General features: G+C 42.3%; 37 protein-coding genes and 1 tRNA gene. 13 read left to right on the top strand and 25 right to left on the bottom strand.

Annotated elements, in window-relative coordinates; genetic code table 11:
* Nucleotides 1–132: helix-turn-helix domain-containing protein (locus tag BLQ57_RS20960; RefSeq protein ID WP_244887426.1), on the bottom strand; the 132-nt coding region annotated here is incomplete at its 3' end.
* 212 nt (nucleotides 133–344) lie between these two features.
* On the opposite strand from BLQ57_RS20960, the gene BLQ57_RS17460 reads away from it, so the two are divergent.
* On the top strand, nucleotides 345–1,109 hold the full coding sequence (locus tag BLQ57_RS17460) for a hypothetical protein (protein ID WP_087940880.1): 765 nt from the start codon (nucleotides 345–347) through the stop codon (nucleotides 1,107–1,109).
* A gap of 200 nt (nucleotides 1,110–1,309) precedes the next feature.
* Here the strand turns inward: BLQ57_RS17460 and BLQ57_RS17455 are convergent, their stop codons facing one another.
* The 3 genes from BLQ57_RS17455 to BLQ57_RS17445 all read right to left on the bottom strand — a co-directional run bounded on the left by BLQ57_RS17455 (nucleotide 1,310) and on the right by BLQ57_RS17445 (nucleotide 3,102).
* A complete protein-coding gene (locus tag BLQ57_RS17455; RefSeq protein WP_139162785.1) occupies nucleotides 1,310–1,666 on the bottom strand; it encodes a helix-turn-helix transcriptional regulator in 357 nt (118 codons plus the stop codon).
* A 13-nt stretch (nucleotides 1,667–1,679) separates the two neighbouring features.
* Nucleotides 1,680–2,828, bottom strand: a complete 1,149-nt coding sequence (locus tag BLQ57_RS17450; protein ID WP_169712789.1) for a tyrosine-type recombinase/integrase — start codon at nucleotides 2,826–2,828, stop codon at nucleotides 1,680–1,682.
* 201 nt (nucleotides 2,829–3,029) lie between these two features.
* Nucleotides 3,030–3,102 (bottom strand) — tRNA-Met (locus BLQ57_RS17445).
* A gap of 121 nt (nucleotides 3,103–3,223) precedes the next feature.
* Here BLQ57_RS17445 and era point away from each other — a divergent pair.
* The 4 genes from era (at nucleotide 3,224) to BLQ57_RS17420 (ending at nucleotide 6,946) form a co-directional block, all read left to right on the top strand.
* Complete coding sequence (gene era, locus BLQ57_RS17440; RefSeq protein ID WP_087940877.1) at nucleotides 3,224–4,117, top strand: GTPase Era; 894 nt, start codon at nucleotides 3,224–3,226, stop codon at nucleotides 4,115–4,117.
* A 2-nt stretch (nucleotides 4,118–4,119) separates the two neighbouring features.
* Nucleotides 4,120–5,433, top strand: a complete 1,314-nt coding sequence (gene der / locus BLQ57_RS17435; protein ID WP_087940876.1) for a ribosome biogenesis GTPase Der — start codon at nucleotides 4,120–4,122, stop codon at nucleotides 5,431–5,433.
* 75 nt (nucleotides 5,434–5,508) lie between these two features.
* A complete protein-coding gene (locus tag BLQ57_RS17430; RefSeq protein ID WP_087940875.1) occupies nucleotides 5,509–5,727 on the top strand; it encodes a hypothetical protein in 219 nt (72 codons plus the stop codon).
* A 592-nt stretch (nucleotides 5,728–6,319) separates the two neighbouring features.
* Nucleotides 6,320–6,946 carry a SprT-like domain-containing protein gene (locus BLQ57_RS17420; RefSeq protein ID WP_087940873.1) on the top strand — a complete coding sequence of 209 codons (627 nt, stop codon included), beginning with the start codon at nucleotides 6,320–6,322 and terminating at the stop codon, nucleotides 6,944–6,946.
* A 305-nt stretch (nucleotides 6,947–7,251) separates the two neighbouring features.
* Here BLQ57_RS17420 and scpB read toward each other — a convergent pair whose 3' ends face one another.
* Nucleotides 7,252–7,812 (bottom strand): SMC-Scp complex subunit ScpB, encoded by a 561-nt coding sequence (gene scpB / locus BLQ57_RS17415; protein ID WP_087940872.1) that lies wholly within the window; start codon nucleotides 7,810–7,812, stop codon nucleotides 7,252–7,254.
* Between the two features lie 3 nt (nucleotides 7,813–7,815).
* Entirely contained in the window at nucleotides 7,816–8,199 is a 384-nt protein-coding gene (locus BLQ57_RS17410; protein ID WP_087940871.1) for a TraR/DksA family transcriptional regulator, read from the bottom strand.
* A gap of 181 nt (nucleotides 8,200–8,380) precedes the next feature.
* On the opposite strand from BLQ57_RS17410, the gene BLQ57_RS17405 reads away from it, so the two are divergent.
* Complete coding sequence (locus BLQ57_RS17405) at nucleotides 8,381–9,445, top strand: isoaspartyl peptidase/L-asparaginase family protein (protein ID WP_087940870.1); 1,065 nt, start codon at nucleotides 8,381–8,383, stop codon at nucleotides 9,443–9,445.
* A gap of 261 nt (nucleotides 9,446–9,706) precedes the next feature.
* Here the strand turns inward: BLQ57_RS17405 and BLQ57_RS21240 are convergent, their stop codons facing one another.
* Nucleotides 9,707–9,877 (bottom strand): hypothetical protein, encoded by a 171-nt coding sequence (locus BLQ57_RS21240; RefSeq protein ID WP_169712788.1) that lies wholly within the window; start codon nucleotides 9,875–9,877, stop codon nucleotides 9,707–9,709.
* Nucleotides 9,878–9,946: 69 nt separating this feature from the next.
* Nucleotides 9,947–12,463, bottom strand: a complete 2,517-nt coding sequence (locus BLQ57_RS17400) for a lamin tail domain-containing protein (protein ID WP_087940869.1) — start codon at nucleotides 12,461–12,463, stop codon at nucleotides 9,947–9,949.
* 165 nt (nucleotides 12,464–12,628) lie between these two features.
* On the opposite strand from BLQ57_RS17400, the gene BLQ57_RS17395 reads away from it, so the two are divergent.
* Together BLQ57_RS17395 and BLQ57_RS17390 are read left to right on the top strand one after the other, a co-directional pair.
* Nucleotides 12,629–13,621 carry an aspartate-semialdehyde dehydrogenase gene (locus tag BLQ57_RS17395; RefSeq protein ID WP_087940868.1) on the top strand — a complete coding sequence of 331 codons (993 nt, stop codon included), beginning with the start codon at nucleotides 12,629–12,631 and terminating at the stop codon, nucleotides 13,619–13,621.
* Nucleotides 13,621–14,847, top strand: a complete 1,227-nt coding sequence (locus tag BLQ57_RS17390) for a THUMP-like domain-containing protein (protein ID WP_087940867.1) — start codon at nucleotides 13,621–13,623, stop codon at nucleotides 14,845–14,847. Before BLQ57_RS17395 ends, BLQ57_RS17390 begins: the two co-directional genes overlap by 1 nt.
* Here the strand turns inward: BLQ57_RS17390 and BLQ57_RS17385 are convergent, their stop codons facing one another.
* Nucleotides 14,848–15,114, bottom strand: coding sequence for a DUF4834 family protein (locus BLQ57_RS17385; RefSeq protein WP_087940866.1), 267 nt, complete (start codon nucleotides 15,112–15,114; stop codon nucleotides 14,848–14,850). It abuts the gene before it with no gap.
* A gap of 115 nt (nucleotides 15,115–15,229) precedes the next feature.
* Nucleotides 15,230–18,049 (bottom strand): carbamoyl-phosphate synthase large subunit, encoded by a 2,820-nt coding sequence (gene carB, locus BLQ57_RS17380; RefSeq protein ID WP_087940882.1) that lies wholly within the window; start codon nucleotides 18,047–18,049, stop codon nucleotides 15,230–15,232.
* 205 nt (nucleotides 18,050–18,254) lie between these two features.
* Here carB and BLQ57_RS17375 point away from each other — a divergent pair, with 205 nt between their 5' ends.
* The 3 genes from BLQ57_RS17375 to BLQ57_RS17365 all read left to right on the top strand — a co-directional run bounded on the left by BLQ57_RS17375 (nucleotide 18,255) and on the right by BLQ57_RS17365 (nucleotide 22,597).
* Entirely contained in the window at nucleotides 18,255–18,938 is a 684-nt protein-coding gene (locus BLQ57_RS17375) for a response regulator transcription factor (RefSeq protein ID WP_087940865.1), read from the top strand.
* Nucleotides 18,935–20,188 carry a sensor histidine kinase gene (locus BLQ57_RS17370; protein WP_087940864.1) on the top strand — a complete coding sequence of 418 codons (1,254 nt, stop codon included), beginning with the start codon at nucleotides 18,935–18,937 and terminating at the stop codon, nucleotides 20,186–20,188. Before BLQ57_RS17375 ends, BLQ57_RS17370 begins: the two co-directional genes overlap by 4 nt.
* Before the next feature lie 90 nt (nucleotides 20,189–20,278).
* Nucleotides 20,279–22,597, top strand: a complete 2,319-nt coding sequence (locus BLQ57_RS17365; protein ID WP_087940863.1) for a TonB-dependent receptor — start codon at nucleotides 20,279–20,281, stop codon at nucleotides 22,595–22,597.
* A gap of 480 nt (nucleotides 22,598–23,077) precedes the next feature.
* Here the strand turns inward: BLQ57_RS17365 and BLQ57_RS17360 are convergent, their stop codons facing one another.
* From BLQ57_RS17360 to BLQ57_RS17325, 8 genes are all read right to left on the bottom strand, one after another.
* The gene (locus BLQ57_RS17360) at nucleotides 23,078–24,658 is read right to left on the bottom strand and encodes a M1 family metallopeptidase (protein WP_087940862.1); all 1,581 of its coding nucleotides are present in this window, start codon (nucleotides 24,656–24,658) and stop codon (nucleotides 23,078–23,080) included.
* 27 nt (nucleotides 24,659–24,685) lie between these two features.
* Nucleotides 24,686–25,183, bottom strand: a complete 498-nt coding sequence (locus tag BLQ57_RS17355) for a GNAT family N-acetyltransferase (RefSeq protein ID WP_087940861.1) — start codon at nucleotides 25,181–25,183, stop codon at nucleotides 24,686–24,688.
* Between the two features lie 372 nt (nucleotides 25,184–25,555).
* Nucleotides 25,556–26,647 (bottom strand): BF3164 family lipoprotein, encoded by a 1,092-nt coding sequence (locus BLQ57_RS17350; RefSeq protein WP_087940860.1) that lies wholly within the window; start codon nucleotides 26,645–26,647, stop codon nucleotides 25,556–25,558.
* Between the two features lie 173 nt (nucleotides 26,648–26,820).
* A complete protein-coding gene (locus tag BLQ57_RS17345; protein WP_087940859.1) occupies nucleotides 26,821–27,921 on the bottom strand; it encodes a BF3164 family lipoprotein in 1,101 nt (366 codons plus the stop codon).
* Nucleotides 27,922–28,272: 351 nt separating this feature from the next.
* Nucleotides 28,273–29,079, bottom strand: a complete 807-nt coding sequence (locus tag BLQ57_RS17340) for a glycerophosphodiester phosphodiesterase family protein (protein ID WP_087940858.1) — start codon at nucleotides 29,077–29,079, stop codon at nucleotides 28,273–28,275.
* 49 nt (nucleotides 29,080–29,128) lie between these two features.
* Nucleotides 29,129–29,566: a UPF0158 family protein gene (locus BLQ57_RS17335; protein WP_087940857.1), complete on the bottom strand. Its 438-nt coding sequence runs from the start codon at nucleotides 29,564–29,566 to the stop codon at nucleotides 29,129–29,131.
* Between the two features lie 98 nt (nucleotides 29,567–29,664).
* A complete protein-coding gene (locus tag BLQ57_RS17330) occupies nucleotides 29,665–30,306 on the bottom strand; it encodes an alpha/beta hydrolase (RefSeq protein ID WP_087940856.1) in 642 nt (213 codons plus the stop codon).
* A gap of 3 nt (nucleotides 30,307–30,309) precedes the next feature.
* Entirely contained in the window at nucleotides 30,310–30,789 is a 480-nt protein-coding gene (locus BLQ57_RS17325) for a cytidine deaminase (RefSeq protein WP_087940881.1), read from the bottom strand.
* 120 nt (nucleotides 30,790–30,909) lie between these two features.
* Here BLQ57_RS17325 and BLQ57_RS17320 point away from each other — a divergent pair, with 120 nt between their 5' ends.
* Nucleotides 30,910–32,244, top strand: coding sequence for a saccharopine dehydrogenase C-terminal domain-containing protein (locus BLQ57_RS17320; RefSeq protein WP_087940855.1), 1,335 nt, complete (start codon nucleotides 30,910–30,912; stop codon nucleotides 32,242–32,244).
* 10 nt (nucleotides 32,245–32,254) lie between these two features.
* On the opposite strand, the gene BLQ57_RS17315 is transcribed toward BLQ57_RS17320, so the two are convergent.
* The 7 genes from BLQ57_RS17315 to hemH form a co-directional block, all read right to left on the bottom strand.
* Nucleotides 32,255–33,322, bottom strand: coding sequence for a DUF4249 domain-containing protein (locus tag BLQ57_RS17315; RefSeq protein ID WP_087940854.1), 1,068 nt, complete (start codon nucleotides 33,320–33,322; stop codon nucleotides 32,255–32,257).
* Nucleotides 33,322–35,721, bottom strand: coding sequence for a TonB-dependent receptor (locus BLQ57_RS17310; RefSeq protein ID WP_087940853.1), 2,400 nt, complete (start codon nucleotides 35,719–35,721; stop codon nucleotides 33,322–33,324). The genes BLQ57_RS17315 and BLQ57_RS17310 overlap by 1 nt, the downstream gene beginning before the upstream one ends.
* Before the next feature lie 157 nt (nucleotides 35,722–35,878).
* Entirely contained in the window at nucleotides 35,879–37,336 is a 1,458-nt protein-coding gene (locus tag BLQ57_RS17305) for an IPT/TIG domain-containing protein (RefSeq protein ID WP_087940852.1), read from the bottom strand.
* 115 nt (nucleotides 37,337–37,451) lie between these two features.
* A complete protein-coding gene (locus BLQ57_RS17300) occupies nucleotides 37,452–38,159 on the bottom strand; it encodes a tRNA1(Val) (adenine(37)-N6)-methyltransferase (RefSeq protein ID WP_087940851.1) in 708 nt (235 codons plus the stop codon).
* Nucleotides 38,159–38,761 carry a DUF2179 domain-containing protein gene (locus BLQ57_RS17295; RefSeq protein ID WP_087940850.1) on the bottom strand — a complete coding sequence of 201 codons (603 nt, stop codon included), beginning with the start codon at nucleotides 38,759–38,761 and terminating at the stop codon, nucleotides 38,159–38,161. The genes BLQ57_RS17300 and BLQ57_RS17295 overlap by 1 nt, the downstream gene beginning before the upstream one ends.
* A 74-nt stretch (nucleotides 38,762–38,835) precedes the next feature.
* Nucleotides 38,836–40,002 (bottom strand): CynX/NimT family MFS transporter, encoded by a 1,167-nt coding sequence (locus tag BLQ57_RS17290; RefSeq protein WP_087940849.1) that lies wholly within the window; start codon nucleotides 40,000–40,002, stop codon nucleotides 38,836–38,838.
* Nucleotides 40,003–40,115: 113 nt separating this feature from the next.
* A complete protein-coding gene (gene hemH / locus BLQ57_RS17285; RefSeq protein ID WP_087940848.1) occupies nucleotides 40,116–41,147 on the bottom strand; it encodes a ferrochelatase in 1,032 nt (343 codons plus the stop codon).
* Nucleotides 41,148–41,382: 235 nt separating this feature from the next.
* Between hemH and BLQ57_RS17280 the strand changes: the two genes are divergently transcribed.
* Nucleotides 41,383–41,597: transposase (locus tag BLQ57_RS17280; RefSeq protein ID WP_394331278.1), on the top strand; the 215-nt coding region annotated here is incomplete at its 3' end.

Raw genomic sequence — 41,597 nt, 5'->3', positions numbered from 1 at the left:
TGCCTGGTAGTCCGATGACAAAAGCCATGAAATATACTGGTTGATTGTATTGCGGGATATACCCAGGGTCAAGGCAATCTTTCTGTTGCTCAGACCATCTCTGTGTAAACTGAAAATCTGTTTTATATCCATCGGATCAAGTACGTTAGCCATCTCGTTTTATCTTTAGAACGACATGGGGATTATTACTTGACCTTTCAAAGTGGCACAAAACGAACCGAAACAGTCCAATTCATCCGGCACAAAACGAACCGAAAATAGCTCGTCTATCCTGGCACAGTTTGAACCGAAACAGGTGGCGCAATTAGACCGAAACAGGTGGCGCAAATCAAACCCTTATATCCATGGATGTCCCTTGGACTTTAGAGGGCGAAGATCCAAATCTTTATAATGTTGATATTTCCAATAATATCAGCGGGTTCATGCACAGCGATTTCTATACAAAAGATATGAGAAACGGCTCAAGAATTCACTACCTCACGAAACGAAACTTACCTTTAAATAAAAAAGTACTTATTTGCTCAGCCACGATCGATGTTTTATTATACCACAAGCTTTTCGGCAAAGAAAACATCAAATCAGTAGAAACCCTTATTCATATTAAAAAGAAAGGCAAAGTAATTCAAGATACTACAAGGGCATATAGCAGATCCTCAATGCCAGGTGGAATTGAAAAAATCCAAGAGGTTACTAAGGGCTTGAAAATTATCACTTTCAAAAAATATGATCCAATATTAAATGACCCACCACTTGGTATTTATTTCGGAAATTGCTCAGGATATAATAACCTTAAGGGTGAGAATATTGCCGTTGTTGGTACACCTCACTCTAATCCAAGCACCTACCTATTGACAGCAAAGGCAATGGGAATAGAACTTGAAAAGTTAAATCTTGAATTCACAGATCAATTAGTGAAAAGGAATGGATTTGAATTCATGTTTAAAACATTTGAGGATCAGAGACTTCAGGATATACAAATGCATTTTATTGAAAGGGAACTATTACAAGCAGTTGGAAGGGCCCGTGCACTTCGTGAAAATTGTACAGTATATGTCTTTTCTAACTACCCCTTGCCAATAACCGATGCTCCTTCCTTAAACTATAACTGATAAGAAAGAGAGATCAACTTTATCCAGTTGATTTCCTTCATTTCCTTACTACATATTCTTTGCAAACATGAACTTAATTAGCCATCCCCTTGGGCCCTGTAGTAGAAAAAAAATGCTAAGTGTTCGAAAAAAAAATACCAGATCTGCATGAGTAGATCTGGTATAAAACATAAATGGTCAAATGAAAACTAAAGAATAGGCTAATTTTCTTTGAAGTACCTATCGACTTCCCTTCTCGGAACAAAAACCCTCGTACCTCGCCTGATGAAGTCTATTTTAAATTTATTGGGATCGGATTCATTTTTCATGTTTTCAAAGGTGGATCTTGAAACCCCAATCAAATTAATAAACTCTTTTACAGAGAGGAATTCCTTTTGAGGTTCCTCATTTTGCTTTCGATTCATTAACTCGAAAATCTTACCTTCCAAATCTTTTATTTTTTGATTGAGTATATCCAAATCTTCCTCTGTTAATATTTTAGCGTTTACTGGCATGATTACAAATCTGATCAGTTTTAAATGAACACTACAATATACGTAAACAGAAAATATTTTCAAAATATAATTCTGATTATTGATCAAAAACAGAATTATTTATAAATTTTTTTATAAAATGAGTAGGATTTAGATCATAATAGTGGTTGGTTGTATCACCTTTAGTATGCCCAAGCATCTTCGAGACGAAGGTCTTTGGAATTCCATTAGATATAGCAATTTGTGTAAAGGTGTGTCTACCAACTTTATTACTTAGCTTTTTATCTATTTTCCCAATTTTGGCAATTTCTTTCAGGTGCCTATTAAAAACTGGCTCGGCAATGAGTCCTTCGAATAAAAGAGATTTTTTTGATTTATCCTTTGTGTCTTTCCAAGTCTCCAAAATCTCAAGGGCAATGGGGGAAAGAGGAACTATATAATTTTCTCCATTTTTTGTACGCTTGGACTGAATTAATTTCTTACCCTCAACAGTAATTATCTCATCTTTTGTCAACGATTTAAAGTCGTTATAGTACAATCCAGTTTTGCACAAAAACAAAAAAATATCGCGTGTTTTTATTAAATGAGACTTCTCCTCATTAAAGACCAGATTTCCAATAACCTTTAATTCCTGTTCTGTCAAGGATACTCTTTCGGCTTTTTCCGGTTTAACTTTAAATCTGGAGTGTTGTATGGGGTTGACCATCAAAAACCCTTCCTGAGTCAGAAATTTGATAACCGTCTTAATATGAGTCAGGTGTTTATCAATTGTTACGTCTTTGATTTTTTTCTTCTCTCTTTCCCAAGTAATGAACTCGTTGATTAAAGATTCAGAAATGGAATTAAACGAAACAGAAGGATTGAATTCATCCAAATTACTTAAAGTGGTCTGATAAGCTTGGCGAGTTCTTGAACTTTCAAATGAGTGCTTTTTAATAAAGCTTCGATAATAATCGTTCAACGTCTCAATTTCACCTTTCATAAAGAACCTTGATCGGATCAAATCGAACGTTAAAATTTTCCCTGTAGTCTTTGAAAGGACCAAAAACTCATTAAGAGCTGCAACCTTTGATATTAGATAACTATTAATTCTGGCTCCTTGGGAAAAACTCTCCTTAACCCATCTATTCTCTCTTCCTGACCAATACTTTAATGGTATTTTTGGAAGTTCTGAAATTGTAAAATATTTTGTTTTCCGTTCAAGTGTAATTCTTACCTGGATAAAAAACTCCAGCTTTTTGTTCACATGATTCTTGGGGTTGTGAACGAATTTGAAACTGATTCCTTTGAATTCCATCCTTAAAGATAAAAAAGGAAAACAATTTGGAAAACATTTCTTGTTAACAATTGATAACAGACGTAAAGAAAAAATTTAATAAAACCTGCTCTAATTGCTTATAATCAAGTATTTAAAATAAAAAAGGGTACCAACTGGTACCCTCCGTAGTAGCGGGGATTGGACTCGAACCAATGACCTTCGGGTTATGAGCCCGACGAGCTACCAACTGCTCCACCCCGCGATATATTTTAAAGGATTTAAACCTCTTATTTCTTTTTCTAACTGCCCTTCCGGCGAATTGTGATACAAAGGTAAGGAGAAACTATATAAAATCAAGTACCTTTGTAAAAAATTTGAAAGAAATGAGCACAGTAAACCACAAGGCAGGATTCGTCAACATCATCGGAAAACCCAATGTAGGGAAATCAACCCTGATGAATATCCTTGTAGGTGAGCGACTTTCCATCATTTCTCCCAAAGCTCAAACTACCCGACACCGCATCGTAGGACTGACCAATACCGAGGATTACCAAATTGTTTTTTCGGATACTCCAGGTATGCTGAAGCCACAATACGAGTTGCACAAGAGCATGATGAGCTTTGTCAACATTTCCTTGGAAGACGCGGATATCATCGTTTTCGTAACGGATATCTACGAAAAGGATACGGATATCGAATTTATCATCGAACGTATCAACAACTCAGGAATCCCCGTTCTGCTCGTGATCAATAAAATCGATCTGGCCAAAGAAGGGCAACTCGATGAAGTCACCGCCTATTGGACGGAACGCGTCAAAGCCGCTACGGTTATCCCGATTTCAGCTTTGGAGAAGTTCAATACCGAGCGTATCCTCCAAGAAATCCTAGATCGTCTGCCCGAGCATCCGCCTTTTTATGACAAGGAGGAACTAACCGACCGTCCCGAGCGGTTCTTTGCCTCCGAGATCATTCGGGAGAAAATATTCAAAAATTACAAAAAGGAAATCCCCTACTCTTCTGAAGTGGGAATCGAGGATTTTCACGAGGATGAAAAAATCATCCGAATTCGAGCAAGCATCTTTGTAGAGCGGAATAGCCAAAAAGGAATTCTCATAGGAGAAAAAGGCAAAATGCTCAAAAAAGTAGGAACCGAAGCCCGAGAAGATATGGAAGCTTTCTTTGGCAAAAAGGTCTTTCTCGAAACCCATGTCAAAGTCGAACCCGACTGGCGCAAAAACAAAAGTAAACTGAAAAAATTTGGGTACGACCCAACCTGATTATGGCAAATATAGTAGCAATCGTAGGTAGACCAAACGTAGGAAAATCTACTCTTTTTAATCGATTGGTCGAAGAACGAAAAGCAATCGAAGACAACATGAGTGGGGTCACCCGTGACCGCCACTATGGCCATGCACAGTGGTCTGGTAAATTCTTTTCGGTCATCGACACCGGCGGTTATGTGACAGGCTCGGATGATATCTACGAAGCCGAAATCCGAAAGCAGGTCAAACTTGCCGTGGAAGAAGCTGACGTCATCCTTTTCGTGGTGGATTGTCATGATGGATTGACTGATTTGGACAAAGAGTTCGCAGACGAACTTCGATCCGCCAAAAAGCCCATTTTCATCGTAGCCAATAAGGCGGATAACCTAGAAAAGTCTCTCATGGCCAATGAGTTCTATGCCTTGGGCTTGAGTGATTTTGAAATTTTTCCCATTGCCGCAGTGAGTGGAAGCGGTACAGGTGAGCTTCTGGATGAGGTGATTGTCCATTTCAAAGATGAAGGAATCGAAGACCCTGATGCGGATACTCCAAAAATCTCTATTTTAGGGAGACCCAATGTGGGGAAATCCTCTTTTCTAAACGCACTAATCGGTAAAGAGCGATCCATTGTCACCAATGAAGCCGGCACCACTAGAGATGCCATTCATACGCGATACAAGCTTTTTGGACAGGATTTTATCATCACTGATACAGCAGGTATCCGAAAGAAGGCTAAAGTAAAGGAAGACATCGAGTTTTACTCGGTAATGCGCTCCCTTCGTACGCTCGAGGAGTCTGATGTCATCATCGTCATGGTAGATGCTACGAGAGGCTTGGAGTCACAAGACATCAATTTGATCAGCCTGGGAATCAAAAATAACAAGGGCATCATGATTATGGTCAATAAGTGGGATTTGCTCGAAAAAGACCACAAGACCATGAATAAAATCAAGGAAGACATGATGGAGCGATTGGGCGAACACAAATGGATTCCTATCATTTTCACCTCTGTCACAGAGAAGCAGCGAATCTTTCAGGCGATCGAATTGGCAGTGAAAGTCTACGAAAACAAAAACCGGCGAATCCCTACTTCCAAACTCAATGATATTTTGCTTCAGGAAATCGAGCGATATCCTCCCCCGGCTTGGAAAGGAAAGTACATCAAGATCAAATATGTGACCCAATTACCAACCAAAAATCCGGTCTTCGCTTTCTTCTGTAACCTGCCCCAGTACATCAAAAACCCCTATACCCGCTTCTTAGAAAATCGGCTAAGGGAAAACTTTGAGTTTGATGGAGTTCCTGTAAAAATTATTTACAAAAACAAATAAAAAATATTTGAGCGGTTCTTGCATTATTGAAAAAATTGCGGATACCTTTGCATCGAATTAAGAAAACCACAAAAAATGAAAAAGGTATTTGCAATTTTCGCAATCGCTGGCTTGATGGCAACTGCATCTTGCGGCAACAAAGAAACTTCTGAAGAGGCTACTGAGGTAGTTGAAACTGTAGAAGAAACAACTGAAGAGGCTGTAGAAGCTACTGAAGAAGTAGTAGAAGACACTATCGAAACTACTGAAGAGACTGTTGAAGAAACAGTTGAAACTGTAGAAGAGGTAAAGTAATCTTTAAGCCTGCTTAAAATCTGAGAGTCCCGAAGTTCGGGACTCTTTTTTTTGCTCAACCCCAAAACTGAAACCCTCCGAGGATTCAAAAAAGCTGCCGCTGTGAGTAGCCAGTCCGCCTTAGGCGGATCCCCACTCACAACATAATTGCCATGGTCCAAGTTTGCCTACGGAAGATAGATCCGAAGACATTGAACTACAAGGTATAAAGTAACCCTCCGAGGGTTATACCCAATCCAAAATTAAAAATCACTTACAAACAATCCATCCGGCTCCAATCCCTCGGAGGGTTCAAAACAGCCGCCGTGGTCCATGTCTGTCTTTTGCAGATAAATATGAAGACATTAAATCACTCTAAAATAATATAAAGCATGAGGCTCTCTCATAAATAGTTTTTTTGTCAGCTTGAGCACTTGAGAGACGAGAGTCTCGAAATCGAAAGCCATTTTCAGCACCCTGGAACACATTTCGACTTCGCTCAATGTGACAAGTTTTACTATTGAGACACTCACATGGGCATCAATAACAGCCTCAACAAAAAAGCTCGCTAAAATTCGAATCTTTTTTACCCACAAATTCCCTAATTTTAGGCATGAATTCGACGGAAAAACTCCAACTTATTTTTTCCAAGCACCTCCCTCCAAACAGCATACCTTACTGCCTTGACCTTTGGGTTAAAAACGGATTCAACTTTACTGTCACACCTTCCCGCAAAACCAAACTCGGAGATTTTCGCTGGCGAAGGGACAGTTCTCGTCAGACCATTACCATCAACGGAACCCTCAATCCCTATCAGTTTCTAATCACCTATATTCACGAGGTCGCTCATTTACACACTTATTTGCATTGTGGTATAGAAACGGCTCCACATGGAAAAGAATGGAAAAGCACCTTCCAAAAACTGATGATTCCGCTTCTGAAACCGGAAATTTTTCCAAAAGACATTCTGATTCCGCTATCAAGACACATGCGAAACCCCAAGGCAAGTTCTGCCCGGGACTTATTTCTCACCAAAGAACTCAGTAAATACGACCTGAATAATAACTCGTCTCAGGAGGTGTTTTTAGCTGACTTGAGACCTGGGTCAGTATTTGAAGTTCAAGGAAGGAAATTTCGAAAAAAAGAAACGCGTCGAACCCGAGTCCTCTGCGAAGAAATCCCTTCGGGAAAAAAATTCCTCATTTCCCAACTTACCAAGATTAAACCAGTGGAGGATTAGCGATTTGAGATTTACGATCAAAAACTCTACCGATGACAGGTTTGTGAAATGCGTCAGTCCTAGCACCCTGAATACATGAGTCTGAAAGCACGAAAACCCTTCGACTCCGCTCAGGGCGACCATATTAGAAATTAATCTAATAATGTCTCCTCGTTTTGTGCATTATTCTAAATGTTGAGACTCGCAACGGCGCAAGGACGCAACGGATTTTTGATTAACGATTTAGGCTCATGACTAGTTATTGAGCCTTGATTACTGCCTACTAATTTTTTAGCTTTCTCATTTCAGCCTTCAAACTTCTAAAACTATTCCCGCTCTTCCCCTATCTGATTATCCGGCTGTGAAAAATCCTTAGGCTGCGGTAAATCTTTGATCGAATTGATACCAAAATACTCCATAAATTTCGGGGACGTACCATAAATCAAAGGCCGTCCGACACCTTCTGATTTACCTTTGATTTCGATGAGTTCCTTCTCCAAAAGTTTGGTCACAGAATAATCCGAATTCACTCCTCGAATCTGCTCAATCTCTCCCTTAGTAATCGGCTGCTTATAGGCAATAATAGAAAGCGTCTCCATCTGAGCTGTGGATAGACGCTTTTGGCTTTGCTGCTTGAGCAAAATCGAAATACTGGTTTGATAAGCAGGTTTGGTTAAAAACTGAAACCCTCCTCCCAAATGCTCTAGGGCAAATGAAAAATCATCCTGCAGGTATTTTTCCTGCAGGTCTGACAGAGCTCCATCTATATGCTCCATTGGGACATCCGCCTCAAACATTTCAATGAGGCACTTTTGAATTTCTTCCTTGGCCAAGGGGCCCGGATTGCAAAATATCAATGCCTCAATATGGCGATGCAGAAACTCCAAAGCTTATTTTTTTGCCATTTTGGCCTCGATCGAATGCATGGTGTGAGGAACAGCTCTAAGACGCTCCTTGCTGATCAACTTCCCCGTATCTACACAGACGCCATAGGTGCCATTCTTAATGCGAACCAAGGCATTTTCTAGGTTGATGATAAACTTCTGCTGACGAGCGGCCAATTGACTCAGGCTCTCTCTTTCCAAAGTATCCGCACCATCTTCTAGGAGTTTGGATGTGGAAGCAGTATTATCCGTCCCGCTGTCATTTTTTTTACTGAGCGTTTCTTTCAAGGAATTAAATTCCTCTTTCGCCATGGCTAATTTGCTCAAAATTATATCTTCAAACTCCTTCAATTCATCTGGAGAATAGGCGGTTTTTCCTTCCTGGCTCATAATTTCAAATTTTAGGTGATACTACTGGGACGTGAATTCTTGCTTAAAGTTCCCTAAAATACACGCCTCCCGTGGATTTACAAAAATATTAGAGCTGCCAATGATCAAATATTCTTGTCCCTTTGAATGGAAAAGCTGATTTTTACCCAAATTACCTATTCAAACACCATCAGAAAACCTTATGAAAAGCACCTATTTCACCCTCATTTTTGCTTTGTTTTTGGCAGTATCCTGCAGTGAACCCAAAGAAAGTCAACTGATTAACAACACTGAAACTCAGGTGGATTTTGCCCTGGCAATTCACGGTGGGGCAGGCACCATCAAAAAAGAAAATATGACAGCCGAGCAGGACGCGGAATACAGGGCCAAGCTGGAAGAAGCTCTTGATGCAGGATACAAGGTTTTGGAAAACGGCGGAGAAGCTCTTGATGCGGTAGTGGCAGCGGTCAAAGTGATGGAGGACAGTCCGCTTTTTAATGCGGGAAAGGGGGCTGTTTTCACCAATGAAGGTAAAAATGAAATGGATGCTGCCATCATGAATGGTTCGGACCGAAATGCCGGAGCTGTAGCAGGGCTTACCCGCATCAAAAACCCAATTACTGCTGCTCGCGCGGTGATGGAAAATTCGCCTCATGTTTTCATGAGTGGAGCCGGAGCAGAACAGTTTGCGCTTACTCAGGATTTAGAACAGGTTGACCCAAGCTATTTTTATACTGATTTTCGATTTCAGCAATTGGAACAAATCCGAGAGACCGAAAAAACCGAACTAGATCATTCTTCCCTTCTGGAGATGGAGTTAAAAGATCCCTTTTTCAAGGATAGAAAATTTGGTACCGTCGGGGCAGTTGCTAAGGACAAAAATGGAAATATCGCAGCGGCAACTTCTACCGGAGGAATGACCAATAAGCGATTTGGGCGAGTAGGCGATGTTCCTATCATCGGAGCAGGAACCTATGCCGACAATGCCACTTGTGCTGTCTCAGCCACTGGGCACGGGGAATATTTCATTAGAACTGTGGTCGGCCACGAAATCGCCTCTCTGATGCGCTATGGAGGCAAAACACTTGCCGAAGCCGGAGATGAAGTGGTGATGAAGCAATTGGTCGAAATAGGAGGATCGGGAGGCATCATCTCCATCGATAAAAATGGCAACATCGCCATGCCATTCAATTCCGAAGGTATGTATCGAGGCTATCGCAAGGCCAATGAGGCTGCCAAAGTGATGATTTACAAGGATGAGAAATAAAGCCTTCTGAGAGTCGAGGTCACTCTCCGAGGGTTCCAAAATCTCTCGGAGAGTTTGGTGTTCTTACCCCAAATTAAAGCTCATTTTTTATTTCCAGCCTAAGTAAATACTTCAATCAACTGTCAACCAAATTTTCTGATTGCTGCGAGTGGGGATCCGCCTTAGGCGGACTGGCTACTCGCAGGGGCGAAGGGCATTTTCAGCTTTCTCAATTTAGACTTCTAAATTTCCTAAAGAATGCTTGTTGCGGCTGCTCATTCTTTACGCCACTGCCTTCTCTTCATTCAAGATTTTCTCAAGCCGCTTTTGCAAAACAAGATCATCGATATCTATTCGATATTTCATTTTCAAATACTGCTTGACTTCTGCCAAATCTTTGAAATCACTGACATTGAGTTTTTCTAGCGCGCGGTTTATTAGGCCTTTTTCCATGATTTTGGGGTGTTTGTCTTCCTAATATACAGAAATTTAAAACTCCTTGTTTCAGCCAAATACAAAAAATTAGAGCCGTTCAGCAATTATTATCGTTTTTCGGATGGTTTTTATCCTCCCATCCAAATCAAATAACTCCACCAGTAATACATAATACCCGCTACGCATTCGACGTCCTAAATTATCTGTACCTGTCCATGTATATAGGCCTTGGGTGGCCAAAATCTCATTTTCGGCCAAAGCAGCCAGCATCCGCCCAGCCATATCGTAAATCCGAAAACTTCCTACCCAACCCGCTTGGTCCAGTTCATAGCGTATACTAACGAAGGTATTTCCATTGCTTCCCTCAGGGTCAAAAGCAGGAGGGTCAATTTGGATAATTTCACTTTCAAACTCTTCAGGAATAAATTGGGAATTGGCCATGCCGGGACTGGCGAAACCTACCGAAGCCGAGGCCGAATGCCAATTGGCAGCCAAACCTGCAGGAGAATTCCAGGAAATCCGCTCCAAGGAAACCCCTTTTGAATCTTGAAGTAAAGGATGATGCAAATCATCATCATAGCTAAACTGTTCCACCACCTTTTCATCGGGGTCCAAAAGAATCACCGTCCCCCCTGCAATGGGATAGCTAGGAAGGGATGCGATTTGGTGAAAATTTCCATTGCTGGCCATCGGGTAGTCGAGTTGGACCTGATTGGTATCGGTACTGATCGCCAAAAAACTCCGAGGAGGCATCACTAGGGATCGCTCTGATAGAATACGGATCTGATTTGGAAGTCCTTCATTGTTTATGTTTGCCAGTTTCCATGAAGCTATTTCCAAAAATTTTTCTGTTGGATTGGCTAATTCTACAAATTTTGGACTTCCGGTCTTGGCATTATACAGGACTTCATTGAGAAAAACTTCCCCTTCTTGAGCGATCGATGGCCGAAGGATTTGCAGGACTACACGCTGCATTACATTTCCACTGCAGTCCAAAAATCCAGCTATCTCCAACTGAATCGTGCTATTTTCCGGAAAAGCTTCCGCAAAAAGAAGAAAAACCTGATCACCTTCAACCCAAATGGAATCCAGCCCTAACGGCTCTTCAATTTGTAAAAATTCTTCAGAAAAAACAGGCTGAATCAACTCAGAAAACCGCAGGATCAATTCATTTTCTTTGGTAAAAAAATAATCTACCACCCTAGGGCGAGTTGTATCAGGACTTGGGTCAAAAACAGCGTTCTCTATCCCCGGACTGCCGCGCAAGGGAGCTTGAGAAGGGAGTAAATTCAAGCTTTGATCACATAAAAGAAAAGGGTTGACTAACTCCAAACTGTATCCTCCACCGCTGAATTCACTCCCTCCCCATGAAGCGCTACTATAGCTGATTCGATCTATTAGTTCACCCTTGGCCGATTCGATTTTTAATTCATCTCCTCCGTTCAATAAGGTAGGCCAAGAGGAAACCGGAATCACGCGACCAAAAATTTTCATCGGCTCTGCATCTCGATCCGGTATCAGCAAAATATATTCCCCCGGCGAGATCCAATAATTTTCCAAAGAGACCGTATTTCGTGAATTGGACCATAACAGCCCCCCTGTCCGAATCACTTTATCTCCTGCGTGAAAAAGCTCCACATATTCCACATTAGGCAGTTCATTTCCCTCTCGAGGTGCCGGCATGATCTCATTGATTACCAAGTCTTTCCAATCAATTGCCGTAGGATCAGAAAACGAAAAACTTACGACTGTATCTCTCAAAAAATTACCCGAAAGATCAGCTACCTGACGAAGGCTCAAATCGTAGGATTTGCCACTTTCCAGTTCCTTCTCAAAAGTCAACAAAACCAAACTATCCAACTTCAATTCGGCATCTCCCGGCTCCAAGCCTTCAAGATCATAATTCAATTGAATCTGAGAAAAAACCGGATCCAATCGCTCCGAAAACTGAACTTCCAATTGATTAGCTGAATAACCCCTTACATTCACTACAAAAGGTGGATCCAAATCTTCCTCGATATCTCCAAATTCGAAATCATCCATCAGCCAGCGAGCACAAGAGCCCGAACCCGGACCATAGCGAACGGAGATTTTCAAATAGAGGGAATCCAAGACTTTTTGCTCCTGGGTAAGGAGAATTTCAAATTTTCTAAACTCCTGATCTTCATTAGCAAATTCCATATTTTCTGCCAACATCATTTCAGAACCGTAATGCTGCTCAAGAGAATTAGAAAAAGAATAGGAGACCAGTGCAGGTCGGCTGCCAGAACCATTGCGAAGAGATCGAGCCCAAAATTGGATTTTAGGATCCTCATATTTTTGAGGATAAAGCTTGATAATCAACTCCCCGTCAAAGGTAGAAATCGGCTGTACGGCCAATGCCCGAGAAGCGGATAGACCTCCAGATGCCAGCTGAAAAATCCTGGAAGAGGTAGATCTTACTTCATTCCCGTACCAGTCAGGCAGAAATTCGTCAGGGAAACTCTGAATTGTAAAATCATCCTCAAATGATTGCACTAGATTCTGAGCGCAGGCACTGTTTATACCTCCACAGGCAGCAATCACTCCTAAAAGGAGAATCCATATAAAAGTAGTTTTCCGCATCAAAAGCCGAGAAAAAGTTTATACTAAATCTATAAAAGAATTCTGACTTTTAAAAACCTCATCAAATCATGGTCTTCCCAAGTATTTTTGAAGCAAAATCCCTGAAAATGAAACCTTCTGCCTTACTTTTGTATTTCGATACATTAACCTATTCAAACCCATAAAATGAAAATTGCTGTGGTAGGAGCGACCGGATTGGTTGGTTCCGAAATCCTCGAAGTGCTTGAAGAGCACAATTTCCAATACGACGAACTTTTGCTGGTTGCTTCCGAGCGATCGGTAGGAAAACAGATTGAATACAAAGGTAAAACCCATACAGTGATCGGTTTGGCCGATGCAGTAGCTGCAAAGCCGGAGATCGCTATCTTTTCGGCAGGTGGAAGCACTTCCTTGGAATGGGCTCCGAAATTTGCCGAAGCGGGAACCACTGTAGTGGACAATTCCTCCGCTTGGAGAATGGACCCCAGCAAAAAGTTGGTGGTTCCGGAAATCAACGCCAAAGAACTAAGCCAAACCGATAAAATCATCGCCAATCCCAACTGCTCTACGATTCAGATGGTGCTGGCTTTGGAGCCTTTGCGTCAGCGCTATGGCATCAAACGAATCGTGGTATCTACCTATCAGTCTGTGACCGGTACTGGGAAAGCTGCTGTAGATCAGATGATGGCTGAGCGAGCAGGGGAAGAAAATCCTCCAATGGTGTATCCACATAAAATTGACATGAATGTCCTTCCTCATATCGATGTATTCCAGCCCAATGGCTACACCAAGGAAGAGATGAAAATGATCAACGAAACCAAGAAAATCTTCTCTGATGATAGCATCGCAGTAACTGCCACAACAGTAAGAATCCCAACCATGGGGGGACATTCGGAAGCAGTCAATGTGGAATTTAAAGAAGACTTTGACCTTGATGAGGTGAAAGATTTGCTTTCTGCTACTCCAGGAGTAGTAGTACAAGACGATCCCGCCAACTTCGTGTATCCGATGCCCATCACGGCACATAAAAAAGATGAGGTTTTCGTGGGTAGATTGCGCCGGGATGAATCTCAAGCCAATACGCTCAACATGTGGATCGTAGCCGATAACCTGAGAAAAGGCGCTGCCACCAATGCCGTACAAATCGCAGCATATTTGGTAGAAAATAAATTGGTCTAATGGACATCAGCGAATTTCATAGCGCTGAATTTCAACAATTTGTGCAGGATCATCTTGAAGAAGATCCTGCACTTTTACTTTTTAAGTATCAGGGGAAAGTTCCTTTTGACTTGAAAATGGCTGTACAGCAGCTCTCTGCCAGACAAAAAGCCAAAAAAAAACTTCCCTCTTGGTCCAGCAATCCAGCACTTATCTTTCCAGCTTCCATTTCACTGGAGCAAAGTTCCAGTGAGGATACCGCAAGATTTAAAGCGAAAGGATTGAAGGGCAAGTTGATGATTGATTTGACCGGAGGCTTGGGAGTAGATTTTTTCTATTTAAGTCAAGGCTTTGAAAAAGGGATATACTGCGAAAGGCAAAAAGAACTCTTTGAGGTCACTACCCATAATTTGCAGGAACTAGAACCCTCCAAGGGATCAGAACCTTTAAAGGATCTTCCTAGCAAATTTGATTTTTTCGAAGGGGATGGCATAGCGTTTTTGCAAAAAACCAATTTGCAATTTGACTTGATTTATCTTGATCCTGCAAGACGGGGCTCGGGAAATCAAAAGCTTTACCGATTGCAGGATTGCGAACCTGATGTGGTCAATTCTTGGCCCCTCCTGAAAGAGAAGAGCAATCAGATTTTGATCAAATCCTCTCCCATGCTTGATCTTTCACAGGCTTGGGCAGAGTTACCAGATGTCCAAAAGATCACTATCGTCTCAGTGAAAAACGAAGTAAAAGAGCTTTTGCTTTCTTGGGAAAAAGGAAAGGACTCCATCAAAAAGCAGATTGAGGTGGTAGATTTAGGCAGGGCTTTTCCAAGATTTAGTTTTTACAGAAAAGAAGAGGAACAGGCTGATTCTATCTATTCGGAAGCGGAAAGATACTTGGTGGAACCTTTAGGTGGAATTCTGAAATCAGGAGCCTTCAATCTATTTGGGGAGCGATATGGATTGAAAAAGCTCGAAAAAAACAGCCATTTATATACAGGAAATCAAGTCCCTGAGGATATTCCCGGCAGAACCTTTGAAGTAATCCAAGAAGTAAACCTCAAAAAGCAGGAGATCAAAAAGCTCTTCCCAAGCGGAAAAGTCAATGTCATCACCAGAAACTATGTCCTCAGTGCTGAATCCTTAAAAAGGAAAATGGGGCTTAAAGATGGAGGGGATGATTTTTTAATCGCGACGAAGACACAAAAGGGCAATAAGGTCTATTGGTGCAAAAAAAATGAAGGAGTTTAATCACTCCTTCACTTCTTCATAATCGACGTATTCTCCGCCTTCTATGTCTTTTTTACGTTTTTCTTGGTGTGTTTTGGGGATGTAATCCACATTAACGCCTTCTTTTGACTTGGCGGCTGCTTGCTGCTCTCTTCGCTGTTGCCGCTCCATCTCCGAAACCTGCTGGGCAAATTTGGCCAGCTTAGTCCTCAGAAAGTAACGAATCAGCTGCCCCAGCAACCACCCTACACCCAACAGAATTACTACAAATTTTAATAAACCACCCATTTACACCTATTTTTTCCTAATTAGTAGGTACCCTTCCAAATCCATGGGAATCGGAAGGGTGTCTACTTATGACATCATTTTCAGATTACAGCCCTTAAGACTGCTGCATTATCCCTTAGCGGCTGAGATACAAATTCCGCTCAGCGTAAATCTTCAAGAAATAATCATCCATCAGGTCATCAATAAAGTAGATTGCCTCTCCGGTGGATTTCATCTCAGGACCGAGTTCCTTATTCACATTGGGAAATTTGTGGAATGAGAAAACCGGTTCTTTGATAGCATAACCCTTCTTGTAGGGTTTGAATTCAAAATCCGTCACCTTTTTCTCACCAAGCATCACCTTAGTGGCATAGTTGACATAAGGTTCCCGATAAGCTTTGCAAATAAAAGGAACGGTTCGAGAAGCCCTTGGGTTGGCTTCAATCACATAAACCTTGTCATTTTTAATCGCAAACTGAATATTGATCAAACCCTGCGTACGCAAAGCCAGCGCGATTCGCTCGGTATAGGTTTCGATTTGACGAATAACCAAATCGCCCAGATTGTAAGGAGGTAATACGGCATAGGAATCACCCGAGTGAATACCGGCAGGTTCGATATGCTGCATGATTCCGATGATATACACATTTTCTCCATCACAGATGGCATCTGCTTCCGCTTCGATAGCCCCTTCGAGGAAGTGATCCAATAGGATTTCATTATTTGGAATATCCTTCAGCACATTGACCACATGTTCTTCGAGTTCTTTCTCGTTGATCACGATTTTCATCCCCTGTCCCCCAAGCACATAACTCGGGCGAACCAAAAGCGGAAATCCGATTGTCTTGCAAAGCTCTAGCGCCTCATCGGTATTGTGGATCGTCCCAAATTCTGGATAAGGCACGTTGTTTTCTTTCAATAGCGTAGAGAACAAGCCTCTATCTTCCGCCAAGTCCAAGGCTTCGAAACTTGTGCCGATGATTTTGATTCCGTATTTATCCAGTTTTTCGGCCAATTTCAAAGCCGTTTGACCTCCCAGCTGTACGATGACGCCTTCGGGCTTTTCCTGGAGAATAATTTCATAAATATGCTCCCAGAATACCGGCTCAAAATAGAGCTTGTCCGAAACATCAAAGTCCGTGGATACCGTCTCGGGGTTACAGTTGATCATGATGGTTTCATAGCCGCATTCTTTGGCCGCCAATACTCCATGCACGCAGGAGTAGTCAAACTCTATCCCCTGTCCCACTCTATTTGGACCTGAGCCCAAGACCACAATTTTCTTTTTGTCAGTGCGGATTGACTCATTTTCTTCACCAAAAGAAGAGTAGTAGTAAGGTGTCTGCGCCTCAAATTCGGCCGCACAAGTATCTACCAATTTGTACACCCGCTTGATTCCCATTTCTTCGTAGCGCTTGTTGAAGACTTCACTTTCCAAGCAACCTAGGAGATGAGCCAACTGTCGATCGGCATAGCCTTTTTTCTTGGCCAAATCCATTAACTCATAAGGAATGGTCTCCAAGCTGTATTTGTCAATCTCAGCCTCCAGGTGGATCAATTCTTCTATTTGCTTCAAAAACCACTTATCGATCTTCGTCAAATCATGAATCGTACGGAAGGATATACCCAACTTAAATGCATCGTAAACATGGAAAAGTCTATTCCAGCTTGGATTGGCTAGGGAGTACAAAATCTTTTCTTGATCTCTCAATTCTTTTCCGTCAGCACCCAATCCATTTCTTTTGATCTCAAGTGATTGACAGGCTTTTTGCAATGCCTCTTGGAAATTTCTCCCGATTCCCATCACCTCACCTACTGCCTTCATAGAAAGCCCCAAACGTCTGTCAGCGCCTTTAAACTTATCAAAATTCCATCGTGGAATCTTCACGATCACATAATCGATCGAAGGCTCAAAAAACGCGGAAGTTGTCCCGGTGATGGAATTTGGTAATTCGTCCAAATTATACCCAATCGCCAGTTTTGCCGCTACTTTAGCGATAGGATACCCTGTAGCCTTAGAGGCCAAAGCAGAGGAGCGGGATACACGAGGGTTGATTTCAATACCAATGATCTCTTGGTTATCCGGACTTACCGCAAACTGCACATTACAACCTCCGGCAAAATTCCCGATGCTGTTCATCATGGTGATGGCGTAATTTCGCATGCGCTGATAAACTGTATCGGGAAGGGTCTGAATCGGAGCTACCGTGATCGAATCTCCGGTATGCACGCCCATGGGATCAAAATTCTCGATGGAACAGATCACTATCATATTCCCGATATTATCCCGCATGACTTCCAGCTCGTATTCTTTCCAGCCCAAAATACTCTGCTCTATCAAAACTTCGTGAACCGGTGAAGCCTGCAAGCCTGCAGAAAGCAAGCGCTCAAAATCTTCTTCTTTCTCTACAAAAGCTCCTCCTGCTCCTCCCAAGGTATAAGATGCCCGAATGATCAAAGGAAAGCCGATCTCTTGTGCAATCTCTTTTCCCTGAAGAAAAGAAGTGGCCGTAGCTCCTTTGCAAACGCCTACGCCGATCTTCTCCATCAAGGCTTTAAATTTTTCTCGGTTTTCTGCAGTATCGATGGCATCGATGTCTACCCCGATCATTTTCACCCCATGATGATTCCAGATGCCTGCCTTATCGCAATCGATGGCCAGGTTTAATGCAGTTTGACCACCCATGGTCGGCAGTACAGCATCGATATCCGGGTGGTCAGTGAGGATTTTTCTGATGGATTTCTTTTCCAGCGGGAGCAGATACACATGATCTGCGGTCACTGGGTCAGTCATAATTGTGGCCGGATTGGAATTGATCAGGGTTACCCTAATGCCCTCTTCGCGAAGGGAGCGGGCGGCTTGGGAGCCAGAATAATCAAATTCGCAGGCTTGACCGATGACTATGGGACCTGAACCAATGATGAGAATGTGCTTGATGCTACTGTCTTTTGGCATTTGAGAGGAGGGTTGAATCGAATATTTTACTGATGTCCAAATTGGGGCAAAATTAGAAAAATATTCCATAGGGACACGGATAGATGGAGAGAAATGCCTGAATTAATTGAAAGCAAGCACTCAAGTCTGCTTCAGAATTGCTTCAAACCTTCGCATTAAGTTCGCAAAACGCTATCTTACCCATCTTATAGCTTTTCACTCCAATATGAAAATACTTATCATCGAAGACAATCCGGATCTGATCCAAAACATGGTCAGCTATCTACAGGAGGAGAATATCCTTTGCGAAACGGTCGAAAACCTCTTCGATGCCCAGGATAAATTATTAGGCTATCGATACGATTGCATTGTCTTAGATCTCATGCTTCCTGATGGGAATGGTTTGGATATTTTAGAATTCATCAAAACCAATAAAATCGACTCCAATGTGCTGATCATCTCCGCCAAGGACTCACTCGATGATCGACTCAAAGGTCTAGATGAGGGAGCAGATGACTATCTTCCCAAGCCCTTTCATCTTTCGGAACTATTGGCACGACTCCGTGCCATTTACCGACGTACAAAATTGGGGGGCTCAGACTTGATTAGCTTTAATGAAATCACCATGGACACCGGTAATCTACAGGCCACCATTCATTCTAAAACACTGGACCTTACCAAAAAAGAGTTTGACCTTCTGGTCTTTTTTTTCACCAATAAAAATAGGGTGATCGGCAAGGAAGCCATAGCGCAGCACCTTTGGGGAGATTATACCGATGACTTGGCCAATTTTGACTTTGTCTATCAGCATGTGAAAAATCTACGAAAAAAGATCGCTCAAGCTGGAGGAAATGATTACATCAAAACCGTCTACGGAATCGGCTACAAATTTGATCCCAACGTGTCATGAAGCTCATCAACCTACTGACTACCTGGTACATTCTGATCACTATGATCGCCCTATTTTTAGGAGGACTTTTGATTTTCAAAAAGCTGGAGTCAGAGATTGATTTTGAACTAGGGCGAGAGCTAGACCGACAGATCGATGCGTATGCAGAGCGCATTCGGGATGGCGCTCCTGCCGACCGCTTGATCTATGACAAACTGGAAATCACAGAGATCCCACTCGATATTCCCGAGGAGGAATTATACCTTCGAGATACCATTGCCTACCATGACCCGATGAATCGGGCAGAAAAGCAACTCAAAGCCAGCAAATCCTATAAAATAGATGGCAAGCACTACCGTATATCCTACTACAACATCGTCGTAGAAACTGAAGATATCACAGAAACTGTGGTGATCACGATGGTCTCAGTCTTTTTGATACAACTTCTTTTTCTGGGTTTTTTCACCCGTATCGGGTCCAAAAAGATCCTGCGCCCATTCCATCAGACCCTAGATCAGATCCGCAGCTTTAACTTTCAAAAAAATGAACCGCTCCATCTTCCGAAAAACGCAGTGGCAGAATTTGAAAAGCTCAATAGCTTTCTCGAAAAAATGTCTCAAAAGCTACTGAACGATTATCGCCAAATCAAGGAATTTTCTGAAAACCTTTCCCATGAGGTACAGACTCCCTCTGCAGTCATCCGAGGCAAACTGGAGCACCTCATGAATGAGGACATCAGCGAAAAGCAGGCATTGATGATACAGGCAGCCTATCAAAGCAATGAAAAGATCAATAAAATCGTCCGTTCGCTTTCCATGCTGGCCAAATTGGAAAATGAGGAGTTTGAAGCTCCAGAGAAAATAGACCTCAGCCCCATTCTCCATCGGGTACTCGATGGGATGCAGGAGCTGATCGAACTCAGATCCCTCGTGGTCAGCACCCAAATCCAAGAAAACAGCCTGGTAAAAATCCACCCCTTTATCGCAGAGGTCCTGATCCAAAACCTGATCAATAATGCCATCAAACATAATATTCAGGGCGGACAGCTCCGAATCGAACTCAATGAATATTCACTTAGAATAGAAAACAGTGGCAAGCTCCCCGATAAAGATCCTGAAGAATTTTTTGATCGATTCAAAAAGGCAAATTCCTCCTCAGAATCCATAGGACTGGGATTGGCAATAGTCAAACAGATCTGTAGGCGCTACACGCTCCGTCCTCAATACAGAATAGAAAACAATCTACATGTTTTAATGATTTTGTTTAAGTAATAACTTCAAAATCTCTACAAAATCAGATTGTATTCTTGTATTGAAAACTAATACTTGCCAACTATGCATTTCAAATTTTATTCTTTTTGCATGAGTTTTTTACTCATGCTCTTCATTTCTTTTGGGGCCTTAGCTCAGGAAAACACCTTGTCGGGTACACTTATAGAGCAAGAAAACAAAGAACCACTCGGCTTTGTACAGGTGGCCTTGTTCAAATCTTTGGAAGATTCCAGCCCAATTGCTTTTTCTGATACTGATGATTCAGGAAAGTTTCAACTCAGCGCACCTAGTGGCACCTATATCTTTAAAGCCTTTTTCCTTGGTTTTGAGGATTTGGTCATCGAAAATATAGAACTCAGCGCTTCCAAGGATTTGGGAAAGCTGGAGATGAAAAGCGAAACTTCTGCTTTGGAAGAAGTCGTGGTTCAAACTACAAAAATGCCCGTCCGGTCCACCATGGAGGGAATTACTGTGACACCAGAAAACAATCTGGCCAATGCAGGTGGTACGCTGCTAGACATCCTTCGCAACACTCCTTCTATCTCGGTCTCTGAGGATGGGTCTATATCTCTCAGAGGGAGTACAGGTACTAATATTCTGATTAATGGAAGGAACTCTTCACTGACCCAAAATCTTGATCAATTGCCTGCTTCTTCCATTGAAGAGATAAGAATTATTAATAACCCAAACGCTCGATTTGATGCGGAAGCTGAAGGTGGAGTCATCGACATTATCTTAAAAAAAGGACAGGATTTTGGCACACATGGGAATATAGAGGGAACCTACGGAACTAGAAACCGATCCAATGTAGGCGCTAGCCTAAACCATCGAGGCCAAAAGTTCAATGTTTTTGGAGGCTATAATTACAGAGATTGGAAAGATGTAGGCGAAAGAACATCGATCAGAGAGATTTTTGACCGTAATGAAACCTTAGACCAAAGCACTCGCAGTTCAAGTCGCAGAACAGGACATAATTTAAACTACGGAGCGGATTACTATTTTGGACAAAATGTCCTCAGTTACGAAGGTGTCTACCAATATGGAATGGACTATCAGACCAATACGCTTTTTGCCGAATTGGACCGAATCATTGACGGAGAACCGGATTCTTTTGATTATGTGAGGAGAAATAGTGAAACTGAATCAGATGAAGGCATAGACAATGCGCTGATATTTGAGCGTTCTTTTGCAGACAAAGGGCACAGTCTGAGAGTCCTTGCCAGCCACTCTTACAGGAATCAGTTCAAAACCCAGAATATAGATATTTTCAGAAACACCTTAAATCCAGATCCTGCCAATCTCAACGGACAAGAGCGGGCAATAACAGATGAGGTGAGAAATATTTCGGTTTTTCAAGTGGACTACATTAAGCCCTTGGATGAAAACAGAAAAATCGAGACTGGATTGAAGTCTAATATTCGAAAGTTTGATAATGACTACAGCTATGCACGACTAGACGAGCAAAGCCAAGAATTTGTAGAAGATCCTGCTGTGAGCAATCGATTTATTTATGAAGATCAAATTCATGCAGGTTATTTCCTATATGCCAATTCCGGAGGAAAATTTGAATACACTGTCGGTTTGCGTGGGGAATTGAGTCTGGTAGACACCTACTTGGCCAATACCGATGAGCGTGGCGAGCAGCGCTATTTCAATCTTTTCCCAAGTGTACAGACCCTATATAATCTGAATGAGAACCACTCTTTGAAATTTACATACAGCAGAAGGATCGATCGTCCTACCGCTTGGAGACTGAATCCATTCCCAGATATCACTGACTCCCTGAATGTAAGAAGAGGTAATCCCAATCTCCAGCCAGAAATGATCGATTCCTTTGAGTTTGGCTACTTAGCAAACTTTGAAAAGTCGAGTTTCTCCACCAATCTTTTCTACAGATATACCGACGGTCAGTTGGATTTTATCACTATAGTAGAAGATGGAGTTTCTTTCTCACAGCCTGATAATTTACTATCAGCACGCTCCTACGGAGTAGAGTTTGTGGGTGTAGCTGAGGTCAATGATTGGTATAGCCTTAATGGTGGAGTGACCTTGTTTCAGATAGCCGTGGATGGTTCTAACATTGGAGAGGAGTTTACCAATTCGGGTTTTTCTTGGAACACCAAACTGACCCAGGATTTCAAATTGCCGAAAGGTTTTAATTTCCAGTTGGTAGCTAATTACGAATCTCCTGAAATAGAAGCTCAAGGTAGAGATCGATCACAATACTTTATAGATGCCAGTGTCCAAAAGGGCTTTGCCGGAAACCGCGGTTCGGTGACACTCAGTGTCCGGGATATTTTTGATACGAGAAGATGGGCGGGTTTTGCACGTACGAATACCTTCAGTCAGGATTTCTATTCCAAAAGAGAAACAAGAATTGCATTACTCAGTGCGAGGTATAGTTTCTAAAAAAATACGTGGTCATGTAGGTAAGAAAGCGACTTTCTCAGAAATATTAACCTTCACTTTGAGCACCTGACCATCTGGAGTTAGGTAGTTCAAAATTAGGCCCAAAACGCAAAACTAGGTTTTTGATTTCGAGATTCCCTTCTTTTAATTACTCTAATGACAATGAAGCTAATGTGATGATAATTTAGGCATTCCAAAATTTACTTTTTTTAATAAGGAGGGTTTTCTTCCAGCTCTTTTGATTGGCTCCATTTCTTTTTCTTTGTTCTTTTGGCTTGACCCAAAAGAACCAAAAGGTCAAGACACAGCAAAGCTTCTACCGCACAAGACCGGACGCTGGCCCGCTGCTGTGTCAGCCCACGCTCCCGTCTGAACTCAGTTTAGTACTCAATGAGGGATTTAATCTTGAAAAATGAGACATTTTGTATGTTCTTTAGTTCAGACTCAGTCTGACAAAAAACAAGTTTGAGATAGACTCCTTTATTTCTTACTCAGCATGAGCCAGCCCTTGGGATCGACTACCGGTTTTTCGATGGATTTGACCAATATTCCTTTTTCTCCCAATTCGATGCGTTGAATTCCGGCCTCGGTTTTCACGTCCACAGGCATATTAAATTCAATCCCTTCCAAGCGGACCTCCCATCCTTTCTTTCCTTTCTTTTTTATCACAACCTCAGGAAGCTTAGTGGTCTTTAAATAAAGGTCAAAGAAGGCATCCAAGTCCTTACCAGTATAACTTTTGACAAAATCCGTGAAATCCTGAGTATTCACTCTGCTTTGATAAGTAAAGCGCTCATCGGCAACGAAAGCCTTTAGCATAGGAAAAAACACCTCTTCTCCCAAAATCCCTCTTAATGAATGGATGACCATCGCCCCCTTGGTATAAATCTCCGGATGATATGCCTCCTTTTCGGTACTGTTAGGAGGACTGAGCACCGGCTTGGCATGGGGAATATTCCTTAGCTCCGATTTTACCTTTTCAAAGTAGACTTCCTCTCCTCCATGCTCCCAGTAAAACAACCAATCACCATAGGCAGTCAGCCCTTCGTGAATCCACATATCCGCCCAGTCGCCGACAGAGATTTTATTCCCAAACCATTCATGACCCAACTCATGATGTAGCAGCCAATCATAGGCGGTCTTTCCTAAGGTCACAAATTGAAAATTATTGCCGTAGGCATTGATAGTCTGATGCTCCATCCCGAGATAAGGCGTCTCCACTACAGCAATTTTATCCTCTGGAAAAGGAAAGGCACCGAAATACTTTTCATGTGTTTTGGCACTCTCCTCCAAAACCGCCAGTAAAGTGGAAGCCTTCGCCCGGTTTTCCTGCAAGACATAGACGCTCATGGGTATGCGATCCCCTGATACGGATTCAAAAGTTTTCTTTTCCTCATGAAATATTCCGAGTGTGAAGTTAATGTTGTAATTGTTGATGGGATAATCGCTAGCCCAATGGTAGCTAACCTTTCCTTTGTCAATTTTTCGATCAAGTAATCTTCCATTAGAAGCCACAAAATAAGGGTAGGGAACGGTAAAGGTCAATTCCACACCTTGACTCGGTTCACTTGAAGGATGGTCCAATGCAGGCATAAAGATCTTTGCTCCTTCCCCCTGAGAGGAAAGACCCATCCAGTGATTTTCCAATTGATCTTTTTCCCAAGTGAAGCCACCTGTCCAAGGTGGATTTTCTGCTATTGGAGTTTGACCTCCGTAAAATACCTGCACTTCATCACAGGTACAGTCAATGGGAATAATGTCTAAAATATCATTGGCATGAAAAAACTTCACTTCTTTTCCGTCCATCAAGACCTTCTCTACCGCATACTCATCGATCAGCTGAAGTCTCAGGGTATCTAGCCTTTCTTTAGCTTCAAATACAATGGTATTCGAGCCTTGGATGGATTGATTTTCGGGGATGATCTCCAAGTCAAGCCGGTATTGAATGATATTAAATTTCGATTGCAGGGGATCCATAGGTCCGCCCCAGTCCCAGGATTGGGCCTGCAGGGCAGTAAAACTGAAAAAAAGGAATAACAATACAATGAGGTATTTTGACATCTGAATAGTGAAGTAATTGTGTTAAAACTATTTATTTTCTAGTCTAAAAAGAATTTCCAAAATATTGACTCCAAAGGTTTTGGATTTGATCTGACTAATTTTCTTGAACCCAAATCGCTCATATAGACTCGCCGCTGACTCAAGACCTGAAGTAGTATAAAGATAGGCGCCTTTGTAGCCTTTTTCCTGATAAAAATCCATCCATTCCTGCATGAGTTTTTTGCCCAATCCTATTCCCCTAAATTCCTTCTCAAGAATAAAATAACGGAGCTGAGCCTGCTGATCCTGTCGGTGCATCAAGAGAAGAAAACCGACCATACTGCCCTGTTCTTCTACGATCCAAACTTTGTCCTGCTGCGGATCATACTGTCCGTAAAACTCCAGCATACTCTCCATGACATAAGCTTCAAACCCCAGTCCAAAGCCATACTCTTGAGCATAAATACGCCCGTGAAGTTCAACGACTTTGCCCAAGTCTCCCGGTTTCAATTCATGCCGGATTGTAATATTTTCCAACTGGCTCATCTTTATAGTCTAAAAACCCTTTCTGAAACTAAGAAAAATTGGTGGATTATCGAAACGCAAATTTGAATTGGTTTTACAAAACTGATCGGTGGTGAGCAAGGGTATCTTTGGAAAGGGAAAAATTCACAAACTTAAACCCACGTTGTCTTCATCATCGCCGCTGTGAGTGTCACCGCTCACAACTTATATTTTCACATTCACTCCTTTCCAGCAGTCAAGAATACAGTTTCTCCAAAGACTGACCAAAGCCAATTAAAATCTTATCAGATAGGGTTTTAAAAAGACAACAATCAAAAAATCAACCTGTAACCAAAACCATTAGGCTCTTGGGAATGAGGATTTATTTCACCTTTCACTTGCCACGAAATCAAATCACAAAAACTCAGAAGGCAATTCAAAAACGGCTATACCCGGGTCTTTATCCGTGGTAAGTCCGTAAATTAGTCTCAATTCTTCATCTACAACCAAGTCTCTGATGGAAATATCCAAATTAAACTTGCTCACTACATCACCTTCGTGGGTGAAAACATAAATGAGTTTTGCTATGTCGGTGGTCTTTTGAATTTCCTCAAAATTAGCTCCAACATATAGGACATATATAAAATTTTCTCCAATAGCCAATTCGCCGTAACCAAGAGGATATTCTTGATCAAAAAGAACTGCAGATTGTCCCCCTGAGTGCCGAATTTCAAAGTCGGGAACTTCCATCCTTGGTCCGTCTACAATATCAAATGTTTTACTCTTATAATGAAAAATCTCCAATCTATCCCTGTACGCATTTGCCTTTACAAATAATCCTCGTTTTCTATTTCCTTTAAATCTTCCTGCGTTGATTTCACCCATATGGTAATTTATATCGGGATCATCATAATCAATCAAATGGTCTGCATTTGGTATTTTTTCCCAAGTTCCATAGCCTGCAATTCTTCTACCATCTCTTGTCGAAAATTCCACCAATTTATTGGGATCATTAGCCATTATTCCAATAATAGTAGAGTCAGTGGCATGGAAACCTTTATACATTCCAAACAATTCTTCCGGCTGTTTATATTCGCTAATTCCTAGTCTTGAGGTATCTTTTAATGAAAAATCAGTAAATTTTTTACTCATTGCACTATAAACAGTAAATGTACTGTCAGACAAACCAGGTTCTACAAGGAATGCATCTGGGATTTCAAACGGTCCAAATCCCGCCACGCCCTTAGGAAACACATAGGCAAGGGGACTTTTTTTTAAAACATGTAGTAAAGGAAGATCAGCAGGAATTCGGTTAAGCTCTGAAACTATGATGTAGTCACCTACATCATTTATGTTTACCGGATTAATTATTTCAGGAAAGTATGTTTTCTTACCTTCCAGCTCGTAAACTCTATCAATGTGGAAGGGATTTTTCTCTGGGCTAGTACAGCAAAATACAATCAAGAAGGTAAAAAGAATATAAATAGGTATTAAATTTTTTTTCATGCTTTATTTTTCTCGCTTTCTCATCAAAGCTTTGGAACAAGAATTTTTCTTAAAAAGTCAAGTTAGACCTGTGAAGAAACAAGCAATAAAAAAATCAACCTTTGACCTAAAGACCCAATTCATATTTTTCTAGTTAATCGTATTCATTAAAAGTTACTTGAAAAACCACCTAATCACAAAAACTCAGAAGGCAATTCAAAAACTGCTATACCCGGGTCTTCATCCGTTGTGATGCCGTATATTTTCTTAAGATGTAAGTCAACGACTAATCCTCTTATGGATATATCCAGATTTAGTTTCCCCACCACATCTCCTGAATGTGTCAAAATATAAACGGTTTTGGCAACTTCATTTGTCTTTTGTATTTCTTCTTCGTTAAAACCACCATATAGATCATAAATGTATTTATCATCTATATAGACATCCCGATGACCGTATTTGTTTTGTATGTCAAAAATCACCACTGAATTCGCTCCAGAAGGCATTATTTCAAATTTTGGCAGTTCTAGCCTAGGTCCTTCTACTATCGTGAATTCTTTTTCGTTATAATCAAATATTTCTATCCTGTCCCTATAGATACTTGCATTTACAAATAGCCCCTCTTTTCTATTTGCCCTAAACCAGCCTTTGTTGATCTGCCCAAGATGATAGTTTACGATGGGATCAGTGTAATCTATCAAATGATCAGCATCAGGGATCCTCTCCCAAGTACCGTAGCCTGCTATCCGCTTCCCATCCTTTAAGGAAATCTCAACCAACCGATTCGGATCAATGGACTTTATCCCTAAGATAGTGCTATCTGTAGCATGAAACATTTTATAAACTTCAAATAATTCTTCTGGCTGCTTATATTGATCAATACCTAACAGAGAAGTGTCTGTAAGAGAAAAGTTTGTGAGCGTTTTAGCCATTCCGCTGTACACAGTAAAGGTAGAATCATTTGGCCCAGGCTCCACGAATGTAGCATCTGGAATCTCCAATGGCCCAAACCCTGGTTTCCCTTTCGATGAATGATAGCCCAAGGGTGATTTTTTAAGGATTCGTATAAGTGGATACTTTGGATCGTTTCGTCTATTTTCTGAAATGATCAAATAATCACCTACTGCATTGATAAATAAGGGATTAATGATCTCTGGGAAATAGATTTTTTCACCTTTAAGATCAAAAACCATTTCACTTTTTTCTATTTCTAAAAATGGATTTTCTGCACGTTTTGAAGAGCAGGAAAAAGTTAGTATCCCACAAATCATTACAAAGCATTGAATTATCTTCATCACAATAAAATATTAAATTCCTGACTATTAAAAGTCAGGAATTGGTGGGGTACAGATTTAATCTTAAATAGTGCAAGTTACTGCAACTCTTGCTTCATCAGTTGGCCAATAGCCACCCCCTAAATCAGTACATCCTTCTGAATTTGAAGCACAACATATATGGTGTGGCTCTCCACCTTCACCGGGAAGCCCCGACTGAGCATTAGATGGGTTAAAGGTAAAAAGCTCAAAAGACATTACAAGGGCACCTAAACTAATTTTAATAGAGCTCATTTTTTAAGCCTAATCATTAAGGTCGTAATAGTACCCTGAATATAGGGAAACCGCCTGAGATAGTGCAATTATTTTGACTCACTCTATTAGTGAAGATTTTAGCAAAATCGGATAATCACTCACGATAATGCTGGCTTTTCTGCTTTGCTGAAAATTTCGATAAGTAGCTCCCTGATCCTCGGTTGCAAGCCTATCCCATTCACCCATGACATCCGTAACAATCGGAATTTGACTACTATACACTTTCGAAAAAAGAGCTTCGCTCGAATCCTTAGGCACATAGGCCAACAATCGGCCCATTGGGTACTTGGATGAATAATACTCAAGGTCTGAAACAGAGGTGATCAGAACAGAAATCAAAAAATCACCCTCTAAAGAAAAAGCCTTTTCTGCCCGATCTCTATCGAATGTCAGCAAGAGTATTTTATGACTAAGTCCATAAGCGACTACCTCATCCATGGCTTGATTCAGAATATCCTCCTTAATGTCAAGCATCAAAAACAAGCCCTTTTCCTTAGCTAAAGATAGAGCTTCATTAAATTCAGGTAGCGGCTCCATGCTTTCTTTAAGCTGAACAGGTTGAAGCGCTTTGGCATCCCGCTCACCTAGCAATCCGCTGTGGTCAGTAGTGCGGTCGAGTGAAACATCATGCAAAAGGTAAAGTCCCCCTTCTAGATTTACTCTGATATCAAGCTCAAAAAAGGAAATCCCTTTATCTATCGCTTGATCCATACCAATCAGAGAGTTTTCTAGGAGAGAGCCATCTATTACCCCCCGATGAGAAACTACTAATGGATTATTATGAGCAATCGCCTCACGAAGGGATTGACTTTGCAAGGGTCCGGCTAGTAAGAGTAGTAAAACTAAAACTAATTGAATCTTCATTTTTACAATTTTTCCCCATTAAAAAAGCCGCATGCACATGCGGCTAACCTTAATCCTCGGCATAATTGAAGCTGTCCACTTGCTCCTTGACCCAATCCAGGTATTTGTCCTTTCGGTATTCGGTCCATTCTGATTTGTACTTAGACTCATCGATCAAAAACTTAAATGCGGTCATCGACTTAGGTTTGGTCAGCGCACTCACCAGTTCCTCTGCCAAACTTCGCTCCTTTACCTTCCTATCAATAAAATCCTGCATGATTTGATGCTCTTGAGGATTTTCCATGCGGGTGAATTCGGCAAAATTATCCGGATTAGCTTCGATATCGTCGAGAATATCTTCTTCCTGCTCGGTAAGGTCATAATTGAAATAATCCTCGTCATCCGGCATTTGGTGAATCTTCTTTTTATCAATTTGATAAAAACAGACCATCCCTTTGAGTAATTGAGTAGCGATGTGATCTACTTCTTTTTCTGTAAGCGAAAGCATTGGTGGTTTAGAAAATTTTGTGAAAAATAATCAAAGTCATTCGGGATACAAATTGTTTTAACAAAAGCAACAGTAGCGCCAAAAAAGGAACACGCAGTTTATTTATCAAAAATTCTTTTCAGTACGGATGCATTTAGCTCATGTCCCCCTTCGAAAGTGATCACCTCAGGCTTTTTATGCAGCTTTTCAAACCATTCCTTTTGTTTTTCTAGACTCTCTTGATTCAGAAATTCATCCTGATTACCATAGACTACGGTGATTTTTGTATTCAAAAATTTTTCACGCGCTCCCATCACCTGCATGTCATGGGCAAATCCGCCCGCCCAAAGCACCAATGAACTCAAGTCTTCCGACCATTGACTTGCCCATCTTGTAGCAGTGGCCGCTCCCTGTGAAAATCCCAAGACATGAATCTTGGGAGGTTGGCGAAAACCACTCAAAACGGTCTCCATCAAGCCATCCAGATAGCGGTGATTATTGGCAATGGCCAGCTCACGCTCATGCTTGGTCATCCAGTTGGCCCCTACTCTACCCTGAAATCCGGACAGGTAGTGGTAGTTGGTTGCTTCAGGGGCTATAACCAAACGGTTAGCGTTATCAAAAGGGATAAACTTCCGAATAAAGAATTCTGCCAACTGCCCATAGCCATGAAAAACCAACCAAAGCTCAGACTCCTCTCCGGATAGGGCATGGGAAGTACTGTAATGGGCTTCGTAAGAAAATTGAATAGACTTTTTCAAGGCTTAGCTGATCAAATCATCAAATTTCAAGGGCATCAAATGCTGTATCCCATCCACTCGGTAGACTTGGCCATCAGGTCGCAAAAAGAGCATTCGGATAGCCGATCGAAAGCGAAGTTCTACTTCATTGATATTTTGTCGGCAAATTCCGCAAGGTGATACTTGTGCCCAGATCTTCTCACCTCTTCTTCGCGCTGCCACGGCTAGAATTTTGACCGCCTGATCCGGAAAATTGGCTCCAGCATAGCCTAGCACCAATTGCTCTGCACATACACCTGCCGGGAAGCTTACATTTTCCTGATTACTGCTTTGGAGAATCTCACCATTTTCTAAAAGTACCGCTGCACCTACCTGAAAATTGGAATAGGGCGCATAGGCCTTTTCACTGATCTCCTTTGCCGCTTTCATTACCTTCAGCTCCTGTTCGTTAAGCTCGGCTAAAGAAATAATTTCGATAGCGCTTGTCTCTGTTACTTTTTCCATATTTACCAGAACTTGGGGTGAAATCGAACGGATAAAGTAAGGAATTGTTTGCCAAAAGAAGATCATTTGCCTTTTTTGGGCCGTTTTTATTTTCCATTTTAGCTTCCTAATTCTTCTTCTATGCACCGAGTTTTGATCATTGGAGCGGGCAAATCCTCCACCTATTTAATTGATTATCTTGCTGATACCTGCAGCTCCAAGGACAGAACCTTGACTTTGGCTGACCTTGATCTCGATTTGGCCAAAAAACGGCTGAAAGATCGTAAAAATACCTTCGCGGCCAAGTTGGATAGTAATGATGCTCCCGCTAGACAACAGCTTATAGAAGAGGCCGATGTGGTGATTTCTATGCTTCCGGCTTTTATGCATCCGATCATCGCTCGGGATTGTTTGGATATGGGCAAGCACTTTTTTTCAGCCTCTTATGAGTCTTCGGACCTGAGAGCTATGCGATCGGAAATTGAAGATAAGGGGCTGCTTTTCCTCAACGAATGCGGGCTTGACCCCGGCATCGATCACATGTCCGCTATGAAGATCATTGACGAAGCCAAGGCCCATGGAGAAGACATTATCTCTTTCAAATCTTTCACAGGAGGACTATTAGCTCCTGAAAGCGAAGACAATCCCTGGAAATACAAATTTACCTGGAATCCAAGAAATGTAGTTTTGGCTGGCAAAGGACTCTCCCGATATGTGGAACAATCCAAGCTGAAGTATGTACCCTATCATCAGCTCTTCAGACGCTGTGAAAGGATCACTGTCGGTGGTTTGGGCAATTTTGATGGCTACCCCAATCGGGATAGTCTAGCCTATCGAGCCATCTACGGTCTGCAGGAGATCCCCACCTTACTCAGGGGAACGCTTCGACGAGAGGGCTTTTGCAAGGCTTGGGACGTCTTTGTTCAACTAGGGATGACAGATGATAGCCTGAGCCTTACACGACCCACTGACAGCAGCCTTCGAGAGTTTCTGAACAGCTTCCTTCCTTTTGACCCTGATCAAAGCGTGGAAGAAAAACTTACCGCACTGATTCCTGATATGGATTACGAGACTTTCGAAAAAATCCAGTGGCTAGGCTTTTTCTCTGATCGCAAACTTCCCAAAACCGAAGGAACTCCGGCAGAAATCCTCCAAGCCATTCTCGAAATCGACTGGGCAATGGGTCCGCAGGATAAGGATATGATCGTCATGCAGCATCTTTTTGAAATCAAAGGGAAAAAGGGAACCCGAAAATTGACCTCCAGTTTGGTTTGTCAGGGTGAGGACTCCACTTACACAGCCATGGCAAAAACAGTAGGCTTGCCCATCGCAATTGCCGTGGATTTGTTTCTGGACGGAAAAATCAAGGTTAAAGGACTACAATTACCCGTGATTCCCGAAATTTACCTCCCAATCCTTGAAGCACTGGAAAGAGAAGGAATACGATTCGAGGAAAAGGGGGAATTGATTTCCTAAAGTTGAGATATCAGGGGTTCCAGTCGGCCGGTGGATCCACTTGGGCTCCCTCCACCTCTCTGCAATCATCCGGGATAATCGTCTTAGGCTGTGTAAAGTCCAAGTCTGCTGTACTGATGTAAATCCTTCGTACTGTCTCAGCGCCTGCGATGAAATAACCCAAGACTACCTCGTCAGGGTCTTCAAGATTGATCATATTACTTCGGATATTGGCCGGAGGAGGATCAAATACGGAGCCGCTGATCTCTGTTTGCTGCTTGACTAGCCTCAAAAAACGGAAAGCTTCGGGAGAAATACTGATTTGCCGTAAATCTACCCGGTAAGTATTCACAAATCGCAAACCATCATCTTCGATAAATCCAGCCGGAATCCGTGTAGTCAATCCATTAAAATTGTCATCATTGGCGATAAATACTCCTTGATTACCGACAATTTCAGAACGATAACAAGTGATGCAGCAGTCTTTGGGCTGCGGATCTCGACTGGGATTGGAATCTGAGGGCCTTGGTGTAAACAGATCCGGTCTTGTCTCCAAAACATAGACAGAAGGACCGTTTCTCCACAGATAAAAATTATTTTCTTCGGCAGGATCCGAAAGCTCAGCAATCAATTGAATGCCCGAGCGATCATTTTCTTCTCCCTCCACCGGGATTCTGACTGTTTCCAACTGCACCGAATTGATCTCTGGTACAGCAGAAACCCTCTCCGGAAGTGAACTATAAATCTTGCCATCTACGGTCTGAATCTGTAGGGTATAAGATCTCCCCACCTGGGTAGCAAAATCAGACTTCGTGAAATAAGAGCCCCTTTCCTCGTCATCCTCTTCCAGAAAGGCCACTTCTCCCAAATCATCTCTTACGATCACGGTAGCTCCTCTCACAGGCCTGATCAATCCCTCAAAAACAGATCCATAACGATCGCTTCTCGTCAACCTGACTCGCTGCCTTCCCGGCTCCGAAGTGAGGGTAGCCTCTACTGTAAGCAACTGCTCGCCTCCCTCTACTTCAACCTCGTAAGGATCGACGCAAGCTCCACTGAGAAGCAATAAAAGAATTAAATATTTTTTTAGCTTTTTCATCAGAATGCAATCGAATAACTTAAACTTGGAAGAGGCACACCCAATACTGCCAGCCGATTGGCCTGAGGAGGTGCACCAGCTTCATCCACAAAAAACAGAGAGAAAGGATTTCGCCTTCCGTAGACATTCAATACGGAGAAGGTCCATTCTCCATCTGCAAACTTGCTCTCCCCTCTAAATTTAAAATTGACAGACAAATCCAAGCGGTGGAAATCAGGAAGCCGCTGTTCATTTCTTCGGCTGAAATAGGCAAGCGAGTTGCCCAAATAATCAAACTTAGCCTGTGGGAAGGTCACCGGTCTTCCTGTGCTGTATCCAAAAGTAGCAGAAACAGAGGTATTGGTGCTGATCTTATAATTCCCGATGACAGTGATATCATGAGGCTTGTCAAAATTAGAGGAAAACCAGTCCCCATCATTGATGATTTCTTCTTCGAAAGCGGTGATCACTCTTCTCAATGAACGAGAGTACGTGTAGGAAATCCAACCTGTCAATCTACCCAAGTTTTTCTTGGCATACAGCTCTACTCCATACGCTCTGCCTTGAGCGGGTACCAGCTCGGTTTCTAAGTGATTTTGCACGATGAGGTTGGCCCCATCCTTATATTCCACCACGTTTTGGATATCCTTGTAATAGACCTCAATCGATGTTTCGAAAATATTACCCTTAAAATTCTGGTAAAAACCCAAGGAATACTGATCTACTGACTGTGGCTCCAAAAACTCATCACTAAGCTTCCAGAAATCCGTAGGAGCTATTGTCGCCGTATTGGATATCAGGTGAATAAATTGGTACATTTTATTGTATCCTACCTTGATCGAGCTGTATTTGGATAAGGAGTACCTGATTGAGCCTCTTGGCCCCAGTCCAGTATAATCGATGATTTTTTCACCTTCGCCATAGCTCACTTCTGAAACCGCCGTACCGTCTGATTTTGGTTGATTAGCCTCATACTGCCTCACATTCCTGGGGCCTAAAAAGCTGTACATATCATAGCGAAGCCCATAGCTCATCCCAAACTTCTCCCCAATCTCAAACTCATGCTGAAAATGCACTCCAGACTCTACCCCAAATTCATTTTGCACCTTCTTAGGCAAAATCCCTGACTCCTGTGAATCAAATGGAATCAATTCTCCCGGCTGTATTTCTAGCCTTTTGGTATCGCCGCCAAGCGTAATTTTATTGGTTGGACTGAGCTGATACTGTACAAAGAGCTTACCCCCATAATCTTCAATTCCTGAATTCAAATCAAAATCACTAATCCCTGAGCGATTGAAAATACTGTAGTCGTATTGGGTATAATACCCCAAAGCCTCCAAACTCAATTTCTCATTCAATTTACTTTTCCACTGAAAAGAGTGGGAGTTGTTTTGCCATGAAATCGTGGTATCCGAGGCAAAGGCAAAATCATCGTAGGAGGTGTAAAAACTATATGTGAATTCATTTTTCTCACTAATTGGTGCAGAAATGACCAGGTTTCCATCATAGAAATTAGCCTGTGAATTGGCCAGGTCAGGGTTACTTAGGGAGTTTAAAAACCAATTGATATAGGATCCTCTGAACCCTCCTCTTAGCGAGATCTTATCCTTCACCAGAGGCCCATTGACTCCTACTTTCCCAGAAATATTACTTACCATCAAGTCACCACCCCAACGGTCCAGGGCTCCAGTCTTGGGCAAAATATCTAATATGGAAGAACCCCGTCCTCCAAAGCGGGTAGGGATGACTGATTTGTAAAGCGTCACATCATTGACTACATCCGGATTGAATGAAGTGAATAAACCAAACAAGTGGGTGGGGTTATAGATTGGTGCTCCTGCATACTGAATCAAGTTTTGATCCGCACCTCCACCTCTCACATTGATTCCGGCGGCTGCTTCTCCTACCTGGGAAACTCCCGGCAGTGTGGCCATGGATCGGATAATATCCACTTCTCCCAAAAATGGAGGCAACTCCTTCATGCTATTCATGCTTAAAGTGATCGCTCCCATGTCCGTCGAACGGATATTTTTCTCCGGATCTCTACCAAAAATCACCACATCGTCCAATTGGAAATCCTCTTGAATCATCTGAATGGAAATTCTCCCATCTCCCACCGAGGTAATGGGGTAGAAAATGGTTTCGTATCCCACATAGCGAAACTCCAAGTTGTACTCGGCCCGCTCCAGCATCAATTCAAACCCCCCATTGGGGTCAGTCACTTTAACCTGATTGAGCTCCGGGATGGTGACCGTAGCCCCCACCAAAGCCTCTCCCGTGATTTGATCTATAATCCGTCCTGTGATTCGAATATTTTTAAGCTGACCAACATCACGACCGATCACCTGCCGTTTAGGAAGGTCTTGGGCCGAGGCCAATTGCACCAAAAAAATCAATGCAAGGAATAAAAGTCTATTCATCTGTTTCTATTTTGATTTTTAAAGGCCATAACTTGACTCATTATTCAGAAAGTAAGCAACTGTCAGAAGTTCCCCTAGCCGAGCAATAATCCTTCTGGGATCTTTGAAATCACCTGTATTTCTGGCGATCACTAGCCTAATTTTCTGTTGTTTACTCTTAAATACCATTGGGATCAAATCTATACAATTGCATAGGGAAATCTCCCGGCAGATTGATATCAGGGACTCTCATAATATACAGGAATCCGTCTTTTTGAAAATGTCCTACTACTATTCCCTGAGGGATACTGGGAATGGGATTCTTGGGCTTCCACTCCATACTAATCAGATCGAGCTCCCACATTTCATTGTTCCGCCTGTTCAGTCCTACGTAAGCTTTGTCTCCTAGGACCTGCCCCATTCCGAAGCCATTGGCAAAACTTCCAGGAAATCTCCCCACTAGCTCCCATCGATTCTCCCCGCCTACATATTGCCAGAGTTCGTTTTCACTAGAGATCAAATAGATCTTTCCCTCATAAATAAAGTGAATATTGGATGCATTGAGTACCACCGGTGGGGTAGCCAAATCGCTCCAAGTTCCGCTGGACTCATCAAACTTTTTGAACAGCAAGGGATCCCCTTGCTCAGTACCAAGAACCACCAACTGCCCACCCAATTCGAAGGCTTTGGAATTTTTACTCTCAAATGGTAAATCTGGCAGCCTCTCAAAACCCGAACTTGTGATTTTATATAAGCTCTGATCATAATCAAACTCATCCCTGCCTACTTCCACTGCTCCTCCTCCTAGATAGTTTTCTGTAGCAAAGGCAAAAGACCTAGGGGAACCTGGGAATTCCACGCGCTGCCAAGTATCCAAATCAGGATCATATCTTTGGAAATAATTCAACAAATCAGACCCTCTTTCTAAGCCTAAACCAATCCAAAAGCCCTGAGAATTTTGGAAGAAAACATTTCGATAAAGCCGGAAGGAGTCAGGGAAACTACTGATTAGTTCATAATCCCCTGCCTGATATTCAAAAGGGTCAGGGAAACTCAATTCCTGATCCTGAACCAAAACTCGAATGTTCACAAAATTGGAATTGGCACTGGGAATTCTCACCCGAAGGATACTCTCCAGCCGAATCTCCAGAACCTCAGCCTCTACTTCTCCGAAAAAGACTCGTGTCCCTTCGGTAAAGTTTCTTCCCGTAATGGTCATTTCCTGACCAGGGACAGAAAATGCCGGCGTGAATGAGTCTAAGGCAGCATTTAGGGTAGAAAACTCCACCACCTGCCCAAAAATCAATTCTCCATCCAATTCAATAAATGCTTTTACAAAATAGGGAACCCCGGCAGTCAGTCCATCCTGCACGCCGATAAACCTTCCCGGTCCATTCTTTTCTCCTAGCGAAATGATTTCGGGGTTGGCAAAGGACTCGTCCTGAGACAAATAAAAACCATGATCCACAAGACCGAGAGATTGACTACTAATCACTCTACCCAAAATGCGGACCTGATCCCCACTTACGTAGAGCAACTCCTCCGTCTGCACCGAAAGTGTACCATCCTCTTCCTGATCACAGCTTACACTGAAAAAAAATAGGGCTATTAGGCCAATAGACAGAATTTTTCTCATGAATTTTGTTGAAATAATTAATTTCAAAAATAGATAAATTAAGCCTACAGACAACCCCTCAGGTGAATTTTAACATGTTTCTGTTGGCTATCGCCCAAAATAAAAACCGACTGACTTAATAGCCAAGCAAAAAACCTGAAATCAGGGCTTGGTACTCCGGCGTATACTTTCCCGAAGAATCTTTTAACCAAAGTCGCTCGAATACTTCTTCTTTCCTCTCGTAAGAGAAGGCTTTTATTACACGATGAGGAGCTTTTTCAGGCCGATCGCTCACTTCTACGCTCCTGCAAGGGAATAAAGCAAAATGATCAAGTTCTTTTTCGAGTTCTTTCATTTGTCTTGGCGGTAATATTACCCAAAAAATTCCCTTTGGATTTAGCAGCCTATCAACCTTCGAAGCCAAATCCTCAAACCTCAAGTCTCCTGTATGTAAAGCACGGTTTCTTTGCAAATTACTAGAAGGTAAATGAGCGGTGAAATATGGGGGATTGGACACAATCAAATCAAAGAGCTCAGGGCTTTGAAAATCCTGAATTGCTGTAGAATGTAAACTCAATCGAATGGCAAATGGGCTTCTTTCAAAATTCTCCCTTGCCTGTCTGCTAGCCTCAGGGTCCAGTTCGACCGCTACTAGGTTAGCATTTGGAAATCGCTGCGCAAGCATCAATGCGATTACTCCCGTACCCGTGCCTATATCTAAAATTTCCCCAGGCCGATCCGCCTTCGCCAAAGCGCCCAAAATCACTGCATCGGTAGAGATTTTCATAGCGCAGCGATCCTGCTCAATACGAAACTGTTGAAAATCAAACCAAGACTGTCCCATTAAGTCCTGGCCTTGCTAAAAAATCTTGACCTGAACCTCGGCCTGTCCTCCATCACATTCAAATCGTCCTCAGAGACGCGTTTGACACTCTCAATGGTATAAAAAGCCTTTTCGTCCACAGATTTCACCTTAGCGATAAACTCAGTCAAGTTTTCCCTTTTCATCACGGTAAAGAGCAAATTCACTTTACCATAGCGTCCCTCAGCACCTACATTGGTGAAGCGGTAATTCCGCTCTTTCATAAACTCCATCAGGTCATGCTGAGCGGCGGGCGTAATCACCCGAACCAGCACTCTACCTAAGGCCAGCTTTTCTTCAAAGTACATCCCTACATAGGTCCCGGTGCCAAAGCCGGCAGCATAGGCGATATAGGACATGGGATTATTGATATTTTGGAAAATTTGACCAATCGCCAAGAGCCAAATCAAAGCTTCAAAAAAACCCAGAATAGGAGCGATGTTGCGCTTTCCATTCATCATAAACATGATCCGAAGTGTATTGATCGAAACATCCCCTACACGTGCGATAAAGATCAACGCGGGCATTATCAGATAGTTAAAAAGCTGATCTGAGACACCTAATCCTTGAAATAATTCCTGCATGACTTTAGAAATCTGATTTGAGCCGCAAAGGTACAAGAATTATAGACGGTAGCCCGAACAAAGCTGAAAATGAGCTAGATTTTCCGGTCTTTTCCGGCAGGAATCCCAAAAAGCAAAAACTGAACGCTCATAAGCAGCAGAAACCAAATCAATAGGTTCCAGTTTCCAATCAAATCCAATGAAATTCCAAATAACAACGGACCCAATGCTGCCAACACATAGCCTGCGGATTGGACCATTCCAGATAGACGGGCGGTTGTTTGGTCTTCGGCGGTCCTCAGAGAGATCAGCGTATAGGCTATACTTAAGCTCGCTCCGCTGCCTATCCCGATGATAGTCAAAGCAAGAAAAATCACAGGAGATTGAAGAGAAAAGAGCATGGTAAAACCACAAAAGTATCCCACTGCCACCCATGCAATCACCCCCGACTGCTGTCTTAGCTTCATCAGCAGTCCCGGAGCAAAGAAAGTCCCAATCAAAGAAATCAACTGCATATAAGAAAGTGCCAAGCCTGCATCGGTAGGGCTCATCCCCTTTGCAATCAACATATCAGGCAGCCAGGTCACCATGGTAAAATACATCACCGACTGCGCTCCCATAAATAAGGTCACCTGCCAGGCCAATCGAGACTTCCACACATTTTTACCCGGAAAAATGCTCCGCTGTGCAGCGGTGGGCCGAGGATTAAGCTGAGGAATCCACAAGACTAAGGCAATCAGCATGAAAACCGCCCAGAAAGCCAAGGAACCTCTCCACCCGAGTCCCAAATCTAAAGCAAGTGGAACACTGATTCCTGAGGCGATGGCCGCAAATAGGGACATTCCCGTGGATAATATTGCAGTCATCAATCCCAACTTCTCTGGAATCTTTGCTTTGAAAAAAGGAATCATCAGCACATTGGCAATCACGATTCCTATCCCTGTGAATGCCGTACCGATAAAAAGCAATTCAACTCCACCCAAAACCCGGATCACCACGCCCAAAAGGAGAATCAGTAATCCCAGAAAAATAGCTCTCCCATGTCCCAAATGCTTGCCTATTCGGGGTGCAAAAAGTGAAAATAAAGCAAAGGTGATAAGAGATAGTGTGGTCAAAAAACCCGCTAATCCATTGGAAATCCCTAAATCCTCCCTGATAAACGGAATCAAGGGCCCTACTGAGGCGATCGAAGTCCGGAGGTTGATCGAAATAAAAACAATCCCCAAGATCAATAGAAATTGGGTTTTTCGTGCTGAGCTCAAGGTGTAGGGTTTTGAATAGACTAGATAGGCTTTTTGTAGGAGACAAAAAAATCAGGAGAGGGTAATTATCCAGCTCCTGATGGTTTGATATTGATGTGAAAGAAGGCGGGAATTTAGGCCCTGCTTTCCACAAGATCTTTGACACATTCTACCCAAGTGTCGCTGGAATTTAAGCTAGGAACTAGATCCCAATGTTCTCCTCCCAATTCTTCGAACTGCTCCTTGTATTCCTCTCCCACCTCCACGGTAGTCTCTAGGCAATCTGCCACAAATGCAGGTGAGAATACCAACACTTTCTTCACCCCATCCTTTGCGAGTTCTTTGATGACATCCTCCGTGTAGGGTTTCACCCAAGGATCCTTTCCTAATCGAGACTGGAAGCAGGTAATCACCTTGTCTTCGGGCAGGCCTAGCTTTTCAGCAACTAGTCTAGTCGTCTGAAAACACTGCGCACGATAGCAAAATTGATTTTTTAAACCATATTTGTTGCAGCAGGCTCCTAGCTTACAGTAGCCATCTACCGAGCCTTTTCTGATTTGTCGCTCGGGAAGGCCATGATAGGAAAAGACGAATTTGTCATAGTCCTGCTTTTGCATGGCTTCACGGCCCAATTCGGACCAGGCTTCCAAAAACAAAGGATGATCTACATAATTACTTACGAAAGTCATCTCCGGGATAATCTGCCAAGTTCGGGCGATTTCCATCACCCGATCGATTACCGAGCCATTGGTCGCTGATGCATATTGAGGAAAAAGCGGCACCACAATGATCTTGCGGACTTTGGCATCCATGAGCTCTTTCAATCCTGACTCGATACTCGGGCTTTGATAGCGCATGGCCATGCTGACGAGGTATTCCTTGGGATCCAGCTTTTGGACCAGCTTATCTTTTAAGTCTTGCGTGTGAAACAACAGGGGTGAACCTCTATCGGTCCATAGCTTTCTGTATTCTCCGGCAGACTTTGGCGCTCGAAAAGGCGCGATGATCAAATTCACCAACATCCAACGTGGAATGAAAGGGAAGTCTATCACACGGCCATCCATTAAAAATTCACGGAGGTATTTTCTGACATCCCCAGTTTTGGTGCTGTCCGGTGTTCCTAGATTTACCAACAATACCCCGATCTTTCCTTTTGATTTTGCCATCAGCCTTTGATTTTTTGATTAAAAGCCAAAAATAGAAGCTTTGGTTGCAAAAATCGAATAGAAAGAATCAAAGTCCTTTTGAAAAAAGCAATAAGAGGCTGTCTCAAAAATAGATAGTTTAAAGGCTAGTCGATTTCTCGGCTAGCCTTTCCTGTTTAACTCAAATGTTGTAATTTGAGGTGTGCAAAAACAAGACTTAAATGTAGGCTTTAAAGACTACAATCCCAACCAGCTAATGTTTCTTCCACCAAGTTTGGAAGAACTTATTCCGTTAAACCATCCCGGACGAACCGTCAACCAGATTATTGACCAGATTGATCTTAGTTCTGTTTATAATCGGTTCTCTGAAAATGGGGCTAGTAGTTACCATCCCAAACTGTTGTTGAAAGTTCTGGTATACGGCTATCTGGAAAACTGCTATTCCTCGCGCAAGCTGGAGAAATCCACCCG

Origin of the sequence: Algoriphagus faecimaris, from assembly GCF_900101705.1 — a bacterium.
GTDB lineage: Bacteria > Bacteroidota > Bacteroidia > Cytophagales > Cyclobacteriaceae > Algoriphagus > Algoriphagus faecimaris.
Note: the sequence above shows the minus strand (reverse complement) of the source record. Positions and strands in the feature narration are given on the sequence as shown.

What these genes read in the sequence shown, in the direction of transcription:
- BLQ57_RS17460 (WP_087940880.1), top strand. Translation starts at nt 345, where the DNA reads ATGGATGTCCCTTGGACTTTAGAGGGCGAAGATCCAAATCTTTATAAT.
- era (WP_087940877.1), top strand. Translation starts at nt 3,224, where the DNA reads ATGAGCACAGTAAACCACAAGGCAGGATTCGTCAACATCATCGGAAAA.
- der (WP_087940876.1), top strand. Translation starts at nt 4,120, where the DNA reads ATGGCAAATATAGTAGCAATCGTAGGTAGACCAAACGTAGGAAAATCT.
- BLQ57_RS17430 (WP_087940875.1), top strand. Translation starts at nt 5,509, where the DNA reads ATGAAAAAGGTATTTGCAATTTTCGCAATCGCTGGCTTGATGGCAACT.
- BLQ57_RS17420 (WP_087940873.1), top strand. Translation starts at nt 6,320, where the DNA reads ATGAATTCGACGGAAAAACTCCAACTTATTTTTTCCAAGCACCTCCCT.
- BLQ57_RS17410 (WP_087940871.1), bottom strand. Translation starts at nt 8,199, where the DNA reads ATGAGCCAGGAAGGAAAAACCGCCTATTCTCCAGATGAATTGAAGGAG.
- BLQ57_RS17405 (WP_087940870.1), top strand. Translation starts at nt 8,381, where the DNA reads ATGAAAAGCACCTATTTCACCCTCATTTTTGCTTTGTTTTTGGCAGTA.
- BLQ57_RS21240 (WP_169712788.1), bottom strand. Translation starts at nt 9,877, where the DNA reads ATGGAAAAAGGCCTAATAAACCGCGCGCTAGAAAAACTCAATGTCAGT.
- BLQ57_RS17400 (WP_087940869.1), bottom strand. Translation starts at nt 12,463, where the DNA reads ATGCGGAAAACTACTTTTATATGGATTCTCCTTTTAGGAGTGATTGCT.
- BLQ57_RS17395 (WP_087940868.1), top strand. Translation starts at nt 12,629, where the DNA reads ATGAAAATTGCTGTGGTAGGAGCGACCGGATTGGTTGGTTCCGAAATC.
- BLQ57_RS17390 (WP_087940867.1), top strand. Translation starts at nt 13,621, where the DNA reads ATGGACATCAGCGAATTTCATAGCGCTGAATTTCAACAATTTGTGCAG.
- BLQ57_RS17385 (WP_087940866.1), bottom strand. Translation starts at nt 15,114, where the DNA reads ATGGGTGGTTTATTAAAATTTGTAGTAATTCTGTTGGGTGTAGGGTGG.
- carB (WP_087940882.1), bottom strand. Translation starts at nt 18,049, where the DNA reads ATGCCAAAAGACAGTAGCATCAAGCACATTCTCATCATTGGTTCAGGT.
- BLQ57_RS17375 (WP_087940865.1), top strand. Translation starts at nt 18,255, where the DNA reads ATGAAAATACTTATCATCGAAGACAATCCGGATCTGATCCAAAACATG.
- BLQ57_RS17370 (WP_087940864.1), top strand. Translation starts at nt 18,935, where the DNA reads ATGAAGCTCATCAACCTACTGACTACCTGGTACATTCTGATCACTATG.
- BLQ57_RS17365 (WP_087940863.1), top strand. Translation starts at nt 20,279, where the DNA reads ATGAGTTTTTTACTCATGCTCTTCATTTCTTTTGGGGCCTTAGCTCAG.
- BLQ57_RS17360 (WP_087940862.1), bottom strand. Translation starts at nt 24,658, where the DNA reads ATGTCAAAATACCTCATTGTATTGTTATTCCTTTTTTTCAGTTTTACT.
- BLQ57_RS17355 (WP_087940861.1), bottom strand. Translation starts at nt 25,183, where the DNA reads ATGAGCCAGTTGGAAAATATTACAATCCGGCATGAATTGAAACCGGGA.
- BLQ57_RS17350 (WP_087940860.1), bottom strand. Translation starts at nt 26,647, where the DNA reads ATGAAAAAAAATTTAATACCTATTTATATTCTTTTTACCTTCTTGATT.
- BLQ57_RS17345 (WP_087940859.1), bottom strand. Translation starts at nt 27,921, where the DNA reads ATGAAGATAATTCAATGCTTTGTAATGATTTGTGGGATACTAACTTTT.
- BLQ57_RS17340 (WP_087940858.1), bottom strand. Translation starts at nt 29,079, where the DNA reads ATGAAGATTCAATTAGTTTTAGTTTTACTACTCTTACTAGCCGGACCC.
- BLQ57_RS17335 (WP_087940857.1), bottom strand. Translation starts at nt 29,566, where the DNA reads ATGCTTTCGCTTACAGAAAAAGAAGTAGATCACATCGCTACTCAATTA.
- BLQ57_RS17325 (WP_087940881.1), bottom strand. Translation starts at nt 30,789, where the DNA reads ATGGAAAAAGTAACAGAGACAAGCGCTATCGAAATTATTTCTTTAGCC.
- BLQ57_RS17320 (WP_087940855.1), top strand. Translation starts at nt 30,910, where the DNA reads ATGCACCGAGTTTTGATCATTGGAGCGGGCAAATCCTCCACCTATTTA.
- BLQ57_RS17315 (WP_087940854.1), bottom strand. Translation starts at nt 33,322, where the DNA reads ATGAAAAAGCTAAAAAAATATTTAATTCTTTTATTGCTTCTCAGTGGA.
- BLQ57_RS17310 (WP_087940853.1), bottom strand. Translation starts at nt 35,721, where the DNA reads ATGAATAGACTTTTATTCCTTGCATTGATTTTTTTGGTGCAATTGGCC.
- BLQ57_RS17305 (WP_087940852.1), bottom strand. Translation starts at nt 37,336, where the DNA reads ATGAGAAAAATTCTGTCTATTGGCCTAATAGCCCTATTTTTTTTCAGT.
- BLQ57_RS17300 (WP_087940851.1), bottom strand. Translation starts at nt 38,159, where the DNA reads ATGGGACAGTCTTGGTTTGATTTTCAACAGTTTCGTATTGAGCAGGAT.
- BLQ57_RS17295 (WP_087940850.1), bottom strand. Translation starts at nt 38,761, where the DNA reads ATGCAGGAATTATTTCAAGGATTAGGTGTCTCAGATCAGCTTTTTAAC.
- hemH (WP_087940848.1), bottom strand. Translation starts at nt 41,147, where the DNA reads ATGGCAAAATCAAAAGGAAAGATCGGGGTATTGTTGGTAAATCTAGGA.